The organism is Pseudomonas sp. NPDC087639, assembly GCF_044743385.1.
In the GTDB taxonomy this organism is placed as follows: domain Bacteria; phylum Pseudomonadota; class Gammaproteobacteria; order Pseudomonadales; family Pseudomonadaceae; genus Aquipseudomonas.
On record NZ_JBIUWI010000002.1, the window covers coordinates 1 to 56,189 of the forward strand.

Annotated in this window: 54 protein-coding genes (1 of these 54 running past the window's edge); 18 read left to right on the forward strand and 36 right to left on the reverse strand. The window is 60.0% G+C overall.

Annotated elements, in window-relative coordinates:
- Positions 1–66 precede the first annotated feature (66 nt).
- Positions 67–555: a Bkd operon transcriptional regulator BkdR gene (gene bkdR, locus ACIOVB_RS02005; protein ID WP_096822555.1), complete on the forward strand. Its 489-nt coding sequence runs from the start codon at positions 67–69 to the stop codon at positions 553–555.
- 13 nt (positions 556–568) lie between these two features.
- Here bkdR and ACIOVB_RS02010 read toward each other — a convergent pair whose 3' ends face one another.
- Positions 569–1,432 carry an MBL fold metallo-hydrolase gene (locus tag ACIOVB_RS02010; RefSeq protein ID WP_401264398.1) on the reverse strand — a complete coding sequence of 288 codons (864 nt, stop codon included), beginning with the start codon at positions 1,430–1,432 and terminating at the stop codon, positions 569–571.
- A 96-nt stretch (positions 1,433–1,528) separates the two neighbouring features.
- On the opposite strand from ACIOVB_RS02010, the gene ACIOVB_RS02015 reads away from it, so the two are divergent.
- The 3 genes from ACIOVB_RS02015 (at position 1,529) to ACIOVB_RS02025 (ending at position 4,001) form a co-directional block, all read left to right on the forward strand.
- Positions 1,529–1,870 (forward strand): helix-turn-helix transcriptional regulator, encoded by a 342-nt coding sequence (locus ACIOVB_RS02015; RefSeq protein WP_007915092.1) that lies wholly within the window; start codon positions 1,529–1,531, stop codon positions 1,868–1,870.
- Between the two features lie 76 nt (positions 1,871–1,946).
- Complete coding sequence (locus tag ACIOVB_RS02020; RefSeq protein ID WP_401264400.1) at positions 1,947–3,191, forward strand: FAD-dependent oxidoreductase; 1,245 nt, start codon at positions 1,947–1,949, stop codon at positions 3,189–3,191.
- Between the two features lie 9 nt (positions 3,192–3,200).
- Complete coding sequence (locus ACIOVB_RS02025; RefSeq protein ID WP_401264402.1) at positions 3,201–4,001, forward strand: sulfite exporter TauE/SafE family protein; 801 nt, start codon at positions 3,201–3,203, stop codon at positions 3,999–4,001.
- Positions 4,002–4,049: 48 nt separating this feature from the next.
- Here the strand turns inward: ACIOVB_RS02025 and ACIOVB_RS02030 are convergent, their stop codons facing one another.
- The 6 genes from ACIOVB_RS02030 to ACIOVB_RS02055 all read right to left on the reverse strand — a co-directional run bounded on the left by ACIOVB_RS02030 (position 4,050) and on the right by ACIOVB_RS02055 (position 10,330).
- Positions 4,050–5,330: a TRAP transporter large permease gene (locus tag ACIOVB_RS02030; protein WP_187681094.1), complete on the reverse strand. Its 1,281-nt coding sequence runs from the start codon at positions 5,328–5,330 to the stop codon at positions 4,050–4,052.
- Positions 5,330–5,857 (reverse strand): TRAP transporter small permease, encoded by a 528-nt coding sequence (locus ACIOVB_RS02035; protein ID WP_187681093.1) that lies wholly within the window; start codon positions 5,855–5,857, stop codon positions 5,330–5,332. Before ACIOVB_RS02035 ends, ACIOVB_RS02030 begins: the two co-directional genes overlap by 1 nt.
- 79 nt (positions 5,858–5,936) lie before the next feature.
- A complete protein-coding gene (locus ACIOVB_RS02040) occupies positions 5,937–6,908 on the reverse strand; it encodes a TRAP transporter substrate-binding protein (RefSeq protein WP_401264406.1) in 972 nt (323 codons plus the stop codon).
- Positions 6,909–6,969: 61 nt separating this feature from the next.
- Positions 6,970–7,863 (reverse strand): SMP-30/gluconolactonase/LRE family protein, encoded by an 894-nt coding sequence (locus tag ACIOVB_RS02045; protein ID WP_401264408.1) that lies wholly within the window; start codon positions 7,861–7,863, stop codon positions 6,970–6,972.
- A gap of 51 nt (positions 7,864–7,914) precedes the next feature.
- Positions 7,915–8,739: an NAD(P)-dependent oxidoreductase gene (locus tag ACIOVB_RS02050; RefSeq protein ID WP_187681090.1), complete on the reverse strand. Its 825-nt coding sequence runs from the start codon at positions 8,737–8,739 to the stop codon at positions 7,915–7,917.
- Positions 8,740–9,034: 295 nt separating this feature from the next.
- Complete coding sequence (locus ACIOVB_RS02055; protein ID WP_401264410.1) at positions 9,035–10,330, reverse strand: OprD family porin; 1,296 nt, start codon at positions 10,328–10,330, stop codon at positions 9,035–9,037.
- A 230-nt stretch (positions 10,331–10,560) separates the two neighbouring features.
- Between ACIOVB_RS02055 and ACIOVB_RS02060 the strand changes: the two genes are divergently transcribed.
- Positions 10,561–12,225, forward strand: a complete 1,665-nt coding sequence (locus ACIOVB_RS02060; protein ID WP_187681195.1) for an MFS transporter — start codon at positions 10,561–10,563, stop codon at positions 12,223–12,225.
- Positions 12,222–13,364, forward strand: a complete 1,143-nt coding sequence (locus ACIOVB_RS02065) for an HlyD family secretion protein (RefSeq protein ID WP_401264412.1) — start codon at positions 12,222–12,224, stop codon at positions 13,362–13,364. The genes ACIOVB_RS02060 and ACIOVB_RS02065 overlap by 4 nt, the downstream gene beginning before the upstream one ends.
- A gap of 13 nt (positions 13,365–13,377) precedes the next feature.
- Here the strand turns inward: ACIOVB_RS02065 and copD are convergent, their stop codons facing one another.
- Together copD and copC are read right to left on the reverse strand one after the other, a co-directional pair.
- Positions 13,378–14,235, reverse strand: coding sequence for a copper homeostasis membrane protein CopD (gene copD, locus ACIOVB_RS02070; RefSeq protein ID WP_401264415.1), 858 nt, complete (start codon positions 14,233–14,235; stop codon positions 13,378–13,380).
- 3 nt (positions 14,236–14,238) lie between these two features.
- Complete coding sequence (gene copC / locus ACIOVB_RS02075; RefSeq protein WP_401264417.1) at positions 14,239–14,604, reverse strand: copper homeostasis periplasmic binding protein CopC; 366 nt, start codon at positions 14,602–14,604, stop codon at positions 14,239–14,241.
- Between the two features lie 140 nt (positions 14,605–14,744).
- On the opposite strand from copC, the gene ACIOVB_RS02080 reads away from it, so the two are divergent.
- Positions 14,745–15,365 (forward strand): TetR/AcrR family transcriptional regulator, encoded by a 621-nt coding sequence (locus ACIOVB_RS02080; RefSeq protein WP_095190174.1) that lies wholly within the window; start codon positions 14,745–14,747, stop codon positions 15,363–15,365.
- Positions 15,366–15,410: 45 nt separating this feature from the next.
- Here ACIOVB_RS02080 and preA read toward each other — a convergent pair whose 3' ends face one another.
- The 3 genes from preA to hydA form a co-directional block, all read right to left on the reverse strand.
- Positions 15,411–16,685 carry an NAD-dependent dihydropyrimidine dehydrogenase subunit PreA gene (gene preA / locus ACIOVB_RS02085; protein WP_187681190.1) on the reverse strand — a complete coding sequence of 425 codons (1,275 nt, stop codon included), beginning with the start codon at positions 16,683–16,685 and terminating at the stop codon, positions 15,411–15,413.
- Positions 16,686–18,053, reverse strand: coding sequence for an NAD(P)-dependent oxidoreductase (locus tag ACIOVB_RS02090; RefSeq protein ID WP_401264419.1), 1,368 nt, complete (start codon positions 18,051–18,053; stop codon positions 16,686–16,688).
- 157 nt (positions 18,054–18,210) lie between these two features.
- Positions 18,211–19,650 carry a dihydropyrimidinase gene (hydA, locus tag ACIOVB_RS02095; protein ID WP_401264421.1) on the reverse strand — a complete coding sequence of 480 codons (1,440 nt, stop codon included), beginning with the start codon at positions 19,648–19,650 and terminating at the stop codon, positions 18,211–18,213.
- Positions 19,651–20,274: 624 nt separating this feature from the next.
- Between hydA and ACIOVB_RS02100 the strand changes: the two genes are divergently transcribed.
- On the forward strand, positions 20,275–21,762 hold the full coding sequence (locus tag ACIOVB_RS02100) for an NCS1 family nucleobase:cation symporter-1 (protein WP_401264423.1): 1,488 nt from the start codon (positions 20,275–20,277) through the stop codon (positions 21,760–21,762).
- A gap of 129 nt (positions 21,763–21,891) precedes the next feature.
- Positions 21,892–23,175 (forward strand): Zn-dependent hydrolase, encoded by a 1,284-nt coding sequence (locus ACIOVB_RS02105; RefSeq protein WP_401264424.1) that lies wholly within the window; start codon positions 21,892–21,894, stop codon positions 23,173–23,175.
- 86 nt (positions 23,176–23,261) lie between these two features.
- On the opposite strand, the gene ACIOVB_RS02110 is transcribed toward ACIOVB_RS02105, so the two are convergent.
- Entirely contained in the window at positions 23,262–24,128 is an 867-nt protein-coding gene (locus tag ACIOVB_RS02110) for a CAP domain-containing protein (RefSeq protein ID WP_401264427.1), read from the reverse strand.
- A gap of 186 nt (positions 24,129–24,314) precedes the next feature.
- The gene (locus tag ACIOVB_RS02115) at positions 24,315–25,085 is read right to left on the reverse strand and encodes an alpha/beta hydrolase (protein WP_401264428.1); all 771 of its coding nucleotides are present in this window, start codon (positions 25,083–25,085) and stop codon (positions 24,315–24,317) included.
- Positions 25,086–25,197: 112 nt separating this feature from the next.
- Here ACIOVB_RS02115 and ACIOVB_RS02120 point away from each other — a divergent pair, with 112 nt between their 5' ends.
- Positions 25,198–26,142, forward strand: coding sequence for an aldo/keto reductase (locus ACIOVB_RS02120; protein WP_401264430.1), 945 nt, complete (start codon positions 25,198–25,200; stop codon positions 26,140–26,142).
- 7 nt (positions 26,143–26,149) lie between these two features.
- Here the strand turns inward: ACIOVB_RS02120 and ACIOVB_RS02125 are convergent, their stop codons facing one another.
- Positions 26,150–27,043 (reverse strand): LysR family transcriptional regulator, encoded by an 894-nt coding sequence (locus ACIOVB_RS02125; protein ID WP_401264431.1) that lies wholly within the window; start codon positions 27,041–27,043, stop codon positions 26,150–26,152.
- Between the two features lie 95 nt (positions 27,044–27,138).
- Between ACIOVB_RS02125 and ACIOVB_RS02130 the strand changes: the two genes are divergently transcribed.
- Complete coding sequence (locus ACIOVB_RS02130; RefSeq protein ID WP_401264434.1) at positions 27,139–27,615, forward strand: cupin domain-containing protein; 477 nt, start codon at positions 27,139–27,141, stop codon at positions 27,613–27,615.
- Positions 27,616–27,705: 90 nt separating this feature from the next.
- On the opposite strand, the gene paoC is transcribed toward ACIOVB_RS02130, so the two are convergent.
- The 4 genes from paoC to ACIOVB_RS02150 all read right to left on the reverse strand — a co-directional run bounded on the left by paoC (position 27,706) and on the right by ACIOVB_RS02150 (position 33,502).
- Positions 27,706–29,904: an aldehyde oxidoreductase molybdenum-binding subunit PaoC gene (gene paoC, locus ACIOVB_RS02135; RefSeq protein ID WP_401264437.1), complete on the reverse strand. Its 2,199-nt coding sequence runs from the start codon at positions 29,902–29,904 to the stop codon at positions 27,706–27,708.
- Complete coding sequence (locus ACIOVB_RS02140; protein ID WP_401264438.1) at positions 29,901–30,857, reverse strand: FAD binding domain-containing protein; 957 nt, start codon at positions 30,855–30,857, stop codon at positions 29,901–29,903. Before ACIOVB_RS02140 ends, paoC begins: the two co-directional genes overlap by 4 nt.
- Complete coding sequence (gene paoA / locus ACIOVB_RS02145; RefSeq protein ID WP_401264441.1) at positions 30,854–31,477, reverse strand: aldehyde dehydrogenase iron-sulfur subunit PaoA; 624 nt, start codon at positions 31,475–31,477, stop codon at positions 30,854–30,856. Before paoA ends, ACIOVB_RS02140 begins: the two co-directional genes overlap by 4 nt.
- A gap of 270 nt (positions 31,478–31,747) precedes the next feature.
- Entirely contained in the window at positions 31,748–33,502 is a 1,755-nt protein-coding gene (locus ACIOVB_RS02150) for an L-lactate permease (protein ID WP_401264443.1), read from the reverse strand.
- A gap of 244 nt (positions 33,503–33,746) precedes the next feature.
- Between ACIOVB_RS02150 and ACIOVB_RS02155 the strand changes: the two genes are divergently transcribed.
- Entirely contained in the window at positions 33,747–33,959 is a 213-nt protein-coding gene (locus ACIOVB_RS02155; RefSeq protein ID WP_187680490.1) for a hypothetical protein, read from the forward strand.
- 43 nt (positions 33,960–34,002) lie between these two features.
- Here ACIOVB_RS02155 and ACIOVB_RS02160 read toward each other — a convergent pair whose 3' ends face one another.
- Complete coding sequence (locus ACIOVB_RS02160) at positions 34,003–34,278, reverse strand: hypothetical protein (RefSeq protein ID WP_305438430.1); 276 nt, start codon at positions 34,276–34,278, stop codon at positions 34,003–34,005.
- Positions 34,279–34,561: 283 nt separating this feature from the next.
- Here ACIOVB_RS02160 and ACIOVB_RS02165 point away from each other — a divergent pair, with 283 nt between their 5' ends.
- Together ACIOVB_RS02165 and ACIOVB_RS02170 are read left to right on the forward strand one after the other, a co-directional pair.
- Complete coding sequence (locus ACIOVB_RS02165; protein ID WP_401264445.1) at positions 34,562–35,641, forward strand: hypothetical protein; 1,080 nt, start codon at positions 34,562–34,564, stop codon at positions 35,639–35,641.
- A 2-nt stretch (positions 35,642–35,643) separates the two neighbouring features.
- A complete protein-coding gene (locus ACIOVB_RS02170) occupies positions 35,644–35,997 on the forward strand; it encodes a DUF1428 domain-containing protein (RefSeq protein ID WP_187680494.1) in 354 nt (117 codons plus the stop codon).
- 110 nt (positions 35,998–36,107) lie between these two features.
- On the opposite strand, the gene ACIOVB_RS02175 is transcribed toward ACIOVB_RS02170, so the two are convergent.
- Positions 36,108–36,302, reverse strand: coding sequence for a hypothetical protein (locus ACIOVB_RS02175; protein ID WP_401264448.1), 195 nt, complete (start codon positions 36,300–36,302; stop codon positions 36,108–36,110).
- Between the two features lie 105 nt (positions 36,303–36,407).
- Between ACIOVB_RS02175 and thpR the strand changes: the two genes are divergently transcribed.
- Complete coding sequence (thpR, locus tag ACIOVB_RS02180) at positions 36,408–36,926, forward strand: RNA 2',3'-cyclic phosphodiesterase (protein WP_401264450.1); 519 nt, start codon at positions 36,408–36,410, stop codon at positions 36,924–36,926.
- Between the two features lie 236 nt (positions 36,927–37,162).
- Here thpR and ACIOVB_RS02185 read toward each other — a convergent pair whose 3' ends face one another.
- The 5 genes from ACIOVB_RS02185 to ACIOVB_RS02205 form a co-directional block, all read right to left on the reverse strand.
- Complete coding sequence (locus tag ACIOVB_RS02185; protein ID WP_401264451.1) at positions 37,163–38,260, reverse strand: polyamine ABC transporter substrate-binding protein; 1,098 nt, start codon at positions 38,258–38,260, stop codon at positions 37,163–37,165.
- A 107-nt stretch (positions 38,261–38,367) separates the two neighbouring features.
- A complete protein-coding gene (locus ACIOVB_RS02190; protein ID WP_401264454.1) occupies positions 38,368–39,243 on the reverse strand; it encodes an ABC transporter permease subunit in 876 nt (291 codons plus the stop codon).
- Positions 39,240–40,121, reverse strand: a complete 882-nt coding sequence (locus ACIOVB_RS02195; RefSeq protein WP_187680546.1) for an ABC transporter permease subunit — start codon at positions 40,119–40,121, stop codon at positions 39,240–39,242. The genes ACIOVB_RS02190 and ACIOVB_RS02195 overlap by 4 nt, the downstream gene beginning before the upstream one ends.
- 29 nt (positions 40,122–40,150) lie before the next feature.
- Complete coding sequence (gene potA, locus ACIOVB_RS02200) at positions 40,151–41,293, reverse strand: polyamine ABC transporter ATP-binding protein (protein ID WP_401264455.1); 1,143 nt, start codon at positions 41,291–41,293, stop codon at positions 40,151–40,153.
- A gap of 249 nt (positions 41,294–41,542) precedes the next feature.
- Complete coding sequence (locus ACIOVB_RS02205) at positions 41,543–42,304, reverse strand: gamma-glutamyl-gamma-aminobutyrate hydrolase family protein (protein ID WP_187680500.1); 762 nt, start codon at positions 42,302–42,304, stop codon at positions 41,543–41,545.
- 282 nt (positions 42,305–42,586) lie between these two features.
- Here ACIOVB_RS02205 and ACIOVB_RS02210 point away from each other — a divergent pair, with 282 nt between their 5' ends.
- Complete coding sequence (locus tag ACIOVB_RS02210) at positions 42,587–43,963, forward strand: glutamine synthetase family protein (protein ID WP_401264458.1); 1,377 nt, start codon at positions 42,587–42,589, stop codon at positions 43,961–43,963.
- A 258-nt stretch (positions 43,964–44,221) separates the two neighbouring features.
- Positions 44,222–44,854: a TetR/AcrR family transcriptional regulator gene (locus ACIOVB_RS02215; RefSeq protein WP_187681052.1), complete on the forward strand. Its 633-nt coding sequence runs from the start codon at positions 44,222–44,224 to the stop codon at positions 44,852–44,854.
- Positions 44,855–44,934: 80 nt separating this feature from the next.
- Here the strand turns inward: ACIOVB_RS02215 and ACIOVB_RS02220 are convergent, their stop codons facing one another.
- From ACIOVB_RS02220 to ACIOVB_RS02255, 8 genes are all read right to left on the reverse strand, one after another.
- A complete protein-coding gene (locus ACIOVB_RS02220) occupies positions 44,935–45,150 on the reverse strand; it encodes a molybdopterin-binding protein (RefSeq protein WP_003229256.1) in 216 nt (71 codons plus the stop codon).
- A 27-nt stretch (positions 45,151–45,177) separates the two neighbouring features.
- A complete protein-coding gene (gene ssuB, locus ACIOVB_RS02225) occupies positions 45,178–45,984 on the reverse strand; it encodes an aliphatic sulfonates ABC transporter ATP-binding protein (RefSeq protein ID WP_401264460.1) in 807 nt (268 codons plus the stop codon).
- Positions 45,981–46,763 (reverse strand): aliphatic sulfonate ABC transporter permease SsuC, encoded by a 783-nt coding sequence (gene ssuC, locus ACIOVB_RS02230; RefSeq protein ID WP_401264462.1) that lies wholly within the window; start codon positions 46,761–46,763, stop codon positions 45,981–45,983. The genes ssuB and ssuC overlap by 4 nt, the downstream gene beginning before the upstream one ends.
- A gap of 8 nt (positions 46,764–46,771) precedes the next feature.
- Complete coding sequence (gene ssuD / locus ACIOVB_RS02235; protein ID WP_187681055.1) at positions 46,772–47,920, reverse strand: FMNH2-dependent alkanesulfonate monooxygenase; 1,149 nt, start codon at positions 47,918–47,920, stop codon at positions 46,772–46,774.
- Between the two features lie 25 nt (positions 47,921–47,945).
- On the reverse strand, positions 47,946–48,926 hold the full coding sequence (locus tag ACIOVB_RS02240; protein ID WP_401264465.1) for a sulfonate ABC transporter substrate-binding protein: 981 nt from the start codon (positions 48,924–48,926) through the stop codon (positions 47,946–47,948).
- A 102-nt stretch (positions 48,927–49,028) separates the two neighbouring features.
- Complete coding sequence (gene ssuE / locus ACIOVB_RS02245) at positions 49,029–49,622, reverse strand: NADPH-dependent FMN reductase (RefSeq protein ID WP_187681057.1); 594 nt, start codon at positions 49,620–49,622, stop codon at positions 49,029–49,031.
- Between the two features lie 333 nt (positions 49,623–49,955).
- On the reverse strand, positions 49,956–50,594 hold the full coding sequence (locus ACIOVB_RS02250; RefSeq protein ID WP_187681058.1) for a peroxiredoxin: 639 nt from the start codon (positions 50,592–50,594) through the stop codon (positions 49,956–49,958).
- Positions 50,595–50,888: 294 nt separating this feature from the next.
- Positions 50,889–52,232, reverse strand: coding sequence for an OprD family porin (locus ACIOVB_RS02255; protein WP_401264467.1), 1,344 nt, complete (start codon positions 52,230–52,232; stop codon positions 50,889–50,891).
- 368 nt (positions 52,233–52,600) lie between these two features.
- Between ACIOVB_RS02255 and tauA the strand changes: the two genes are divergently transcribed.
- On the forward strand, positions 52,601–53,587 hold the full coding sequence (tauA, locus tag ACIOVB_RS02260; RefSeq protein ID WP_401264621.1) for a taurine ABC transporter substrate-binding protein: 987 nt from the start codon (positions 52,601–52,603) through the stop codon (positions 53,585–53,587).
- 159 nt (positions 53,588–53,746) lie between these two features.
- On the opposite strand, the gene argA is transcribed toward tauA, so the two are convergent.
- Both argA and argE read right to left on the reverse strand, forming a co-directional pair.
- Positions 53,747–55,048, reverse strand: coding sequence for an amino-acid N-acetyltransferase (gene argA, locus ACIOVB_RS02265; protein WP_095186912.1), 1,302 nt, complete (start codon positions 55,046–55,048; stop codon positions 53,747–53,749).
- A 239-nt stretch (positions 55,049–55,287) separates the two neighbouring features.
- Positions 55,288–56,189: the 3' portion of an acetylornithine deacetylase gene (gene argE / locus ACIOVB_RS02270; RefSeq protein WP_401264470.1), read on the reverse strand. Its footprint extends 244 nt past the window's final position; only the last 902 of its 1,146 coding nucleotides appear in the window; the start codon falls outside the window, past its right edge; its stop codon occupies positions 55,288–55,290.

The following is a 56,189-nucleotide window of genomic DNA, read 5'->3' on the forward strand; positions in this document are numbered from 1 at the left end:
GTTGCGCTGGCGATCATTTGCAGATAGAAATTCTGCATAAACATAAAAAACAGGTGGTTTTGTCTCATGCGCAAACTGGACCGTACCGACATCGGCATTCTCAACAGCCTTCAGGAGAACGCACGCATCACCAACGCTGACCTTGCGCGCTCGGTGAACCTGTCGCCAACGCCGTGCTTCAACCGGGTCAAGGCGATGGAAGAATTAGGCCTGATTCGCGAACAGGTGACCCTGCTGGACGCCGATCTGCTGGGGCTGCATGTGAACGTGTTCATTCACGTCAGCCTGGAGAAACAGGTCGAGGAGGCGTTGCAGCATTTCGAGGAAGCGATTTCCGATCGCCCCGAGGTGATGGAGTGCTATCTGATGGCCGGTGACCCGGACTATCTGATCCGGGTACTGGTGCCGACCATTCAGTCCCTGGAGCGGTTCATGATGGACTTTTTGACCAAGGTTCCAGGGGTGGCGAACATCCGCTCGAGCTTCGCCTTGAAACAGGTGCGTTACAAGACGGCGCTGCCGTTGCCGGCGAATGGGTTGACGTTGGGAGTCTGAAGATTTTTTGCTTTTAAAGCTTGTTCACCGGCACTTTCAGATAGACGACACCGTTGTCCTCCGGCGCGGGAAAGTTCCCCGCCCGCACATTCACCTGAACCGCCGGCAGCAGTAGTGTCGGCATGCCTAGCCCAGCATCTCGACGTGTGCGCATCTCGACGAACGTGGCCTCATCGATCCCGTCATGCACATGGATATTGCTTTTGCGCTGCTCGCCGACGGTAGTCTGGCATTGCGCCTGGCGGCTTTCGGGTGGGTAGTCGTGGCAGACGTAGAGTTTGACGCTGGCAGGGAAGGCCAACAGTTTCTGAATCGAGTTGAACAGTTGATGAGCGTTGCCACCGGGGAAGTCGCAGCGCGCGGTGCCGACGTCGGGCATGAACAGCGTGTCGCCGACCAGAATCTGTTCGCCGTCGATCAGGTACGCCATGTCCGCCGGAGTGTGGCCGGGGACGTGCAGGGCGGTGGCCTTGAGATTACCGATCCTGAAAGATTCGTTGGGTGCGAACAGATGATCGAACTGCGAACCATCGACGCAAAACTCCGGCTCCAGATTAAACAGTGCCTTGAAGACGTTCTGCACTTTGCTGATCGACTCGCCAATCGCGATCTTGCCGCCCAGTTCCCGGCGCAGATACGGCGCAGCGGACAGGTGATCGGCATGAGCGTGGGTTTCCAGCAGCCACTGCACTTGCAAGTGATGCTCGCGCACGAACGCGATGATCCTGTCAGCTTGCTCCGTGCCGGTGCGGCCGGCGGCGCCATCGTAATCGAGCACCGGATCGACGATTGCGCATTGTCCGCCGTCGTCTTCATAGACCACGTAGCTGTAGGTCGAGGAGGCGGGGTCGAGGAAAGCTTCAATCAGCGCGGGCATGGACATGAACCTGTGCAGGGGTAGAAAAGTCGGTTGCAACACTTTATGTAAAAACATAATGTTCGCAGCTTAAGTGACGTTGAAGGCATCCTGCAAATGCAATCCAGTCTGACCGAATGTGAAGTCGCCCAATTGCGCGCCTCGGCCTCCAAGGCCTGCGCGTTGCTCAAGGCCATGGCCAACGAGGATCGCCTGTTGATTCTGTGCCAGCTGACACAGGGCGAGCGCAACGTCGGCGAGCTGGAAAAAATGACCGGTGTACGCCAGCCGACGCTGTCTCAGCAATTGGGTATTTTGCGCGATGAAGGGCTTGTCGCGACCCGTCGTGAAGGCAAGTACATTTTTTACGGCCTCGCCAGTCCTGAAGTCATCCAGGTGATGAAAACCCTCTCCGGGCTGTATTGCGGTGCCGTGCTGAAAAGCCTGGGTCACCAATAAATGTCAGCCAGCACACCATTCAATTGCAGGAGTGCTGGCAAGAACAATCCGTGCGCGCAGCCATAAGGAACAAGCAATGAACGATCAACACTGGGGCCCATCCATCAGTGCAGATATCGTGGTCATCGGCGGCGGCACTGCCGGCATCGGCTTCGTCGCCAGTCTGCTCAAGCGCGATCCGCACTTGAAGATCACTGTGATCGAACCAAGTGCCCAGCATTACTACCAACCGGCATGGACGCTGGTCGGTGGTGGCGCCTACGACGTAAAAGACACCGTAAGACCGATGACCAAAGTGATGCCGCGTCAGGCCACCTGGATTCAGGCAGCGGTGACCGCAATCGATCCCGACAACCGCCAACTCACCCTCAATGATCAGCGCACGGTCAGCTATCAAAATCTGATCGTCTGCCCAGGCCTGTGCCTGGCTTGGGAAAAAATCGAAGGCTTGCAGGAAAGCCTCGGCCAGCACGGCGTTACGTCCAACTACAGCTATCAGCACGCGCAATACACCTGGGATCAGGTGCAGAAACTGCGCGGCGGCAAGGCTCTGTTCACCCAACCGGCGATGCCGATCAAATGCGCGGGGGCGCCGCAAAAGGCGTTGTACCTGTCGTGCGATTTTTGGCGAAAAAACGGCGTGCTGAACAAGCTCGAGGTGGAGTTCAACCTGGCCGGTGCTGCGCTGTTCGGCGTGGCGACGTTCGTACCGCCGCTGATGAAATACATCGAAAAATACAACGCGCAATTGGCCTTCAACTCGAATCTGGTCAAGGTCGACGGCCCGGCGAAAACTGCGTGGTTCGAGGTCAAGGACGCTGATGGCAACGTCACTCGCCAGGCGAAAACCTTCGATCTGCTGCACGTCGTGCCGCCCCAGGTTTCGCCGGATTTCATCGCGCCAAGCCCTTTGGCCGACGCTGCCGGCTGGTGCGAAGTCAATCCGCATAGCCTGCAGCATCCGCGTTATCCAGAGGTGTTTGCGCTCGGCGATATCTGCGGCACCAGCAATGCGAAAACCGCTGCTGCAGTGCGCAAGCAAGTTGTCGTGGTGGCCGCGAACCTGCTGGCCCAGCGCATTCACCAGCCGCTGCCGCTGAAGTACGACGGCTACGGTTCCTGCCCGCTGACGGTGGAGAAGGGCAAGGTGATCCTTGCCGAGTTCGGTTATGCCGGGAAGTTGTTGCCGACCTTTCCTCTGGACCCGACCGTGCCGCGCCGTTCGGCCTGGTGGCTGAAGGCGACGTTGCTACCGTGGTTCTACTGGAACGGCATGCTCAAGGGCCGCGAATGGCTGACCGGTTTGTCCAAAGTCGACTGAGAACTCCCTATGTTGCTGGCAAGTCTGTTTGGCATGGTGATGGGGCTGGTTCTTGGGCTGACCGGGGCCGGTGGCGGAATTCTCGCGGTGCCGGCGCTGGTGCTCGGGCTCGGCTGGACGATGACGCAGGCCGCTCCCGTGGCGCTGTTCGCCGTGGGCAGTGCGGCGGCCGTCGGCGCCATCGATGGGTTGCGCCATAGTCTGGTGCGCTATCGCGCGGCGTTGTTGATTGCGGCACTCGGTGCAGTGTTTTCACCGCTGGGGATCTACTTCGCGCATCAGTTGCCCGAGAAGATCCTGATGATACTGTTCAGCCTGCTGATGGTCATGGTCGCCTGGCGCATGTTGCGGCGTGAGCGTCAGGCGCAAGGTCCGAGTGACCACGGTCACGCCAGTTGGGGGCAGAAGAACTGCATGCTCGATGAAGAGACCGGGCGTTTCGACTGGACCGCCAAATGCACCGCGACCCTTGCCGCGTTAGGTGCGGTCACCGGGGTGGTGTCCGGATTGCTTGGTGTTGGTGGCGGTTTCCTGATCGTGCCGGCATTCAAGCAACTGACCGACGTGCAAATGCGCGGCATCGTTGCAACGTCGCTGATGGTAATCAGTTTGATCTCGGCAATCGGGGTGATCGGCGCGTTTCATGCCGGGGTGCGGATCGACAGCCAGGGCGCGGCGTTCATTGTTGCCAGCGTCGTCGGCATGATCATCGGTCGCAAGCTTTGTGCGCGGGTGCCGGCTCGGGCATTACAGGTTGGGTTTGCCAGCGTGTGTCTGGTGGTGGCGGGGTATATGTTGTTGCGGGCTTGAGGTAAACCTTGTGGTGAGGGAGCTTGCTCCCTCACCACAGTTACAGTGTTACAACACCAAATGCGGCAACCACAGCGAAATCGCCGGAACGTAAGTCACCAGCATCAACACCAGAAACAGCACGGCATAGAACGGCAGCAGCGCCTTCACGGTGCTTTCGATGCTGACTTTGCCCACCGCCGAACCGACAAACAACACCGCACCTACCGGCGGCGTTATCAGCCCGATCCCCAGGTTGACCAGCATGATCATGCCGAACTGCACCGGGTCGACGCCGATGCCGAGAATCACCGGCATCAGGATCGGTGTCAGGATCAGGATCAGCGGCGCCATGTCCATCACCGTACCGAGCAACAACAGCATGACGTTGATGCACATCAGGATCACGTAGCGGTTGTCCGAAAGGGTCAGGAACAGTGTGGTGATCTTCGCCGGGATCTGCATCAGGGTCATGATGTAGCCGAAGCTGGCGGCGAAGCCGATCAGGATCATCACGATCGAAATCGTGCGCACTGTGCGGTGCATCAGTTTTGGCAGTTCACTCCACTTGTAGTCGCGGTAGATGAACATGGTGACGAAGAATGACCACAGTACGGCAATGGCTGCCGACTCGGTCGCGGTGAAAATCCCTGAAAGGATGCCGCCGAGGATGATCACCATCGCCATCAAGCCCCACATCGCTTCGCCGCAGATTTTCAGGGCTTCACGCAGCGGGATAACTTCACCTTTGGGGTAGTCGCGTTTGCGCGCAAAGATCAGGCACAACACCATCAGGCACGCGCTCATCAGCAGGCCCGGCACGACGCCAGCCATGAAGAGCGAAGCAATCGATACCGTGCCGCCGGCCGCCAGCGAGTAGAGCACCGAGTTGTGGCTCGGCGGCGTCAGCAGCGCTTGTACCGAACCGCTGACGGTTACCGCCGTGGAGAAGTCCCGTGGATAGCCTTTGCGTTCCATTTCCGGGATCAGTACCGAACCGACCGAGGCGGTGTCCGCCACCGAGGAGCCGGAAATCGCGCCGAAAAACGTCGAGGCCATGATGTTGACCAGCGACAGGCCACCGCGCACAAACCCCACCAGCACCCCGGCGAACGCCACCAGCCTGCGCGACATGCCGCCTTCGGCCATGATCGCCCCGGCCAATACGAAGAACGGAATCGCCAGCAGCGAAAACTTGTTCACCCCACCGGCCACCTGAATCATCAAGGCCTGGAACGGGATGTCGATCCACCACGCGCCAATCAGCGCCGAGAGGCCGAGGGCATAGGCGACCGGCATGCCGATCAGGATCAATGCGATAAAACTGCCCAGCAGAATAAAAGCGTCCATCAGGCAGCCCCTTCGTTTTCTTCAACCAGATCGAACCGCACCACGCGGCGATTGCTCTGATCACCGAGCAAGAGTTTTTCCAGCACGAAAATCAGCGTCAACGCGCCGCCAATCGGGATCGGCATGTAGGTGATGCCGACGCGCAAAGTGGGCAGGGCGCTCATGAACTGGTTCCAGGTCGACAGGCACAGCTTGGTGCCCCAGATGGTCATGAACAGGCAGATGGTTGCCATCAGCAGTTGCGAAACGATGCTCATGGTTTTGCGCAGGTTGGGTGGCAAACGGTCGGTGACCATCGCCACGGCCATGTGCGCACCGGCGCGGTAACTGGCGGCGGCGCCGATGAAGGTGAAGACCATCATCAGCAGGATGGCGGTGGGCTCCGGCCAGCTCGAACCGGTGCCGAGGACGTAACGGGCGAAAACGCCCCAGGGAATGATCAGGGAAATGGTCAGCACCGACAGACCGGCGACCCAGATGCAGGCCATGTAGATCCGGTCATTGATGCTCAGCAGCAAATTCTTCATCGGGTTCCACCGTAACCGGGCAGGCACAGACATCCAGCGAGGTCTGTGCTGCCGGGCCTTTCGTTGAGGGCAGGGAGGGTTACTGAACGGCTTCGATGCGCTTGATCAGATCGGCGTAGGGTGCGCCGTACTTCTCGCGGACTGAGGCGGTGGCCTCGTAGAAAGGTTTCTTGTCGACGGTAATGAACTCGACGCCGGCGGCCTTGAGTTTTTCTTCACTGCTGGCGGATTTCGCATCCCACAGTGCGCGCTCTTCAAGCTGGGCAGCCTTGGCGGCTTTCTTCACCAGCGTCTGTTGGTCGGGGGTGAGTTTTTCCCAGGTGATCTTCGACATTACGATAGGCTCGGGCAGGATCAGGTGTCCGGTCAGGCTGTAGAACTTGGCGTTCTGGAAGTGGTTGTGTTCCAGCAGGGTCGGCGGGTTGTTCTCCGCGCCGTCGATGACGCCGGTTTGCAGGGCGCTGAAGATTTCGCCGGTGTCCATGGCGATGCCGTTGCCGCCCATGGCGTTGATGGTCTCGATGAACATCGGGTTGCCTTGCACGCGGATCTTCATGCCCTTGAGGTCTTCGAGTTTGCGCACTGGTTTTTTGGTGTAGATGTTGCGCGTACCCCCGTCCATCCACGCCAAGGCCACCAGGCCGAATTCAGAGTTGGTGATCCGGTCGAGAATCGCATCGCCGACTTCGCCATCGATCACCGCGCGCATGTGCGCCTGGTCGCGGAAGATGAATGGCATGTTGAATACGTTCACGTCAGGCACCACCGGGCCGACGATACCCAGGCTGACACGGGTCATCTGGATTGCGCCGACCTGTGCCTGTTCAATCACCTCTTTTTCCGAGCCGAGCACGCCTCCGGGGAAATACTTGAAGGTGAGATCGCCATTGGTTTCCTTGGTCAGGGCTTTGCCCATGCTTTCCTCGGCAACCACGGTCGGATAACCGGCAGGGTGGATATCGGCGAACTTGATTTCCAGCGCCTGGGCAGCGCTGGTGAAGGTAAACATCAGCGGGAGTGCAGCGGCGAGCAACGTGCGTTTGAAGTCCATGGGGGGTGTCTCCAGTCTTGTTATTTTTGTGTTCAAGGCACAGCGGTGCAGCAGAGGCGGGTTAAAGCAAATCGTCAAACAAGGGTTCCGGCAGGCCTTTGACGCCGGGTGTCAGCGCGAATACGCCGCCGGCCAGAGACTGCGGATCATGATCGTCACCGGGGCGAATCGAGGCGACGAACAGGGTGTCCATTCCACTGCCGCCGAAGGCGCACATGGTCGGTTTTTTCACTGGCACCGCCAGCGAGTAGTCGAGTCGTCCGTCGGGGGTGAACCGGTGGATGAGACCGGCGTCGTTGGCGCAGATCCAGTAGCAACCGTCGGCGTCCACGGCCGCACCGTCGGGGCGACCGCAGTAGTGATTCATGTCGACGAAGACGCGGCGGTTGGACGGTGTGCCGCTGGCGGTGTCGTAGTCGAAAGCCCAGATCAATTGCACGTCGGGGTGCGAGTCGGACAGGTACATCGTCTTGCCGTCGGGACTGAAGCCGAGGCCGTTGGGCACGACGAAACCGTCGAGTTGCGCTTCAACCGGCCCCGACTGACCTGCGCTATACCGATAGAGCCGGCCTTCGGGCGCATTCAGGCCCATGTTCAGCACCATGCTGCCGGCCCAGAACCGTCCCTGACGATCGCAGCGGCCATCGTTGAGGCGCATGTCGTCTCGGCGGTGTTCAACCCGTGCAAGCCGTTCGGTATCGAGGCTGCCATCGTTGTGCGGGTGCAGATGGAAGAAACCGCTTTCCATGCCGGCGATCCAGCCGCCACGGCTGTGGCGAGCAATGCAGGCGAGCATTTCAGGGGCTTTCCAGGCGTGGACATGGCCGGTGTCGGCGCTCCAGCGTTGCAGGCCGCCATTGGGAATATCCACCCAATACAGGGCGTTTTCCTGCGCGACCCAGACCGGGCTCTCACCGACCGCGTTGCGGGCGTCGACGATCAATTCGGCTTGCATACTCATTCCCTTGGATTTTATTGGAGGGGGATCAAGTGGACAGCAGAGCGGTCAGTCGCCGAACGGACCAGCCGCAACGAAAGCACCACCCTGATAGATCCGCGCCGGGTCATCGGCCGCCGGCATCGGCTGCGCTTCGACTTTTTCGCGGAACACTTCTGAGCTGTCCTTTGCTTCGAACCCGAGGTGGCTGGCGAAGCGGTTGTCCCACCACACGTCCTTGTTGTCGGACATGCCGTACACCACGGTGTGGCCAACGTTCGGGGTATAGAGGGAGCGTTCGAGCAGTTGGGTGAGGTCGTCGAAGCTCAGCCAGGTGTGCATCATTCGGCGGTTCTGCGGTTCGGGGAACGAAGAGCCGATGCGGATGCTGACGGTCTCGATGCCGTAGCGATCGAAGTAGAAACTGGCCATGTCTTCGCCGTAGGACTTGGACAAACCGTAGTAACCGTCGGGGCGGCGGGCGGAGCTGGCGTCGAGCTGTTCGTCCTGTTTGTAGAAGCCGATGACATGGTTGGAACTGGCGAAGATCACCCGTTTCACACCATGGCGGCGTGCGGCTTCATAGATGTGGAAGACGCCGCAGATGTTGGCGCCGAGGATCTCTTCAAACGGCCGCTCCACGGATACGCCGCCGAAATGCAGGATCGCATCGACACCTTCGACCAGTTGATGCACGGCCTGTTTGTCGGCGAGGTCGCAGACGACGATTTCTTCGCGATCATCGATGGCCGGGGTGAGGGCGGCGATGTCTGAAAGTCGCAGCACGTTGGCGTAGGGGCGCAGGCGTTCGCGCAGAACTTTGCCCAAACCACCGGCGGCGCCGGTAAGCAGCAGCCGATTAAACGGGGCGCGGGGAGTAGAGGTAGACGTCATGGCAATCCCTTACACGTTTTGTTTTTAGGTTTGTTGTAGGTTGTCGTATGACTGAGCTGAAGTATCGGTAGGGTTTCTGGATCTTGTCAACGCGACTTTTGGTGTAAATGACGGAAGGGCTGATCCATTCTCCTGCTGCGCGCTTCTGTGGCGAGGGGATTTATCCCCGATCGGCTGCGCAGCAGTCGTCAGCGTTTTTTCTGAAAAACCAAGGGGGCTGCTGCGCAACCCGTCGGGGATAAATCCCCTCGCCACAGGTCATCGGTTTGCCAGAGGTTTGCGCTTGTACTCACTGTTACAACAACGAAATCGGATAGCTGATAAAGATCCGGTTCTCATCAAACTCGTTGGTGCTGAAGTCCCGGCGAATCGTCGCGTTACGCCATTTCACATTGAGGTTTTTCAACGCGCCGCTTTGCACGGTGTAGGCCAGTTCAGATTCGCGGCCCCATTCCTTGCCGTCTGTGATTGTTCCCGTGTGCACGTTATCGCCGCTGATGTAGCGGTTCATCAGGGTCAGCCCGGGAATGCCAAGCGCGACGAAGTTGTAATCGTGGCGCAACTGCCAGGAGCGCTCCTTGGCGTTGTCGTAACTGGCGTTGTAGCTGTCGTTGGCGAGGGTGCCACCGCTGGTGCCGTTGACCCGCATCCACGCGCTGTCGCCGGTGAGTTTTTGCAGGCCGACGTAGAAGGTGTTGCCGCCGTACTTGGCCGAGAGCATGGCAAACGCGGTCTTGTTGTCGAGGTCGCCGGCCTGGGCACTGCCGTCTTCCTTGCCGGTGAAGAAGCCGAGGTTGGCGCCCAGGGTCCAGTCGCCCAGCGGTTGGCTGTGGCTCAGGTTGAAGTACTGCTGCTGGTAGATGTCGGTGAGTTCGGCGTACCACACGCCGACCATCGTGCGCTTGTCGTTGAAGCTGTATTCGCCGCCACCGAAATTAAAACGATCCGAGGTGAACGCACCGCGGCCGTTCATCGACATGTCCTCCATGCTCGCGTCGTTGCGCGGGCTGTTACCGCGGAACTGACCACCGTAGAGGCTCAGGCCGTTGATCTCGGTGGAAGTGATCTGCCCACCACGAAAGGTCTGGGGCAGGGAGCGGCCATCGTCCGAGCGCAAAATCGGCAGCACTGGCATCCATTCGCCGACCTTCAGTTCTGTCTTGGAAACCTTGGCCTTCAGCGCCACACCCATGCGTCCGAAATTGTCGGCCGGCCGCCCGTCATCGTGGATCGGCAGCAACTGCGTGCCACCGGTGCCTTTGCCGCCATCGAGCTTTTGCGAATACAGCCCGAGGATGTCCAGACCGAAACCGACGGTGCCTTGGGTGAAGCCGGATTTGGCATCGAGGATGAAGCTCTGCGTCCACTCTTCGGCTTTGCCCTGCGGGTAGGCTGGGTTGACGAAGTTGCGATTGAAGTAGGCGTTGCGCAGATTCAGCGTGGCTTTGCTGTCCTCGAGAAAGCCTTCGGCATCGGCGCTCATCGGCAAGGCGAGGGCAAGGCTGCTGCAACCGATCAGGCTTAGCGTGGAGCATGGGCGGGTGATTGAGAAGCGGGAATGGCGGACGGAATTGCAGACGAATGTGCTCACTGTAACGCTCCCTTATTGTTCTTGTTTTTATTAGTGTTGTGCGTTGTCGTACAACATCGGAGGCGATATTTACGGAGCTTTCGGGGAATGTCAACTGGAAGTTATACGATGACTTCGCGGGCCTGGCAGCCCTCAATGCCCTCATCGCTGGCAAGCCAGCTCCCACAGGGATATGGGTTTACCGGCAGTTTTGCGGCAAACTTCAGCAACTTCCAGCTCAAGGCCTTTTAATGGATCGATACGCCCCGCGCGACTGGCAGCCTCACGAGAAGCCCAGTCTGCCCGGTTCCCCCTCGACGCCGCTGCATTCCAACCCCAAGCGCCTGGCCTATGCGCTGGTCGGGTTGCTGGTGGCGTTGACCGGTGGGTTGGGTAATTCGCTGGTGGTCGCCAACCTGATTTATCTGCAAGGCGCGATCGGCGCGACCACCGCGGAAATGGCCTGGCTGCCGGCGGCGTATGTGATGACCAATGTGTCGATGAACCTGCTGCTGGTGAAGTTCCGCCAACAGTTCGGTTTACGTGCATTCACCGAGGTGTTTCTGGTGCTGTATGCGCTGGTGACCTTCGGCCATTTGTTCGTCAACGACCTGAACTCGGCGATTGCCGTGCGGGCGGCTCACGGTATGGTCGGCGCGGCGCTCAGTTCACTGGGCTTGTATTACATGGTGCAGGCGTTCCCGGCCAAGTGGCGGATGAAGGCGCTGGTGCTGGGTCTGGGTGCTTCGCAACTGGCTTTGCCACTGGCGCGTTTGTTCTCCGAGGACTTGCTGCAGATCGCCGAATGGCGCGGTTTGTATCTGTTCGAATTGGGCATGGCGCTGCTGTCGCTGGGTTGCGTGTTGCTGCTCAAGTTGCCGCCCGGCGACCGTTTCAAAACCTTCGAAAAACTCGATTTCCTAACCTTTGCCATTCTCGCCAGCGGCGTGGCTTTGCTCTGTGCGGTGCTGTCGTTGGGGCGCATCGATTGGTGGTTTGAGCAAGACTGGATCGGTGTCGCGCTGGCCGCCTCGATTGTGTTGATTCTTGCCGGACTCGCCATCGAACATAATCGCAGCAACCCGCTGCTGATGACCCGCTGGCTCGGCAGTGGCGTGATGATTCGTCTGGCGTTGGCGGTGGTACTGATTCGCATGGTCACGTCCGAACAATCCACCGGCGCCGTGGGTTTCATGCAGTACCTCAACATGAGCAATCAGCAGTTGCACAGCCTATACGTGGTGATGATGATCGGCAGCGTCGCCGGCCTGCTCACCAGTGCGCTGACCATCGACCCGAAACACTTGCTCCTGCCATTGATCATCTCACTGGCGCTGATGGCGACCGGCTCGGTGATGGACAGTTATTCGAACAACCTGACTCGCCCGGAAAACCTGTATTTCAGCCAGTTCCTGTTGGCGTTCGGCAGTACGTTTTTCCTCGGCCCGACCATGGTGCTGGGCACCCGCAACGTGCTGACCAATCCGCGCAATCTGGTGAGTTTTTCCGTGCTGTTCGGGATCTGTAATAACCTCGGCGGACTGCTCGGCTCGGCGTTGCTCGGCACCTTCCAGATCGTGCGTGAGAAGTTTCATTCCAGCCATATCGTCGAGCACCTGACGTTGTCCGATCCGCTGGTGGCGGCGCGCGTGCAGAGTGGTGGATCGGCTTACGGTTCGCTGCTGGCTGACCCGAGCTTGCGCAATCTGGCGGGCATTCGCAGTCTGTCGAACGCGGCGACTCGCGAAGCCAATGTGCTGGCCTATAACGATGTGTTCATGCTCATCGCGGTGATCGCGGTGCTGACCATGATCTGGATTTCCATTCGTGCGCTGTGGCTGATGAGCACCACCAAAGCCGTCGCCGCTACACCCGTTCAGCCTTCCGTAACTAATAGCGGTGCCATTTCTTCATGACCGAGCCGACCACGACCACCACTAACGCCATCGCCGCCACCCCCGAGGGTGTCGCGCCGCCGTCATCACCGAACACCGAGCCGCGCTCGCTGCGGGTGCGGATTATCTCGTCGCTGGGTTTTGCCGCGATTGCCATCGTCGGTGTGCTGATCGTGCTCTACGCCTGGCAACTGCCGCCGTTCAGCAGCGCGGTCGAGACCACCGAAAACGCCTTGGTGCGCGGGCAGGTGACGATCATCGGCCCGCAGCTTGCAGGTTATGTCTATGAAGTGCCGGTGCAGGATTTCCAGTTTGTGAAGGCCGGCGATTTGCTGGTACGTCTGGACGACCGCATCTATCAGCAGCGCCTCGATCAATCACTGGCGCAACTCGCGGTGCAGAAAGCCTCCCTGGCCAACGTGGTGCAACAACGTAACAGCGCTGAGGCGACGATCAACTTGCGTCAGGCAGTGGTGGCCGACAGCGAAGCGCAGTTGCGTAAAAGCGAGGCGGACTTGCGGCGTAACAAGGAGCTGGTGCGTGACGGCTCGGTGTCCAAACGTGAGATGGACGTGGCGCTGGCGGCCAATGCGCAAGGCGTTGCTGCGGTAGCGCAAGCCAAGGCCAATCTGGAAATCGCTCGGCAGGATCTGCAAACAGTGATCGTCAATCGCGGTTCGCTGGAAGCGGCGGTGGCCAGCGCCGAAGCGGCAGTGCAACTGGCGCGGATCGACCTGTCGAACACACGCATCGTCGCCCCGCGCGATGGCCAGCTCGGGCAGATCGGCGTGCGCCTCGGTGCCTACGTCAATTCCGGGGCGCAGCTGATGGCGTTGGTGCCAAACCAGAAATGGGTGATCGCCAACATGAAGGAAACCCAAATGGACAACGTGCGGGTCGGGCAACCGGTGCGCTTCACCGTTGATGCGTTGAACCACCGTAAATTCACCGGGCATGTGCAGCATATTTCGCCGGGCACCGGCTCTGAATTTGCCCTGTTGCAGGCGGACAACGCCACCGGCAACTTCGTCAAAATCGCCCAGCGAGTGCCGGTGCGGATCACCATTGATGAGGGCCAGCAGGAAGAGGAACGACTACGGCCGGGGATGTCGGTGGTGGTGAGTATCGATACGGCGGCAGGCGATACGCAGCCACATTAAGTTTTTTTGCTTTTCAGGCTGTGATCATCGGGGGCAGGGTGCCGAGCAGCGACACAGCCGCGACAGCACCAATCCCCAGCAACCACTCCAGCACCACACTGCGCCTGAGCGCGGCCATCCGCTGTTCGCAATCCTCAATCCGCAAGCGATTGAACAGCGCCAGCCCGAGCATCCCCAGCACGATCATCGCCTTGATCAACAGAATCAGCGCAAACCCCGTGAAGAGCGGTGTCGGCCACCACTGGCCGGTCAGCACGCGAACGTTGAGCAACCCGGTGATCAGCAGGCCTGCAACCAGCGCATATCCGATCCCGCTGAAGCGTCGCAGAATCTCGCGCATCGGTTCACTGGGCCGGCGCAAAATCATCATCAGCAGCAACAATCCGCCAAGCCACGCCGCCACGCAGGTCAGGTGGATGATCTGGTTGAGAATCAACAGTTGGCCGCTGAGACCATCAAGCATCGCGCCATGTCCGACCGGCGCCAGTGTCGCCAACAGCAGCGCGCTCAAGCCCAGGCGCAACGGCAGGTTCGAACGCCATGGCGTAAACAGCAACGCCAGCAACACTGCGTTGATCAACAGGTGCCAGCGCCAGACCTGACCAAAAAAGGTATTGCCCAACACCAGTGCAACCGTGTCCGGATCAAAAGCTGCCGCCGCCGAACCGGCCATGCTCGCGGTGATAAGCAACGCCCAGGCCATGCCACTGGCCAGCGCAACGGCAGCAAGCCAAGGTGCCAGCCGCGAAATACCAACGTCCAGCGCTGGCGCTCCACCCTTGAGCAGCAATGGCCTGAACAACCACACCCCGAACAGCATCAACACCACGGTGAAATGCAGGAACCGGCACAGCACCAGCGCTTCGCTCATGAATTACTGGCCAACCTTGAATTGGTAGGCGCCTTCGCTTTTATGTGTGTCGACCGACACGGCGTGCCATTCGACTTTGTATTCGCCGGCAGTCAGCGGTGCGGCGGGGGTGACGATCAGGGTTTTCTTGTCTTTGCCTTCGGTGGTCAGCGGTTTGACTGTGACTGGCGCGCCATCCTTGGTCAGGGTGACTTTGGTGAAGGTTGCTTCAACGCCTTCGGAGAAGGTCAGGCGCAGATCCGCCGGTGCCGTGACGGTACTGTCGGCCGCCGGGGTCTGGCTTTTCAGGTGGGCGTGGGCAAATGCCGAGGATGCGGCCAACAGCGAGGCGAGCAGGGCAGTGGTGGTCAGGACATTCTTGAACAGCATCGCGGGTACCTCTGAGGCAAAATCGAAGAAGCCGCCAGTTTAGCCATCCGTCCTTGCCGGTACGAAGTTTTGTTTTCAGCGGTCGCCCCGGTGGCAGAGCGGATGCTAGTCTTGCGCAACGTTGTTGTCAGGGAGCCCACATGGGCAATCACAAGATCGAGATTCGTCGCAGTAACGTCGAAAAAATCCTCCTCGCCGCGGAAAAGGTTTTCGCCGAAAAAGGCTTCGGCAGCACCGCCATGGCCGACATCGCCGCCGAAGTGCAACTGCCGCGCTCCAACCTGCATTACTACTTTTCCACCAAGAGCGAGCTGTACAGCGCGGTGCTGTTCGATCTGCTGGAAGTGTGGAAACAGGACGCGCTGTGCTTCGAGATGTTCGACGATCCGCGTGTGGTGCTGAGCAGCTACATCCGCGCCAAGATGAACCACTCGCGCAGCCGACCTTACGGCTCGAAAGTCTGGGCCAATGAAATCATTCATGGCGCGCCTACCCTGGGCGAGGCGCTGGATGTCAGCCTGTATGACTGGGCGAAGATGAAAGAAGCGAAGATCCGCCAGTGGGTCGAGGACAAGCGCATCCTGCCGGTGGAACCGTCGAGCCTGCTATACATGATCTGGGCCTCGACCCAGCACTACGCCGACTTCGATCATCAGGTGAATATCTTGAATGATCACCAGCCGCTGTCGGACATGCAGTTCGAGCGGGCGGTGCAGACGGTGACCAGTGTGATTTTGCGCGGGATCGGGTTGGAGCCCTGAGCCTTTCCCTTGAGGCATTCCCACGCAGAGCGTGGGAACGATCAGTCAGAGAGCTACATGGTAGGGATTCCTCGGATCATGATTCCAGTCCAGAAACGGCTTGCCCGTCTCCATCGGCACCATCTCGATGCAATCAGCCACCGGACAGGTGATCTGACACAAATTGCAGCCCACACACTCGTCATCGATCACTTCGTATTTATGCGTCCCGTCTGCTTGCTTCAGGCTACTGATCGCCTGATGTGAAGTGTCTTCGCAGGCAATGTGGCAACGCCCGCAACCGATGCACGCCTCCTGATCAATCTTCGCGATCACCTGATAGTTGATATCCAGATACTTCCAGTCCGTGGTGTTGCCCACGGCGCGTCCGGAAAACTCGGCAATGTTGGCGTAGCCCTGACTGTCCATCCAGCGTGACAGGCCATCCTTCATCTCCTCGACAATACGGAAGCCATGCAGCATCGCCGCCGTGCACACCTGCACCGCGCCGCTGCCCAGTGCCATGAATTCCGCCGCATCGCGCCAACTGCCGATGCCGCCGATCCCGCAGATCGGTAAACCTTGGGTCTGCGGATCACGAGCGATTTCCGCGACCATATTCAGCGCAATCGGTTTGACCGCTGAACCGCAGTAACCGCCGTGGGTGCTTTTGCTGCCGACGGTGGGCAGGGCGACCATGTGTTCCAGGTCGACGCTGGTGATCGAGTTGATGGTGTTGATCAGCGACACCGCATCGGCGCCACCCCGATGCGCGGCGCGGGCGGCGACGCGGATGTCGGTGATGTTCGGCGTCAGTTTGACGATCACTGGCAGCGAGCAGTAGGTCTTGCACCAGCGCGTCACTTGCTCGACGTACTCCGGCACCTGACCGACCGCCGCGCCCATGCCGCGTTCAGGCATGCCGTGGGGGCAGCCGAAATTCAGTTCGATGCCATCGGCACCGGTGGCTTCCACCAGCGGCAGGATGTGTTTCCACGACTCTTCGACGCACGGCACCATCAGTGAAACGATGAGGGCGCGATCCGGCCAGTCCTTTTTCACCTGGGTGATTTCACGCAGGTTGATCTCCAGCGAGCGGTCGGTGATCAGCTCGATGTTGTTGATGCCCAGCACTTCTCGGTTGTTACCGTAGTGCGCCGAGTAGCGCGAAGAGACGTTGACCGCCGCCGGGTCTTCACCCAGGGTTTTCCAGACCACGCCACCCCAGCCGGCCTCGAAGGCACGAACCACGTTGTAGGCTTTGTCGGTCGGCGGCGCGGAGGCCAGCCAGAACGGATTGGGCGCTTTGATGCCGGCGAAGACTATCGAGAGATCGGCCATTTACGCAGCCTCCACGTTGAGCATCAGTTGAGCGTTGATGGCCTCGGCGGCCAGTTTGCCGTGCTGCACCGCTTGCACGGTGAGGTCCTGATCGAGGCTGGTGCAATCACCGCCGGCGTACACACCGGGGATGCTCGTGCGCAGATTTTCGTCGACCTGAATCCGCTCGCCCTGACGCTTGAGTTCACGCGCCAACGGGTCGGCCAGAGCGCTGCCGTCGAAGGCCTGGCCAATGGCTTTGAAGATCGCATCAGCAGCCAGCTCGAAGGTTTCCCCGGTGGTTTGCAGGCGACCGTCGACCAGATCGGTACGGGCGAAACGCATGCCGCGCACCTTGCCCTGTTCGTCGAGCAAAACCTCCTCCGGTTGTGCCCAGGTCAATAGACGTACCTGATTGGCCTTGGCGATGTCTTGTTCGTGGCCGGTAGCGCCCATGTCCGCGGCGCCGCGGCGATACACCAGATTGACATCGCGGGCCCCCAGGCGCGCCATTTGCACGGCCATGTCGATCGCGGTGTTGCCGGCGCCGAGGACGATGCAGCGCTCGGCCAGTGGCAGTTGCGTCAGGTCATCGGCCTGGCGCAGTTCGCGGATGTAGTCAGTGGCGGCGAGCAGGCCGGGAGCGTCTTCGTGAGCCAGACCAAGTTGCTTGCTGGCGTTGAGACCGAGGCCGAGGAACACGGCGTCGAACTGCTGATGCAATTCGCTGAGGGTCAGGTTGTCGCCGAGTTTGTGTCCGTGACGGATTTCGATACCGCCGATTTGCAGGAGAAAATCCAGTTCCTTTTGCGCATAGTCATCGACCAGTTTGTACTTGGCGATCCCGTATTCATTCAGGCCGCCAGCCTTCTCCCGTGCTTCGAAAATCACCACGTCATGCCCGTGCATGGCGCTGCGGTGCGCGCAGGACAAACCCGCCGGCCCGGCGCCGACCACGGCGATGCGTTTGCCAGTGTTAGCGGCGCGCTGGAATGGGTGTTCAGTGAAATTCGCGTTGTCCACGGCGTAGCGCTGCAACAGGCCGATCAGCACTGGCGCGCATTCCTGGGCGTTGTTGCGCACGCAGGCTTGCTGGCAAAGGATTTCAGTGGGACAGACTCGCGCGCAACTGCCGCCAAGGATGTTCGCCGAAAGGATTTTCTGCGCAGCACCGGGCACGTTGTCCTGATGGATATTGCGGATGAACGAAGGGATGTCGATCTCGCTCGGGCACGCATTGACGCACGGCGCGTCGTAGCAATACAGGCAGCGCGAGGCTTCCAGATGCGCCTGCCGAGCGTTGAGCGGCGGTGCCAGATCGGTGAAATGGCCGGCGAGGGCGGCCGCGCTTTCGTGCGGATGCGGGAGATGGTTCAGGGTCTCGATCACGGTTTTTTGCCTCACGGTTATTGAGGTGCTCTGCCTCTGATGGGCAGTGGTTTTTGTGTCGTTAGGGAGGGCCTCTTCGCGAGCAGGCTCGCTCCCACAGGGGAATGCATTTCAAATGTGGGAGCGAGCCTGCTCGCGAAGGCCGAAGGCCGGGATTTCAGCGTTTCACAGCAGTAGGCTTGTGCAATTCAGCCCGCTTGCTCAGCAAATCAAACACCGCCGGATACGCCGGCCGTTCGATGTAGCGTCCGGCCCCGCGCTCGGCACGCAGGTCGCCATCGGCCCAGACCACTCGGCCCTGGCTGACGGTGTGGCTCGGCACGCCGCGCACGGTCTTGCCTTCGAAGATGTTGAAGTCCACCTGCTGATGGTGGGTCTTGGCGGAAATCGTGCGGGTGCCTTGCGGGTCCCACAGCACCAGATCGGCATCGGCGCCGACCCGGATCGCACCTTTGCGCGGATAGAGGTTGAAGATCTTCGCGGTGTTGGTGGAGGTGAGGGCGACGAAGTCCTGCATCGAAAAGCGACCGCTGTTGACGCCTTCATCCCACAGCACCGCCATGCGGTCTTCGATGCCGGCGGTGCCGTTGGGAATCTTGCTGAAGTCGTCGCGCCCGGCGGCTTTTTGTTCGGCGCAGAAGCAGCAGTGATCGGTCGCGGTGGTGTGCAGATTGCCGTTTTGCAAACCGTGCCAGAGCGCTTCCTGATGCCCGCGCGGGCGGAACGGCGGGCTCATCACGTAACCGGCGGCGGTCTGCCAGTCCGGGTGTTGGTAGACGCTGTCATCGAGCAGCAGATGCCCGGCCAGAACTTCGCCGTAAACCGGTTGACCCTTGCTGCGCGCGTAGGTGATTTCGTCGAGGGCTTCCTTGGTCGAGACGTGTACCAGGTACAGCGGCGTGCCAATGGTTTCGGCGATACGAATGGCCCGGCTCGCCGCTTCACCTTCAACCTGCGAAGGACGCGACAGCGGATGCGCTTCCGGCCCGGTGATGCCCTGGGCCATCAATTTGCGTTGCAGGTGATAAACCAGCTCGCCGTTTTCCGCATGCACCGTTGGTACGGCACCGAGTTCCAGACAACGCTCGAAGCTCGCTACCAGCGTGTCATCGGCGGCCATGATCGCATTTTTGTAGGCCATGAAATGCTTGAAGCTGTTGATGCCGTGATGGCTGACCAGTTCGGCCATTTCCTCGCGCACCTGTTCGCTCCACCAGGTGATCGCGACGTGAAAGCCATAGTCCGAGGCGGATTTCTCCGCCCAGCCACGCCACTGATGAAACGCTTCCATCAACGACTGCTGCGGATTGGGAATCACGAAGTCGATGATCGACGTGGTGCCACCGGCCAGACCCGCAGCGGTGCCGCTGAAGAAGTCTTCGCTGGCCACGGTGCCCATGAACGGGAGTTGCATGTGAGTGTGTGGATCGATGCCGCCAGGCATCAGGTATTGACCGCTGCCGTCGAGCACTTCGGCACCGGCGGGAATATCGAGGTTTTCACCAATGGCTTTGATCACGCCGTCAGCGCAATAGACGTCGGCGCGATAACTTTCATCATGGGTAATAACGGTGGCGCCACGGATCAACAGAGACATTCCGAGTTCCTCGCAGGCATGACCGACTGGTGTCGGTTCTAAATGTTTTATTGATGTACGGCGGTGAAGGGCGTATTCCTGTCATCGCTGTCAGGAATAGAAGCTAGTCGCAGTTTTGCAATAGATCAAGATTATTTTTTATAAGCTTATTACTATTTTAAGTTCTTGAAAAACAACGATAAAAATAGAAAATCACCAAAATGGTGAGGCTGCTCACCATTTTGACGCACTTGACAGGATGGAAATATGAGCAAGATTTCCTATGTGAAATCAGCCGCTTGAAGTTGAGCTGCGGTCGATCGCCAAGGAAGAAAAAAAGTGCAGTGCACCAGTTTGAGTCCTGACAGTTCGGACAACTTGCCCGGCGTTAAGCCTGAGCGTTCAGACAAGTTTTCGAAGACTCACCCGGTCAATAATTAAAATTGATAAATATCAGAAAGTTGCAAAGCGTTTAATGCACGGCCCAAGCGTTCAGAGCGGCACCCGGCACGTTTATTGATGCCGCCGCTGACACCATGGCCGGGGCATGAAAGTTGTCAGTTCCTCCGGCCATCGTCCGGCTCGCACCGTCATGTGCAGCCGCCTGATGAGCAAAAAAATAATCAGAAGAACAGTGGAGCGGCCATGCAACAGATCAGATCGCAAGTGACCGAGCGCGACGGCTTGTTTGAGCTTGAAGCCGGCAGCGACGTCCTCGACAGTCCCCGTTACAACCACGACATGGCACCGACCAAGGTGCGCGAACGAACCTGGAACAAATGGCACATCACCGCGCTGTGGGTCGGCATGTCGATCTGCGTGCCGACCTACACCCTCGGCGGCGTGCTGACAGCCTACTTCGGCCTGACCGTCGGCGAGGCGCTGCTGGCGATTCTGTTTGCCAACCTCATTGTGCTCATCCCCCTGACGCTCAACGCCTTTCCCGGCACCAAATACGGCATTCCGTTCCCGGTTCTGCTGCGCTCATCGTTCGGCATTCTCGGTTCCAACGTGCCGTGCCTGATTCGCGCGCTGGTGGCGTGTGGCTGGTTCGGCATTCAGACCATGTTTGGCGGGCTGGCGATTCACCTGTTTCTCGGCTCGGTGTTCGAGGGCTGGAAATCCCTTGGCGGGACCGGGGAGGTGATCGGCTTCATGATTTTCTGGGCGCTGAACCTGTGGGTGGTGATTCGCGGCGCCGAGTCGATCAAGTGGCTCGAAACCCTGTCGGCGCCATTGCTGGTGGCGGTCGGCATCGGGTTGCTGGTGTGGGCGATGCCCAATGTGTCGATGACCGAATTGCTGGCGATCCCGCCGAAACGTCCTGAAGGTGCCAGCGTGGTCAGTTACTTCGCTGCCGGGCTGACGGCGATGGTCGGCTTCTGGGCCACGCTGTCGCTGAACATTCCCGACTTCAGTCGCTACGCCAAAAGCCAGAAGGATCAAATCCTCGGGCAGATCTTCGGCCTGCCGCTGACCATGTTCCTGTTCGCCTCCCTCGGCGTGATCATGACCGCAGCGTCAGTGAAACTGGTGGGCGTAACCGTCTCTGATCCGGTCAGCCTGATCGGCCACATTCAGAGCCCGGTGTGGGTCGCGGTGGCCATGGCGCTGATCATCATCGCCACGCTGTCGACCAACACCGCCGCCAACATTGTCTCGCCGACCAACGACTTCCAGAACATCGCGCCCAAGGTCATCAACCGCACCAAAGCCGTGCTGCTGACCGGAGTTGTCGGGTTGGTGTTGATGGGGCATGAGCTACTGAAAAAGCTCGGGCTGATCGTCTCCGATGTGAGTCTGGAAACCGTGTATTCGAATTGGCTGCTGGGCTATTCGAGTCTGCTCGGGCCGATTGCCGGGATCATGGTGGTCGACTATTTCCTGATCAAGAAACAGCAACTGGATCTGGCCGGGTTGTACCGCGACGACGTGTATCCGGCGTGGAACTGGGCCGGTTTTCTCGCGTTCGGCGTGCCGGTGGTGTTGACCTTGCTGTCGCTTGGAAGCGATGCGTTCAGTTGGTTCTACAGCTACGGCTGGTTTACCGGCTCGGCGCTGGGCGGAATTATTTATTACGGGTTATGCGTGATGCGCGGTAATCCGGCGATGGCTAAAGCGCCTTCGCAATGATCGCTCCCATGCTCTGCGTGGGAATGCAGCCCGGGACGCACTGCGTCCCAACAGCGGACGCAGTGCGTCCATGGATGAGTTCCCACGCAGAGCGTGGGAACGATCGGCATCAACACTGAGGAGACCCCCATGAACGCAGCCGTAGACGTTCTGCAATCGACCCATCAGCACATCAACCGCGACCGCCTCTGGGCGTCGCTGATGGAACTGGCCAAACTCGGCGCTACGGTCAAGGGCGGGGTCTGTCGCCTGGCCCTGACCGACCTCGACCGCCAGGCCCGCGACCTGTTCGTGCAATGGTGCAAGGACGCCGGATGCAGCGTCACGATCGACGAAGTCGGCAACATCTTCGCCCGCCGGCCTGGGCGTAATCCGAACCTGCCGCCGGTGATGACCGGCAGCCACATCGACACCCAACCCACCGGCGGCAAATTCGACGGTTGCTTCGGCGTACTGGCCGGCGTCGAAGTGCTGCGTACCCTCAACGACCTCGGCGTGGAAACCGAAGCGCCGCTGGAAGTGGTGGTGTGGACCAACGAAGAAGGCTCGCGCTTCGCCCCGTGCATGATGGGCTCTGGTGTGTTCGCGGAAAAATTCACCCTCGAAGAAACCCTCGCCAAAGTCGATGCCGATGGCGTCACCGTTGGCGAAGCGCTCAATGCCATCGGCTATGCCGGCCCGCGCAAGGTTAGCGGGCACAAGGTCGGCGCTTATTTCGAGGCGCACATCGAGCAAGGCCCGATCCTCGAAGACGAACAGAAAACCATCGGCGTGGTGCTCGGCGCACTGGGGCAGAAGTGGTTCGACCTCAAGCTGCGCGGCGTCGAAGCCCATGCTGGCCCAACCCCGATGCACTTGCGCAAAGATGCCCTGGTCGGCGCCTCAGTCATCGTCGGTGCGGTCAACCGCGCCGCCCTCGGCCATCAGCCCCATGCCTGTGGCACGGTCGGTTGCCTGCAAGCCTATCCCGGCTCGCGCAACGTCATCCCCGGCGAGGTGCGCATGACCCTCGACTTCCGGCATCTGGAACCGGCACGCCTGGACTCGATGATCGCCGAAGTGAAACAGGTCATCGACGCGACTTGCGAAGAGCATGGCCTGACCTATGAACTGACGCCGACGGCCGACTTCCCACCGCTGTACTTCGAAAAGGGCTGCGTAGATGCTGTGCGTGGCGCCGCCAAAGGCCTGGGCCTGTCGCACATGGACATCGTCAGCGGCGCCGGCCACGACGCAATCTTCCTCGCCGAACTCGGCCCGGCCGGGATGATCTTCGTGCCGTGCGAGGGCGGCATCAGCCACAACGAAATCGAAAACGCCGCGCCGGATGATTTGGCAGCGGGGTGTGCGGTGTTGTTGCGCGCGATGCTGGCGGCTTCGGCGTCTGTGGCGGGAGGGCAACGCGCGGCCTGATTTCTTTCATGAAGAGGTGCGACGTTGCCGTCCCTGCAAGGCAATTCAGGCGTGTGCAACGTCGTTCATCAACGTGATGACTTCGATCAAGGCGCACCAAACAGCATCGTCCAGTAAACCCCTTCATCACTACGCGCTTCACTGGCGAAGCCGGCGCCGACTTGGGTAAAAATCGGGCTCATCAGGTTGGCGCAATGGCCAGGGCTGGCCAGCCATCCGGCCATGGCTTTGCCCGGTGAACTCTGTCCGGCTGCGATGTTTTCGCCAATTTGTCGACCTCGATAGCCGGCGGCGCGGGCGCGATCGGCAGGCAGGTCACCGTCCGGATCGCGATGGGCGAAATAGTTGCCGTAGGCCATGGCCTTGCTGTGCCCCTGGGCAGCGGCGCCGAGGGCGGCATTCCAGCTCAAGGGCCGGGCAGCGGCGAAGCGCTGGCGTCCACACATTCTTGGGCGGGCGCGGGCGGCATTGACTTCGGCCAGCAGGGCTTTGCCGACGCTGCGGTTATCACCGACACGGCTGTCGAGCACCGGTCGCGCCAACACTACTTGCCATTCGCTGCGCGCACGGCTGATGCCGATGTCGGCGTATTGAGTGTCCAGCAACGCGCCGCAGTAGTCGCTTTGCAGCATGTCGAATGCTTCTTCGGCGTCCTGCGCCCCGACAATGCGAATGCTGCGCACCGCTACGGCCGAGTATCCGGAAGACTTCAACGCTTCACGCAAACCGCCGCCATATCGGTAGCCGACCGGCAAGGCCAGGTTCGACTTCAACGCCAACGGTGCCAGTCGTTGCGCGGGACGCCGATCGCAGCGTTGCGGGTGGGCACGGTAGTCGTTGATGGCCGCCACCAGTTGGCGCTCGGCGCCGGCATGGGCAGTTTCGGCGAGCAGGGGCGAAAGGATCAGCAGGCACAGCGAAACGAAGCGAGACGAACGAACGGCGTGGCGCATGGGACGGGCAGCTCTGGAGAGGGACGGTGCTTGAGTGGGTTGGTCGCAGAACGCGGCGCGAATAGGACTGGGGTTTTTTGACTTGGTTCAAGAGGCGGACGATTGCTTTGGATTGGATTTGATGTTGCCTGTACTGGCCTCATCGCTGGCTTGCCAGCGATGAGGGCCGTTCTGCCCACTCAAGGCTCACCGATTCAACACATCCCCCATCCACTGCAAATACTCCGCCCGCTCGGAAATCGAGTTATGACCCGAATCCGGCACCACCTTGAGCACGGCCACCCCCTTGGGAAAATTGCCCAGCAACTGCTCGGTACTGGCCCGGGGAATCACCTCGTCATCACTGGCCGCCAGCAGCAACGTCGGCACGCGGATATGCGCGGCGTACTTGCCCGACTCGAAGCGATCCTTGAGCAACCACTTCACCGGCACCCATGGATATTGCCGCGCGGCGATTTCTTCGAGGTTGTTGTAGGGCGTTACCAGAATCAACTGCTGCACCGGTCGTTGACTGGCCAGACGCACCGCGACGCCCGATCCCAGACTGCGCCCGACCACGGCAATCTGCGGATGACTGGCAGATACCTGATCGAACAGCGCCAGCGCATCCTCGGCAATGGCTTCCTCGGAGGGCGAACCGCCGCTGCCGGCAAACCCCCGGTAGTTCAGCAGGTACAGCGCGTAATCAGGAAACGCTTGGGCAAACTCCGGCAGGTTGCGCGACACGTCCTCGGCGTTGCCGCCGAAATAGATCAGCGCCCGCGGCCCGTCGCGCTCGCGGGTGTTGACCCAGATATCGGCATCCGGCATCGACAGTTTCAGCCGTGAGTCGGTGGCACTGACCGCACTGGGCTGCGGAAACCAGATCAACGAGCGCTGAAAAAAGAACAGTGCCGCGCACAGCGCCAGGTAAACGGCGACGATCAATGCGACGAGTGACATCAGGGTTCGGGACATTCGGCTACTTTTAACAGGGTGTGCGGGTTCGTTGTCGCAGTGTAGTCCAGCGCTTCACGCGGCCAGCGTTCGAACACAACGTGCAACAGATCCACGGAGCAGGGGAACCAGCATGAGCCACACTGAGGGTTACTCCCGTCGCCGATTGCTCACGCTGGCTGCCGGGGTGTCGGCGGTCTTCACCTTTGATCGGGCGCTGGCCACTGCCACATCGTCCGCCGCTACCGGAGGCCAAGCCATGCAGACTCGTGTCATCCCATCAAGCGCCGAGCCACTGCCCATGGTGGGGCTGGGCACGTATCGCGGCTTTGACGTCGCCCCTGGCGATCCGGCTTACAAGCAACTGCCAGCGGTGCTCGACGAACTGTTCGCCAAGGGTGGCACTGTGGTCGACAGCTCGCCGATGTATGGCCGCGCCGAAGAAACCACCGGTGAACTGCTGTCGATCCACGAACCGCGCTCACCGGCGTTTCTGGCTACCAAGGTATGGACGCGCGGACGTAAGGAGGGCATCGCGCAGATGGAGCAGTCATTCAGCCTGCTGCGCGCCGAGCGCATCGACCTGATGCAGATCCACAACCTGCTCGACTGGCAAACCCACTTGCCGACGCTGCGGGAATGGAAGGAGCAAGGGCGCATTCGCTACATCGGCATCACCCATTACACGCCCTCGGCGTACGAAGAGGTTGAAGCGGTGCTGAAGACTGAACAACTGGATTTCCTGCAGATCAACTACGCCCTTGATGACCGTGGCGTGGAAAAACGCATTCTGCCGCTATGCCGTGAGCGCGGTGTGGCGGTGATCTGTAACCGGCCATTCGGCGGCGGTGGCTTGCTCGCCCGGCTCAAAGGCAAACCGCTGCCGGCGTGGGTGTCGGACGTGCAGGTCAACAGTTGGCCGCAACTGGCGCTGAAGTTTCTGCTGGCGAACCCGGCCGTTACTTGTGTGATTCCAGGTACCGGTAATCCACGGTATATGGCCGATAACGTCAAGGCAGGGTTCGGGCCGATGTTGACGGATGCGCAGCGTCATCAGTTGATTGCGTTAGTGGGCTAGGCCGATTTCAACCGCGATAACGCAACGCCTCCAGCAACAGCGCAAATGCCGGCGCCGCCTGGCATCGGCTCGGGTAGTAGAGGTGATAACCGGCAAATGTCGGGCACCAGTCTTCCATCACCTGCACCAGCCGACCCTCCGCCAGATACGGCGCGACGATGTTTTCCGGGATATAGCTCAGGCCGAAGCCGTCCAGTGCGGCGTCGAGCAATGGGTAGACTCCGTTCAGGGTGATCTGGCCGGAAACCCGCACCTTGAGGCTTTCACCATCCTTTTCAAATTCCCAGGTGTACAGCCCGCCGTTGGTGGGCAGGCGCAGATTGTTGCAGGCGTGTTCGGTCAGATCGCGGGGAGTTTGTGGGGCCGGATGCCTGGCGAAGTAGGCGGGCGAACCGACCACGGCCATGCGCATGTCCGGGCCGATGCGGGTGGCGATCATGCCTTGGGCAACGTCTTCGCCCAGACGTATACCGGCATCGAAGCCTTGGCCTGCGATGTCGACGAAACCGTAATCGCAACAGACTTCGACGGCGATGTCCGGGTACTTCGGTAAAAACTCCTTGAGCACCGGGCGCAGCAGCCAGTCCAGCGAATGGTCAGTCGCGCTGATGCGGATCTTGCCCGCCGGGGTTTCGCGCAAATTGCTCAGGGCCGCCAGCTCCTGCTCGATCTCTTCGAAGCGTGGGCCGACGGTTTGCAGCAGGTGCTCACCGGCCTCGGTGGGGGAAACGCTACGGGTGGTGCGGGTCAGCAGGCGCAGGCCGAGGCGTGCTTCGAGGGCGCGGATGGTATGGCTGAGCGCCGATTGCGAGACGCCGAGTTTGGCGGCGGCTTTGGTAAAGCTGCGCTCACGCGCCACGGCGAGGAAGGCGAGCAGGTCACTGGCGTTTTCCCGAAGCATTAATGAGTTTCCTGCATAAGTTTTTTCGAATTCTAGTCGATTATCTGAAGAGTCATGGTCGGTAAAGTTCAGGCATCACTTTTGGAGATATCGCCATGAACCCGATTGCTGCTTCTGCGCTGACCCTTTCCTTGCTGGCTGGCGATGTTCAGGCCAATGAAGCGCCGCGAGTGACCGTCACGCCCAATGGATCACAACCTTCGGCCCGCGGCCCGGCGGATTGGTTCACCGGAATTGTGCGGGTCGACGCGCCGTTCAAAGGTTCGGATCAGGCGCGGGTCAGTGGCGCCACGGTGACGTTCGAACCGGGTGCGCGCACAGCGTGGCACACCCATCCGTTGGGGCAGACGTTGATCGTCACCGCAGGTGCCGGTTATGTGCAGGAGTGGGGGCAGCCGGTTCGCGAAATTCGTCCAGGGGATACGGTGTGGATTGCGCCTGATGTGAAGCATTGGCATGGCGCGGCGCCGAGCACGGCAATGACGCATATCGCGATTGCTGAAGTGCTGGATGGCAAGGTGGTGGAGTGGATGGAGCAAGTCAGCGAGGCGCAGTATCCCCGCGCTGAATAACCCCTTTTTAGGAGCTGCCGAAGGCCGCGATCTTTTGCTTTTTAAAGATCAAAAGATCGCAGCCTTCGGCAGCTCCTACAGGGTGAGATGTCAGATCATCTCCGGCAACGACGAAAGAATCTTGTCCAGCGTAATCGGATATTCCCGCACCCTGGCCCCGGTGGCGTTGTAGATCGCATTCGCCACCGCCGCACTCACACCGCAAATCCCCAACTCACCGACACCCTTGGCCTTCATCGGCGAAGAAATCGGATCCGTCTCATCGAGGAAAATTACCTCCTGATGCGGAATATCGGCGTGCACCGGCACCTCATATCCGGCCAGATCGTGATTGACAAAAAAGCCCAGCTTTTTATCTACCGCCAATTCCTCCATCAGCGCCGCACCGACGCCCATGGTCATCGCACCGATGACTTGGCTGCGCGCCGCTTTCGGATTGAGAATCCGCCCGGCCGCGCACACCGCAAGCATCCGCCGAACGCGCACTTCACCGGTCGCAGCGTCCACTGCGACTTCAACGAAATGCGCGCCAAACGTCGACTGCTGATACTGCTTGGCAAGGTCAGCGAATTCGATGCTGTCCTCCGCTTGCACCACGCCATTTTCTGCGGCGTGACGCAACGGCACACTTTTGCTGCCGAGCCGTACCTGACCCTCGACAAACTCGGCCTCACCGGCCGCCATGCCTAATTTGCCGGCCACCGCCTCACGCAGTTTCACACACGCGGCATACACCCCGGCCGTCGAGCAGTTGGCGCCGAATTGCCCACCAGAGCCGGCCGATACCGGGAAGTTCGAATCGCCCAGCCGCACCACGACGTCGTCGATACCAACGCCCATCATCTCGGCCGCCGTTTGCGCGATGATCGTGTAGCTGCCGGTGCCGATGTCGGTCATGTCGGTTTCAACGGTGATCTTGCCGTCGCGTTCCAGTCGTACCCGCGCGCCGGATTTCAACAGCAGGTTGTTGCGGATCGCCGCGCCGACGCCCATGCCGATCAGCCAGCGACCTTCGCGACGTGAACCGGGTTTTGCGTTGCGTTTATCCCAGCCGAACTTCTCGGCACCGGTTTGCAGGCATTCGATCAGTTGTCGCTGGGAGAACGGCCGCTCGGTTTTCACCGGGTCGACCTGAGTGTCGTTGAGGATGCGGAACTGCACCGGGTCGAGTTTGAGTTGTTCGGCCATTTCGTCCATGGCGATTTCCAGCGCCATCAGGCCCGGGGTTTCGCCCGGTGCGCGCATGGCGTTGCCTTCGGGCAGATCCAGCGGCGCCAGGCGCATGGTCACCAGGCGGTTTTCGCCGGCGTAGAGCAACTGGCTTGGTTGCGCCGCGACTTCAACCTTGCCGTCTTGCAGATTGCCCGACCATCCTTCGTGGGCGATGGCCGTGAGTTTGCCGTCCGCCGTGGCGCCCATGCGGATGCGCTGGATGGTCGCCGGGCGATGGGTGGTGTTGTTGGCGATTTGCGGCCGCGCGAGGGCGACTTTCACTGGTCGGTTGGCCATGCGCGCACCGAGGGCAGCGAGGATCGCGTCGGCGCGGATGAACAGTTTGCCGCCGAAACCGCCGCCAATGTACGGCGAAATCAAGCGGACTTTTTCCTTGGGCAGGCCGAGGGTTTCGGCGATGTCGCCGACGCTCCAGGCGATCATCTGGTTGGACGTCCACAGGGTCAGTTGATCGCCTTTCCACGCGGCCAGTGTCGCGTGCGGTTCCATCATCGCGTGGGACTGATCGGGGGTGGTGTAGGTCTGGTCGAACTGCACCGGGGCGGCAGCGAACGCCGTGGCAAAATCCCCGTGTTTGACGTCTGGCAGTTCTTCTTTCTGTTCGACACCCTGATCGCGAACGCTGGCCAGATCGAACTCGCCCTTGGCCGTGACGTAATCGACTTTGACCAGTTGCGCTGCGGCGCGGGCCTGTTCAAAAGTCTCGGCAACGACCAGCGCAACGGCTTGGTGATAGTGCTGAATTTCCGGCCCGGCCAGCAGATGCGCCGAGTTGTATTGGCCCTTGCCGAGCTTGCCGGCATTGGCGGCGGTGACGATGGCCAGAACCCCTGGTGCGGCTTTCGCCTCGTCGAGATCAATGTTGTTGATGCGGCCCTTGGCGATGGCCGAACCGACCATGAAACCGTAAGCCTGATTGGCCACCGCCTCATGCTGCTCGTAAGCGTACGGCGCCTGGCCGCAGGTTTTCAGTTTGCCTTCGATGCGGTCGGTGGGTTTGCCGATGACCTTCAATTGGTCGATCGGGTTGGTGGTGGCGGGCGTGTCGAATTTCATGCTTCGTCCCTCGCTTGGGCCAGCACCGAGCCGAGTGTGCGCTCGACCAGGGTCAGTTTGAATTGGTTGTCGTGGGTCGGCGTGGCGCCGTCGAGCAGGCGTTCGCTCACGACTTTGGCGCCCTTGGGCAGCAACGCCTCGGCGGCTTCCACCCGCCATGGTTTCGGCGCGACGCCACCGACGGAGATGCGGCCGCTGCCGTCCTTTTGCAGGATCAAACCGACGGAAACCAGGGCAAACGCGTAAGACGAACGATCGCGCACCTTGTGATAAACGTGGGTGCCGCCCACGGGCGCCGGCAGCGTCACGGCAGTGATGAACTCGCCGGGCGTAAGGCTGGTTTCAATATTGGGCGTGTTGCCCGGCAACTGATGGAAATCGACCATGGCGATGCTGCGAGTGCTGCCATCGGGTCTGACCGTTTCAATCTGCGCATCGAGAGCGCGCATCGCAATCGCCATGTCGCTCGGGTGGGTGGCGATGCAGGCATCGCTGACGCCGATGATCCCCAGTTGTCGACTGACCCCGCCAATCGCCGAGCAGCCACTGCCGGGATTGCGTTTGTTGCAGGCTTGATTCGTGTCGTAGAAGTACGGACAGCGCGTGCGTTGCAGCAGGTTGCCGGCCGTGGTCGCCATGTTGCGCAACTGCCCGGAAGCACCGGCAAGCAAGGCGCGGGAGAGCAGGGCGTAGTCTTTTCGCACGCGCGCGTCGGCGGCCAGATCGGTATTGCGCACCATGGCGCCGATACGCAAACCGCCCTCGGGCGTGGCTTCGATCTGGTCCAGTCCCAGGTGATTGATATCGATCAGGTGCAGCGGGGTTTCGATGTCGAGTTTCATCAAGTCCAGCAAGTTGGTGCCGCCGGCGATGAACTTTGCGCCTTCCACTTGCGCAGCTTGTGCTGCGGCTGCGGCGGGGGAGTCGGCGCGGCTGTAATTGAACGCTCTCATGCCGGCACCTCCGCGACTTCGGTGATGGCTTCGATGATGTTCGAGTAGGCGCCGCAACGGCAGATATTGCCGCTCATGCGTTCCTGGAATTCGCTGGCGATCAGTTGCGGCGGCTCGGTCAGGCTGGCGCTGGCGTGGCTGGGAATGCCATCGCGGATTTCCTGAATGACCGCCACCGCCGAACAGATCTGTCCCGGCGTGCAGTAACCGCACTGATAACCGTCGTGCTTGATGAACGCGGCTTGCATCGGGTGCAGGTTGTCCGGCATGCCGAGGCCTTCGATGGTGGTGATCTCGCTGCCTTCGTGCATCACCGCCAGGGTCAGGCAGGAATTGATCCGCCGGCCATCGGCGATCACGGTACAGGCGCCGCACTGGCCGTGGTCGCAGCCTTTTTTGCTGCCGGTCAGGTGCAGGTGTTCGCGCAGGGCGTCGAGCAGTGTGGTGCGGTTGTCGACTTCAAGGGCCTGAGGCTTGCCATTGACTTGAATGGTCACTTTGCTCATGGCCGGTTGCTCCAGATTGGCCGCGTAGGCCTTGAGGCTGATAAAGGGGGGCATCGCGAACGCCGTCGCGGTCACGGCGCCGAGGATCAGAAATTTACGTCGGGAAATCGGCATGGTTCGATTCCTTTTTCTCTCAATCAGGCGGCAGGGTTGCGAATGGCCCATAAGGGCGCGCCGGCATGCTTGCCAGTCTCGTTCTAGGAGTGACCGCTGGAGGGAGGAAAAGGTTTTTGCGGATTTGCGCTATAGAGTTATGCACATGGCTCATGAATCAACAGAGCCTGAGTATCCCTTGTGGGAGCGAGCCTGCTCGCGAAGAGGTCGGAACATCGAACATCTTCGCGAGCAGGCTCGCTCCCACATTGGAAATTTTGTTATGTGCAACTAATGCCCGCCGACGACCATGTAGGTGAACGGCGCCACATACGCCTGCAGCGTCACCAACCCGCCGACCAGAATCGCCAGCACAATCGAATGGAAGAACACATAGCGCAGAATCTCACCCTCATGCCCGTACCATCGGGTGGCGGTGGAGGCGACCACAATCGACTGCGCATCGACCATTTTGCCCATAACCCCACCGGAGCTATTGGCGGCGGCCATCAGCACCGGGCTGATCCCGAGCTGTTCCGCCGTCACCCGTTGCAAGCCGCCAAACAGCACGTTCGACGCGGTATCCGAGCCCGTCAGCGCCACGCCAAGCCAGCCGAGCAAGGTGCCGAACATCGGGTAGAAAATTCCCGTCGCCGCAAACGCCAGGCCCATGGTTGCGTCCAGCCCCGAGTAGCGCGTGAGGAACCCCAGCGCCAGCATCGCCGCGATGGTGATCAGCGAAAACCGCACCACCCACAGCGTGCGCAGGTACTGCTTGATCAGTTGCGGGATTGAATAGCCCATCAGCAAGCCGCCGACAATCGCCGCCAGCAGGATGCCGCTGCCGGTGGAGGTGAGCCAGGTGAACTTGTAGACCGCTTCTTCAGCTTTCGGCGCCGCCACTACCGGCGGGACTTTTTCGATTTGCAGGTGCAGATTGGTGAAGGTGATGGCCGGAGCGAAAATCGGGTTGGCCTCGCGCAGCGGTTTGCCCTGCGGATCAAGCTTGGCCGATTGCGTGACCGGATCGATGGCAGGGCGGGTGTCGAACATATTCTTGAAGCCCTGAGTGCCCCAGGCGAACACGAATACGGTGAGGATGATCCACGGCATCCACGCGCGCATCACCGCCGGGCGCGCCTGATCGCTGAACGCTGCGCTGGCGTTGACTTTCTCTTCGTCGACTTTGGAATTGTCGACCCGCCCGGACAGCGCCGCCGAGGTATGGATCGTCGCCGGTTTCCAGACCTTCAAAAACAGCGTCAGACTGGCCATGGAAATCAGCGCAGCAATCACATCCACCAGCATCGGCCCGTGATAGTTCGATACCAGGAATTGCGGCACGGCGAAACTGACACCGGCCACCAGAATCGCCGGCCAGATCTCGAGCATCTTGCGCCAGCCGGCAAAGGCCCAGATCAGCCAGAACGGCACCAGCACCGAGAAGAACGGCAACTGCCGACCGACCATCATCGACAGCTCCATCTCATCCAGCCCGGTGACTTTGGCCAGGGTGATGATCGGCGTGCCGAGGGCGCCGAAAGCCACCGGCGCGGTGTTGGCAATCAGTGCCAGACCGGAGGCCGCCAGCGGTGAGAAGCCCAAACCAATCAGAATTGCCCCGGTCACTGCCACCGGTGTACCGAAACCGGCCGCCCCTTCGAAAAACGCACCGAAACAGAAGGCGATCAGCAGCAACTGCAAGCGTCGGTCATCGGTGATCCGCGCCAGTGAATCCTGCAGCACTTTGAAGGAGCCGTTCTCGGTGGTCAGGCGATGCAAAAAGATGATGTTGAGGACGATCCAGCCAATCGGCAGCAGACCGTTGGCCGCGCCGAACAACGCCGCCGAACCGGCCATGCTCGCCGGCATGCCGAAGGCGAAGATCGAGATCAACAAGGCCGAAGCCAGCGCCAACAGGGCGGCCAGATGCGCCTTGACGTGGAAGAACGCCAGCGCCGCCAGCATCACGACCACCGGCACAGCGGCCATGAGCGTGGAGATCATCGGGTTGCCGAACGGGTCGTAAATCTGCTGCCAAACCATGGTGCACCTCTGCTTTTTGTTATTGAGGGCGCAGTTCCATTGCGTGGTGATGGGTTGGGAGCAGTATAGGTGGCATTACGCCGCCGTCTGGCCGATCAGGACGAGGCGATAAACGGTCGTGGGCGGGCACTGAATCAAAGCCGATTTGCCCGGTCGTATTTGCGGCAGCGCGCACCGAGTTCCGGAGGCGAGGGCAGCGCTGGCCGATTCCGTCGTCAAAACCTTGGTTTTAGGGAAGTATTGAATGAAGCGCGCTACAACGATGCTGTTGACCGTGACTGCCGCCGTACTGCTGAGTGGCTGTATTGCGGACTTTGATGATGATCACCGCCATGGCCGGCATTACGACCGCGACCATGGGCGCAATTACGACCATGATCGTCGGGATAACCGTTGGGATGACCGAGATGACCGCCGCGATGGCCGTCGCTATCACCGCGATCGGGATGACGACTGATCGAACAAGAGAGGGCGTTCCCGCAAAGGAACGCCCTCGGTTCTCAAGAAAAATGAGCGCTCGCCTGGACGCGGGATCGCGCAGGCACTGAGGCCTCGATGTCCAGCAAATGGGTGGCGAGAATGTCGCTCAGAAAACGGAACTGATCGTTGATGCCGACCACTTCATTGCTGAAATGGTTAGTGGCGGCGGGCATCAGCAGATCTTCGAAATCTTCGTTGAACACCAACGTCTGCGCCTTGCGGTTTACGACGTGTTGTTCGTAGTAGTTGCTGCCGAACACCGGAAAACTCACGGAGAGTGCGATGGTGTGAATCATGATGTGTACTCCTCGTTGTGGTTCGGATGACGCAATCGTGCCTTCGCCGGCCGGTGGGCGGAAGGCAATCGTCGCGATGGTGAATATCGACGGTATTGATGGTCGGGATTTTCACTGGGTTTGCCGGCCCCATCGCGAGCAGGCTCGCTCCCACATTTGAAATGCATTCCCCTGTGGGAGCGAGCCTGCTCGCGAAGGGGCCAGCCCAGCCACAACCAGACAAACGGCCCCCCACCGGCACCTATACTCAAATCTGTCTCTCCCGTTTCAAGGACATCCCACCGTGAACCTGCGCGCGCTGGTCGTCGCCGCACTGTGTCTGTTGGCCGGCTGTGCCTCTACGGTGCGGGCCCCGGTAACGGCGCCTGCCGTGGTGGTGTCGCCCGCGACCTGGCAGCGGATCGACCGCGAGATCGTCAGCGCTTCGCAACAATCCACCGAGCAGGTCAAGCTGTTCGCCCGTGGTTCGATGGAACATTGGCGCACTCGCGTCTATCAGCAAACTGAAGAAAATTTCATCCCGTGGTTCAGCAGCTACTGGACCCAGGAATGGCTGTCGATGAAGGTCAGTTGGTACACGATCAGTGCCGGCGGTGAGCAGGACGCTTCGGCCAAAAAGCTGGCGGCGTATCTGCTTGATCAATATCAGGAAAAGGTGCTCGCGCCGGTCGCCGTGGAAATCGATCCGGACGCGATCCTCAGTCAGGCCACGGCGTTCTATGCGCAACTGATGGCCCAGCAAATGCCGCTCATCGCCCAGCGTCACGGCGTGCCGGTTGCCCAGCTCAACGGTCGCTTGCAGAGAGTCCCGGCTATCGCCCTCGGCCCGCCAGCGGCGCGGGATGCCTCGTTGTACAAGGTGATCAGCACAGAGCCGTTGAACACGCTGCCGGCCTACGCCGCGTTGATCGACAAGATTCACACCGACGGCGGCGCCAAAGGCATCGCCTCGACCGATGCCGGCATGGCGCCCGTGGCCAAACGCGCGAGCCAACGCATCGAAGCGGAAATGGCCCCGCGCGGCGCGGCCAGTGCGGTGGCCGCAGCGGCGGGCAAACTGGCCGGGGCGATGATTTCCGTGGGGGTGATGGGCATCCGCGCCATTATCCAGGCCAACGACCGCCCCGACAGTGAAGCGCTGATCCGCAGCAGCCTGGGCAACACCTTCGACAAGGCCTGGCTGAAACTGGTGCAAAACCCGACCACCGGCGTGATGGCCGGCACGCTGCACATGGCCGGGCAGGTCGAGCGCAATCTGGGCGGGGGAGAAGAGCCGTCGGTCGGGCAGGGGGTGAATCGTGTCGAATGGCAGCCGCCGCAATCGACTACCCAGCAGATCGAACCCACCGTACAAGGAGAATGAACATGGCTTACATCGATATTTTTGTAGCGCCGGTCCCGACTGCTAATCGTGAACAGTACAAAAAACACGCCGAAATCGCGGCAAAAATCTTTAAGGAGTACGGCGTCCTGAGTGTGGCGGAATGCTGGGGTGATGATGTCCCAGACGGCAAAGTCACCTCATTCCCGATGGCGGTCAAACTCAAGGACGGTGAAACCGTGGCGTCGGGCTGGCTGATCTGGCCGGACAAGGCCACCCGCGATGCGGGCATGGCGAAAATGATGGAGGACCCCCGCATGCAACCGGACGTCAACCCGATGCCGTTCGATGGGCAGCGGATGATCTTCGCCGGGTTCAAATACCTCATTGAACCTTGATTCCCTTGTAGGAGCTGTCGAGTGAAACGAGGCTGCGATCTTTTGATTTTGTTATGAAAGATCAAGATCAAAAGATCGCAGCGTGCCGCAGTTCCTACGGGTAACCGGGGTCACTCGGAGGAGGGGGTGATCCGGCAGCCCTTGCGGTTGCGTATCTGCTCGTCCGTTGGCCGTTCGCGGACGAACGCAAAACGCGGTTCGCCTTCGCTGTAATGCACCAGCCAGCCCCATTCCAGTTCGGCTTCATCCTGCCCGGGGCTCGGTGGTCTGGCCCACCACGGTTCTTTGCTGAGGATCTCGCGCATGGCGTCCTCCGGTTGATGGCAATCCTTGAACTATAGACTTGTGTGGCGAGTCGTCAGAAAGGGACGGGTAGAATCGGCGATCACGAACCTTAAAGGAGTCAGGCCATGACGGATGAAAAGCGGCTGTTCTTTGCCCTCGACTGCCCACCGGCGCAGCGCAAGGCGATTGCTCAGTGGCGCAGCGAGTTGAGCCTGCGAGCCGGCAAGTCAGTGCCTGCGGATAACTTTCATCTGACGTTACTGTTTCTCGGCGCAGTGCCGTTGGCGCAGATTGGCGAGGTCTGCGAGGCCGCCAGCAAGGTACGCATGCCGGGGGAGGCGTTGAAAATTTCGCTGGATCGCGTGCAGGTCTGGCACCGTGCCGGGGTGTTGTCATTGGCGCCCGAGCAGGCACCGCAGGCGTTGCTGCGCCTGGTCTATGCGCTGGAACAGGCCATGCTGCCATTTGGTTTTGAAGAGCCGTCGCACGAGTTTCGCCCGCACCTGACGCTTGCCCGGGACTATCGCGCACCAGAGCCGGAGTCCGCCACGCCGCCTGAGTTCTTGCTGCGTGCCGAGCGTTTTGCCTTGTTCGAATCGCACAAGGGCCGTTACCGGATTGTGCAGGAATGGCCGCTGACCTGAGTGACAAAAAAAGGCGCCCGAGGGCGCCTGAAATTCACCTGAGCCGAGGGAGCCAGGTGAGGCCGTTCATTTGCAGGGTGCAGCGGTGGTAAGGCGCTGCGTGAACGGGAAAGCACTGCACACAACCAGTGTGGGAGCGAGCCTGCTCGCGAAAGCTGTGGGTCAGGCAATGAATGGGTTAAGTGTGCCGACGCCTTCGCGAGCAGGCTCGCTCCCACAGTTGATTTGCGCTTGAATCACTTGCCGAGCTTCACCCGGGTCCAGCCGCGGGTCATGATGCGCTGGGTCGCTATCGGCTGATCGGGCACCGCATACAGCGTCGCCATCACCGCTTGCGACGGGTAAGAACCGGGGTCGTTGCGGATCGCTTCGTCCACCAGCGGCGTGGCCGCCGAGTTGGCGTTGCTGTAGCCGTTGCTGTTGGTGATCTCGGCGATGATGTCCGGACGCATCAGGAAGTCCATGAACAGGTACGCGTTGTCGACGTTCGCCGCATCGCGCGGGATCGCGACCATGTCGTAGAAACTGCCGGCGCCTTCCTTCGGAATGCTGTAGTTGATCTTCACCTTGTTGCCCGATTCCACCGCGCGGGCCTTGGCCTGCAGCACGTCACCGGAATACCCCACCGCCACGCAAATGTTGCCGTTGGCCAGGTCCGAGATGTACTTCGAGGAATGGAAGTACGCCACGGATGGGCGGATTTTCATGAACAGCGCTTCGGCTTCGAGGATGTGCGCCTTGTCCTTGTCGTTCACCGGATAACCCAGGTAGTGCAGGGCGGCCGGGAGCATTTCGGTCGGCGAATCGAGGAAGCTGATACCGCAGGCTTTCAGCTTTTCAGCGTTCTCGGGCTTGAACAACAAGTCCCAGGAGTTGGTCGGGGCGTTGGCGCCGAGCACTTCCTTGACCTTGTCCGGGTTGAAACCGATGCCGATCGAGCCCCACATGTACGGGAACGCGTGAGCGTTGTCCGGATCACTGGCGGCGGCGTTCTTCAGCAGCACCGGGTTGAGATTCTTCCAGTTCGGCAGCTTCGATTTGTCCAGCGGCTGATAGACGCCAGCCTTGATCTGCTTGGCCAGGAAACTGTTGGATGGCACGACGATGTCGTAGCCGGATTTGCCCGCCAGCAAGCGCGCCTCAAGGGTTTCGTTGCTGTCAAAGACGTCATAGGTCACACGGATGCCGGTCTCGTCTTCGAACTTCTTGACGGTGTCCGGCGCGATGTAATCGGACCAGTTGTAAACACGCAGCACCTTGTCGTTGGCTTGGGCGCCCATGACCATTGCGCCCATTAAGGACAGTGTCAGCAGAGTCCTGCCAAGCATTTTCATCGGTACAACTCCATTCTTTTTATTCACATTACGCAAAGCCCCTCACCCTAACCCTCTCCCAGAGGGAGAGGGGACTGACCGAGGGGCTGATTCCAGTTCCTGCAGGGTTATGCGGTGGCGGCGCGTGGCGGTTGCTGCCACGACTCGTTCGCCGTCTGATCCATCGCGTCCTGAATCGCACGTTTGCGGTTGGCTTCTGCCTTGCGGCCGAAGTACCAGACGAGGAAGGTCACCAGCGACACCGCCAGCAAAATCAGGCTGGCCACGGCGTTGATCTCAGGCTTCACGCCCAGACGCACCGCCGAGAACACTTCCATCGGCAGCGTCGTCGAACCCGGGCCGGACACGAAGCTCGCCAACACCAGGTCATCCAGCGACAAGGCGAACGACATCATCCCGCCCGCCGCCAGCGACGGCGCGATCATCGGAATGGTGATCAGGAAAAACACCTTGAACGGCTTCGCCCCGAGATCCATCGCCGCTTCTTCGATCGACAGGTCCAGTTCACGCAGGCGGGCGGAGACTACCACCGCCACATAGGCTGCACAAAACGTGGTGTGGGCGATCCAGATCGTGACGATGCCACGCTCCTGCGGCCATCCGATCAACTGCGCCATCGCCACGAACAGCAGCAACAGCGACAGACCGGTGATCACCTCAGGCATTACCAACGGCGCGGTGACCAGACCACCGAACAGCGTGCGGCCCTTGAAGCGAGTCACGCGAGTCAGCACAAACGCCGCCAGCGTGCCCAAGGCAACAGCGGCAATCGCGGTGTAGCAGGCGATCTCCAGCGAGCGCAGCACCGAGCCCATCAGTTGCGTGTTGTCGAGCAGGCCGACGTACCACTTCACCGACCAGCCGCCCCATACCGTCACCAGTTTCGAGGCGTTGAACGAGTAGATCACCAGGATCAGCATCGGCAGGTAGATAAACGCCAGGCCGAAGATCAGCATGAATTTTGCAAAACCGAAGCGTTTCATCCCCGTGCCTCCATCTCTTTGGCCTGGCTGCGGTTGAACAGCAGAATCGGCACAATCAGGATCAACAGCATCACCACCGCCAGGGCAGACGCCACCGGCCAGTCGCGGTTATTGAAGAACTCTTGCCACAGCACACGACCGATCATCAGCGTCTCCGGGCCACCCAGCAGTTCCGGAATCACAAACTCACCGACCACCGGAATGAACACCAGCATGCAACCGGCAATAATGCCGTTCTTGGCCAGCGGCACGGTGATTTTCCAGAAGTTGTTGAAGTTGCTCGAACCCAGATCCGACGCGGCTTCCAGCAGGCTGCCGTCGTGCTTCACCAGGTTGGCGTACAGCGGCAACACCATGAACGGCAGGTAGGCGTAGACCACGCCGATATACACCGCCGTGTTGGTGTTGAGGATCTCGATCGGGTGATCGGTGAGCCCCGTCCACATCAGAAACCCGTTGAGCAAACCGTTGTTGCTGAGGATGCCCATCCACGCGTAAACGCGGATCAGGATCGCCGTCCAGGTCGGCATCATGATCAACAGCAGCAGGACGTTTTGCGTTTCCTTGCCGGTTTTGGTGATCGCGTAGGCCATCGGGAAACCGATCACCAGGCACATCAACGTGCTGAGTGCTGCGACCTTCAGTGAGCCGAGGTAGGCGGACAGATACAGCTCGTCTTCGCCGAGCATGGTGTAGTTGCCGATGTTCAGCAGCAGCTGGAATTTCTGTTCGGCATAGGTGTAGATCTCCGAGTACGGCGGGATCGACAGCGCGGCTTCCGAGAAACTGATCTTCATCACCAGAAAGAACGGCAGCATGAAGAACAGGAACAGCCAGATGAACGGAATGCCGATCACCAGTTTTCGTCCGCTGGGCACCAGGCGCAGGAATTGCTGATTGAAGGTTCTCATGAGCGCAGTACCACGCCGCTGTCGTCTTCCCACCAGACGTAGACCGTGTCGTCCCAGGTCGGCCGCGCGCCACGGCGTTCGGCGTTGGCCATGAACGACTGGACGATCTTGCCACCAGGCAATTGGACGTAAAACACCGAGTGGCCGCCGAGGTAGGCGATGTCATGCACTTTGCCTTCGGACCAGTTGTAGCGGACCTCCGGTTTGATCGTGCTGACGAGCATTTTTTCCGGACGAATCGCGTAGGTGATCGACTTGTCCTGCACCGAGGTGCTGACGCCGTGGCCGACGTAAATCTTCTGCTGCAAGTCCGGGCTGTGGATGATCGCGTGACCTTCAAGGTCTTCCACCACGGTGCCGTCGAAAGCGTTCACGTTACCGATGAACTCGCAGACCATGCGGCTGACCGGCGCTTCATAGATGTCGACCGGGCTGCCGATCTGCGCGATCCAGCCCAGGTGCATGATCGCGATGCGCTCGGCCATGGTCATGGCTTCTTCCTGGTCGTGGGTCACCATCACGCAGGTTACGCCGACGCGTTCGATGATCTCGACCAGTTCCAGCTGCATTTGCGAACGCAGCTTTTTATCCAGCGCCCCCATCGGCTCATCGAGCAACAGCAACTTCGGACGCTTGGCCAAAGAGCGGGCGAGGGCGACGCGCTGGCGCTGACCGCCGGACAACTGATGCGGTTTGCGTTTGGCGTATTGGGTCATGTGCACCAGACGCAGCATTTCTTCGACGCGGGCGTCGATTTCGCTGGCCGGCAAACGGTCCTGCTTGAGGCCAAAGGCGATGTTCTGCGCGACGGTCATGTGTGGGAACAGCGCGTAGGACTGGAACATCATGTTGATCGGCCGCTCATAGGGCGGCATGTCGGTGATGTCCACGCCGTCGAGCAGAATTCGCCCTTCAGTCGGGCGCTCGAAACCGGCGAGCATGCGCAGCAGGGTCGATTTGCCCGAACCGGAGCCGCCGAGCAGGGCAAAGATTTCACCCTGATGGATCTCCAGGGACACATCGTCCACGGCCGTGGTTTCGTCGAACTTCTTGGTCACGCGATCGACTTTCACCAGAACCTTTTTCGGTTGCTGATGACCTTCAAGAGCCTTCCTGTAAGTGCTGGAGGCGTTTGCCATGTGAAACTCCCAACAGATTTCAGTCGCCGGGCCAATGTGGCCTGGCTTAAGTGGATTGCAAGCCCAGGGCAACAATCCCCGTCACCACACGGCAGCGGATTGCCCATTACTTGTTCGGCGCCGCCATCCTGGCTGCCTGGGTCGTACTTGTTGTTATTACGGTTTGTTGTTTTCACGGATGACGGATGCGCACACGCACAGCCGCCGACCCCGTGGGGGCAGTCAACAGTTATTGAATCCTGGGTTGTGTCAGCGCTTGTTGCGTCGCGCGGCCCGTTGCCGACAAGCCTCACCGAATGCCTGGAAAATCTTCAGGTAGTTCGGGTTGTCCAGCACCTGCCATTCCGGGTGCCATTGCACACCGAGGGCGAAGGTCGGGCTGTGCTCCACCGAGATCGCCTCGATCAGACCATCCGGCGCCACCGCTTCGGCGCGCAGGCCGGGAGCGAGGCGGTCGATGCCCTGACTGTGAATCGAGTTCACCTGGAACTCGCCCGGCAACTCCAGCGCTTCGAACACGCCGCCGCCAAGCACCGTGACGGCGTGAGCCGGTGCGTATTGCACAGCCACGTCCGGGCTGTCGGCTTCGCGGTGATCGAGCATGCCCGGCAGCTCATGCACCTTCTGATGCAGGCTGCCGCCGAAGGCCACGTTCATTTCCTGGAAGCCACGGCAAATGCCCAGCACCGGAACGCCCGCCGCAATGGCTGCACGCAATAAAGGAAGGGTGGTGGCATCCCGCGCCGGATCGTGATCCGTACCGGGAGCGCTGGCCGGGCCTTGATAGTGGAAAGGTTCCACATTCGAAGGAGAGCCGGTCAACATCAGACCGTCGAGTTGACCGAGCAGGTCTTCGATTTCAGTCAGGTTGCCAAGGGAAGGAATGACCACCGGCAACCCCAGCGCCGCAACGCTGACAGCGCGAACGTACTTGTCGCCGCTGATGTGATAGGGGTGCAGGCCAATCTGTTTGACGCACGCTGTAACGCCGATCAATGGCTTGAATGCCATTTTTATTCACCTCGAAGTTTGACACTTGAACGAGCTTTTCCGGAGCTTAGCCTCGTTGATTTTAATTAACAACCGCCATGTAAAAAATTCTAAACGCCGCTCATCAAATCGTCAGGGTTTCTGGGCGTCTGGCGCCTGTATTGGCACGCAAGTGTTAAAAAAAGCCCTAAAAATAAAGGCTGAGCGGCAAGCTGTTCGCTATTGACTTCACTTTGCCGTTCGGGTTGACTGGCTCGGCGAAACAGCAGTGAACATAATAATTAACAGCTAAATAGGTGCATCATGTCGGTCCCTCTGCGTACCGTTCAACTCAACGAAGCAAACGCATTCCTTAAGAAATATCCTGAGGTTTTGTACGTCGACCTTCTGATTGCGGATATGAACGGTGTGGTGCGCGGCAAGCGCATCGAACGCACCAGTCTTCATAAGGTTTACGAGAAAGGCATCAACCTGCCGGCCTCGCTCTTCGCCCTCGACATCAATGGCTCCACAGTGGAAAGCACCGGCCTGGGTCTGGACATCGGCGACGCCGACCGCATCTGCTACCCGATCCCCGGCACCCTGAGCATCGAGCCGTGGCAGAAGCGCCCAACCGCGCAATTGCTGATGACCATGCACGAACTTGAAGGCCAGCCGTTCTTTGCTGACCCGCGTGAAGTGTTGGCCAACGTCGTGCGCAAGTTCGATGAGATGGGCCTGACCATCTGCGCCGCGTTCGAACTGGAGTTCTACCTGATCGACCAGGACAACGTGAACGGCCGTCCGCAGTCGCCGCGTTCGCCGGTTTCGGGCAAGCGCCCGGTGTCGACTCAGGTCTACCTGATCGACGACCTCGACGAGTACGTCGACTGCCTGCAAGACATCCTCGAAGGCGCGAAAGAGCAGGGCATCCCCGCTGACGCCATCGTCAAGGAAAGCGCCCCGGCGCAGTTCGAAGTCAACCTGCATCACGTCTCCGATCCGATCAAGGCGTGCGACTACGCCGTCCTGCTCAAGCGTCTGGTGAAAAACATCGCCTACGACCACGAAATGGACACCACCTTCATGGCCAAGCCTTACCCGGGCCAGGCAGGTAATGGTTTGCACGTGCATATTTCGATTCTGGACAAAGAAGGCAAGAACATCTTTGCCAGCGAGGATCCCGAGCAGAACGCCGCATTGCGTCACGCAATCGGCGGTGTGCTGGAGACCCTGCCCGCTCAAATGGCGTTCCTGTGCCCGAACGTCAACTCGTACCGCCGTTTCGGTGCACAGTTCTACGTGCCGAACTCGCCGTGCTGGGGCCTGGACAACCGCACCGTGGCGATTCGCGTACCGACCGGCTCGTCCGATGCCGTGCGTATCGAGCATCGTGTAGCCGGCGCCGACGCCAACCCGTACCTGCTGATGGCTTCGGTACTGGCCGGCGTGCACCACGGCCTGACCAACAAGATCGAGCCGGGCGCGCCTGTCGAAGGCAACAGCTACGAGCAGAACGAGCAAAGCCTGCCGAACAACTTGCGCGATGCCCTGCGTGAGCTGGACGACAGCGAGGTGATGGCCAAGTACATCGATCCGAAATACATCGATATCTTCGTCGCCTGTAAAGAGAGCGAGCTGGAGGAGTTCGAACACTCCATCTCCGACCTCGAGTACAACTGGTACCTGCATACCGTTTAAGCGGATTGCAGCTTCAGAAAAAACGCCGTTGGCTGATTCAGCCCACGGCGTTTTTTTATGGCCTCTGTGGCGAGGGGATTTATCCCCGATCGGCTGCACAGCAGCCGTAAACCCTGAGAACCAGTTATTCCTGATACACCAAGCTGAATGGCTTTGGGGCCGCTTCGCAGCCCATCGGGGATAAATCCCCTCGCCACAGGTCGGCAGACAACACCGAACCCGCCTCGTACAATGCCCGCTGCCCCGCAGGAGACTTCCATGACGCGACCCGCCCCCCTTCGCAAACCCCGCGCCCGCAGTCAGGCACGGATCGATTCGATACTCGACGCCGCGCGTATCTTGCTGGCAACCGAGGGCGTGGCCAGTCTGTCGATCTACAGCGTGGCCGAGCGCGCACAGATTCCGCCCTCCTCGGTTTACCACTTCTTCGCCAGCGTCCCGGCGCTGCTCGAAGCACTGACGGCGGATGTGCACGCGGCATTCCGTGCCTGCCTGCAAGCGCCGATCGACCATGAGGCCCTGCGCGACTGGCGCGACCTGTCACGACTGGTTGAACAGCGGATGTTGGAGATCTACGACGAAGACGCTGCCGCCCGCCAATTGATCCTCGCCCAGCATGGACTGACGGAAGTCACTCAGGCTGACCGTCAGCACGACATCGAGTTGGGCGACCTGATGCACAAGCTGTTCGACCATCACTTCGAACTGCCGAGGCTGCCGGATGATGTCGATGTGTTTGCTCTCGCCATGGAGCTGGGCGACCGCGTCTATGCGCGCTCAGTGCAGCAGCACGGGCAGATTACGCCGCGCATGGCTGAAGAAGGGATGCGGGTGTTTGATGCTTATATCGGGCTGTATCTGCCGACGTATCTGCCCAAAAGATCTCTGTAGGTTACTGAGGCAATCGTTCCCACGCGGAGCGTGGGAACGATCAGGGCTCATACCCTCCGGGGTTGTTTTTATCCACAGCCTTACAACTTGGCGATGGAAACCTCAGTGGATTTCACAAAGGCAATCACTTCGCTGCCGACCACCAGTTCCAGCTCCTTGACCGAGCGAGTGGTGATCACCGAAGTGACGATGCCGGAAGCGGTCTGCACGTCGATTTCCGACAGCACGTCACCGAGAACGATTTCCTTGATCGAGCCTTTGAACTGGTTGCGGACGTTGATGGCTTTGATAGTCATGGCAATGATTCCTGTCGTTTGCTTGAGTTATTGAGCCCAACGCAGTTGCGTAGGCAGTGGTGAAACAGGTTCCGGCGCCGGCGGTTCGCCGGGCAGGGAGAGAACGCGGTTGAGCACTTCGGTTTCCAGCGCGGCCAACCGGTGCGAACCTCGCACCCTCGGCCGTGGCAGTTCCACAGGCAGATCGAGACCGACTTCGCCGTCCTCGATCAGAATCACTCGATCGGCAATCGCCACCGCTTCGCTGACATCGTGGGTCACCAGCAACACGGTGAAACCATGCTGCTGCCAGAGGCGTTCGATCAGTTGCTGCATCTCGATCCGGGTCAGCGCATCCAGCGCGCCGAGCGGTTCGTCGAGCAACAGCAGACGCGGTTGATGGATCAGCGCTCGCGCCAGAGCGACACGTTGTTTCTGGCCACCCGACAAAGCTGCCGGCCATTCGTTGGCGCGATCCGCCAGCCCCACTGCTTCCAGCGCGTCCAGTGCTTGCGGGCGCCAGTTGCCCCTGAGGCCGAGACCAACGTTGTCGATGATCTTTTTCCACGGCAGCAGCCGTGCTTCCTGAAACATCAGCCGGGTGTCTTCCCGCGCATCGCTGAGCGGCGCTGCACCTGCGAGCAAGTCGCCGCCAGTGGGCTGATCCAAGCCGGCAAGCAAGCGCAGCAAGGTGCTTTTGCCGCAACCACTGCGCCCGACCACAGCGACGAACTGCCCCGCCGGAATGTGCAGATCGATGTCACGCAAAACCTGGCGCGTACCGAAGGTCTTTTGCAGATTGCGCACCGCCAGCGGAATCCCGCGCAGCAGGCGTGGAGGTTGTTGAGCAGTCATGCTGCACCTCCCTTGGCAACCTGATAGGCCGGATGCCAGCGCAGCCACACACGCTCAAGTCCGCGGGCTGCGAGGTCGGCGAGTTTGCCGAGCACCGCGTAAAGCAGGATCGCCAGCACCACCACGTCGGTCTGCAAAAACTCCCGGGCGTTCATCGCCAGATAGCCGATGCCGGAGCTGGCCGAGATGGTTTCAGCGACGATCAGCGTCAGCCACATGAAGCCCAGCGCGAAGCGCACGCCGACCAGAATCGAAGGCAGCGCGCCCGGCAGAATCACCTGCCAGAACAGGCTGAAACCGGAGAGGCCATAACTGCGCGCCATCTCCACCAGCGCCGGATCGACGTTGCGGATGCCGTGATACGTATTGAGGTAAATCGGGAACAACGTACCCAACGCCACCAGAAAAATCTTCGCCGACTCGTCGATGCCGAACCACAGGATTACCAGCGGAATCAGCGCCAGATGCGGCACATTGCGGATCATCTGCACCGAGCTGTCGAGCAAGCGTTCGCCCCACTTCGACAGGCCGGTGATAAAACCCAGTGCCAGACCGATGCCTCCACCAATGATAAAACCCAGTGCTGCGCGCCAGCCGCTGATCGCCAGGTGCGTCCAGATCTCGCCGCTGCGCACCAGACTCACGCCGGCCTCGATCACTGCCACCGGCGCCGGCAGGATCCGCGTCGACAACCATCCCGCCGACACCGACAACTGCCACACCGCCAGCAGCAACACCGGCAACGCCCACGGCGCGAGGCTGTGGATAATTTTCTTCATGGCGCGCCTCAGCTCTGCGACGCGGCTTTGGGAAGAATGTCGTTGGCCACCATCTCGCCAAACGGGCTGACATAACCGGTGCTTTTCGGCAGTTCCGGGCGCTCGATGTCGAGGTGTGGGAACAACAGTTCGGCGACGCGATACGACTCTTCGAGGTGTGGATAACCGGAGAAGATGAAGGTGTCGATGCCCAGATCGGCGTATTCCTTCACGCGAGCGGCCACAGTCGGGCCATCGCCGACCAGCGCCGTACCGGCACCGCCGCGCACCAGACCGACACCGGCCCACAGGTTCGGGCTTACTTCCAGATTGTCGCGACTGCCGCCATGCAAGGCCGCCATGCGTTGCTGGCCGACCGAATCGAAACGCGCCAGCGAGGCTTGAGCACGAGCGATGGTTTCGTCGTCCAGGTGCGAGATCAGCCGATCCGCCGCTTGCCACGCCTCGGCATTGGTTTCGCGGACGATCACATGCAGTCGGATGCCGAAGCGCACGGTGCGGCCGAGCTTGGCGGCTTTGGCGCGCACCTGCTCGATCTTCTCGGCCACTGCGGCTGGCGGTTCGCCCCAGGTCAGGACCATTTCAACTTGCTCGGCAGCCAAGTCCTGCGCCGCCTCCGACGAACCGCCGAAGTACAGCGGCGGACGCGGTTGCTGGATCGGCGGATAGAGCAATTTGGCGCCTTTCACGCTGATGTGCTGACCGTCGTAATCCACGGTTTCGCCTTCCAGCACACGACGCCAGATGCGGGTGAATTCCACCGAGGCCTGATAGCGTTCTTCGTGGCTGAGGAATAAACCATCACCGGCCAGTTCTTCCGGATCGCCACCGGTCACCAGGTTGAACAACGCACGACCACCGGACAGGCGATCCAGGGTTGCAGCCTGACGCGCCGCGACTGTCGGGGAAATGATCCCGGGGCGCAGCGCGACAAGGAATTTCAAACGCTGGGTCACCGGGATCAGCGACGCGGCCACCAGCCACGAGTCTTCGCAGGAGCGGCCAGTGGGAATCAGCACACCGCCAAAGCCCAGACGATCCGCCGCTTGCGCGACCTGTTGCAGATAGCCATGGTCGACGGCGCGCGCACCTTCGGCGGTGCCAAGGTAATGGCCGTCGCCGTGGGTAGGCAGGAACCAAAAGATATTGAGGCTCATGGAGTGGTCTCCTTGGGGATTCGAATTACGGGGCTTGGGTGACTGAGCTTTGGGCCACAGCGGCCGGTGGTGTCCAGATCACATCCTTGATGCTCAACGGCTTGGGAATCAGCTTGAGCTGGAAGAAGGTGTCAGCGATTTTCTGTTGCGCGGTGACCACTTCCGGGGTCAGGAACAGCGCGCCGTAGCCTTGGCGTTTCACCGAGGTCAGGGTGATGTCCGCCGGCAGACCGAGCAGAGGCGCAACCTGCTGGGTCACGTCTTCAGGATTGGCTTTGGACCACTCGCCGACAGCGCGCACTTCTTCAACGAGGGCTTTGATCACCTCGGGATTTTTCTGCGCGTAAGGTTTGGTCGCCAGATAGAACTGGTGGTTGTCGACGATGCCTTTGCCGTCACGCAGGGTGTGCGCTTGCAGTTGTTTCTCGGCGGCCGCCTGGTACGGATCCCAGATGACCCAGGCGTCGACGCTGCCCCGTTCGAACGCGGCGCGGGCATCGGCCGGCGGCAGGAATACGGTTTGAATGTCGGTGTATTTGAGGCCGGCGTCTTCCAGCGCACGCACCAGCAGGTAGTGGACGTTGGAGCCTTTGTTCAGCACGACTTTCTTGCCCTTCAGATCCGCGACGGATTTGATCGGCGAGTCTTTCGGCACAAGGATCGCTTCGCTGTTAGGCGCTGGCGGCTCGTAGGCGACGTAGAGCAAATCGGCGCCGGCAGCCTGGGCGAATACGGGTGGGGTTTCGCCCGTCACGCCGAAGTCGATCGAGCCGACGTTCAGGCCTTCGAGCAGTTGTGGGCCACCGGGAAATTCAGTCCATTGCACGTCCACGCCTTGGGCGGCCAGACGTTTTTCCAACGTCCCTTTGGCCTTGAGCAGCACCAGCGTGCCGTACTTTTGATAACCGATCCGCAAAGTCTCGGCTTGAGCTTGAGTGATGGCGCCGAAAGACACAGCCGCAGCAAACAGAGCGACCAGACCACGACGCAAAAATACAGTGCGCATAGCGCTCTCCTTTTTTGCTGTTGGGTTTTGGCTGCACCTGCTGGGCCGTTGGCGGCTGAGTAAGGTGAGTACTTCAAATTCCGGTGTAACTGAAAAGCAGGCTCAAATGCTCCAGCGAGCACTCAACAAACGTTCGTTCAACAGGCCCGGCTCCAGCGGTTTAGGCCGGCGGGCCATGGCGCTGACAAACTGCTCCAGCGCTTCATGCAGACGCTGCTCCAGCGCCGGTGCCAGTTGTGCCGCAGCACTGCCTTCGCCATACGCGATCTGGCTGTCCTCGGCAAAAATCCCTTGCAGCATTTCCTGCGCTTTCAATGCCGACAGCACAGGCTTGAGGGCGTAATCGACCACCAGCATGTGGGCGATGCTGCCACCGGTGGCCATCGGCAAAACAATCTTGTGGCTCAAGGCACGCTCGGGCAGCAGGTCCAGCAGAGTCTTCAGGGCGCCGGAGAACGAAGCCTTGTAAACCGGCGTGGCGATCAGCAGGCCATCGGCGCTTTCAATCTGAGCGAGCAGGTCGAGCACCTTGGGGCTGTCGAAACGGGCGTGGAGCAAATCCTCGGCCGGGAAGTCCCGCACCTGATAACTCACCACTTCCACCCCTTGCTCCTGCAACCAGCGTTGCGAGCGCTCCAGCAACACCCCGGATCGGGAGCGTTGGCTAGGACTGCCACCGAGTGAGACAACCAGCATTCAGACGATTCCTTGAGCGTTACAGGCGATTCGCGGGTTGCGATCTCGCTTCGATGGGAGTGACCTTACCAGCTGATTTATATATCCATAAATCATATTTATTCATTTAGTTATGCGTTTTAGAGATATACGTTCTACCTTTTTTCGGGCGAAAAAAAGGCCGTCGAAACGGCCCGAAATCCCCTGCTTTGTGGCTACACGCTGATCATTCCCACGTCGAGGCGTCGAACCGTCTGCGTGGGGATGAATCCATGGACGCTCCGCGTTCACTGTGACGCGGAGCGTCAAGGGCGGCATTCCCACGCTGAGCATGGGAACGATCGCCTCAAAAGGTTATTTGTTCGGCTGCGGCGTCAGGCGCAGATACGGCTTCACCGCGCGATACCCCTTTGGAAAGCGTTTCTTGATCTCTTCCTCATCCTTGAGCGACGGCACGATCACCACCTCCTCACCGTCCTGCCAGTTGGCCGGCGTGGCCACTTTGTAGTTGTCGGTGAGTTGCAGCGAATCGATCACCCGCAGGATCTCGTGGAAGTTGCGCCCGGTGCTCGCCGGGTAGGTGATGGTCAGGCGAATCTTCTTGTTGGGATCGATCACGAACAGCGAACGCACGGTGAGGGTGTCGTTGGCATTCGGGTGGATCAGGTCGTAAAGATCGGAAACCTTGCGATCGGCATCGGCCAGGATAGGGAAGTTGACGATCGTGTTCTGGGTTTCATTGATGTCTTCGATCCACTTGTGGTGCGAGTCCACCGGGTCGACCGACAGCGCGATGGCTTTGACGCCGCGCTTGCTGAACTCATCCTTGAGCTTGGCGGTAAAACCCAGCTCGGTGGTGCAGACCGGGGTGAAGTCCGCCGGGTGGGAGAACAGCACGCCCCAGCTATCGCCCAGCCATTCGTGGAAGCGAATCTTGCCGGCGCTGGAGTCTTGTTCGAAATCGGGGGCGATGTCGCCGAGTCTGAGGCTCATGGTGCTGCTCCTGATGAGTTGTTGGAGACCTCAACTGTAGCTTGGCTTTTGATCTTCTGAAAAAGAATAAATAAATAGATATCTAGATCTTTAAAGAATATTAAAGATCTGTTCACTGGACGCCCGGCCGCATCCCGACGAACATCGATCGCAAGGTTCGAGAAGGCCTTGAGTTGCTGTAAAGAGGGAAATTCGGGGAGGGCTTACGGGGGTGGGCCTGACTCGAAAACGCAAAAGCCCCGTCCGGCGCGATGCCGGACGGGGCTTTTTTACTCCAGGTACTTGAGCGCGCTATTACAGCAGCGGGATCGAGTAGCTGACGATCAGGCGGTTTTCGTCCTGGTCGCGCTGACCCGGGATGTCGTTGCGCCACATGGCGTTTTTCCACATCACGCCAACGTTTTTCAGCGGGCCTTCTGGTACGACGTAACCGATGGTCAGGTCGCGTTCCCACTCGGAACGGCCATTGCCGTTTTCAAGGCCGTTTCTACCCACAGTGTCGATGTTGTCGCCACGCAGGTAAACCATACCGGCAGTCAAGCCCGGCACGCCGACTTTAGCGAAGTCATACGAGTAGCGTGCTTGCCAGGTGCGCTCGCCGGCACGGCCGAACTTCTGGATTTGCATGTCGGTGATGGTGTAGTTCGACGAACCGTCGCCTTGGTTCAGCCAAGGGAAGTCGCTGCTACCGTTGGAAACCTGATAGCCGCCACCGAAGGTGTGACCGGCAACGGTATACAGGAACAGGCCGCTGTACAGATTGTTGTCGACCTTACCTTTACCGCTTGGCTGACCGGTGTAGTTGCCATTGCTGTAGTAAGCCGGAGTGTTGGAGTTGGCACCATCATCCGAGCTGTTGAAGTAACGGAAGTCAGATTTCAACACGCCCGGGCCAATTGCCCAGTTGTGGACAAGCCCAAGGAAGTGCTGCTTGTAGAAATCTTCCAGGTTGCCGTAGTAGTACTGAGCAGTCAGGTCCTTGGTGATTTTGTAGTCACCACCGCCGTAGATGAACTTGTTGCTGTTGGTAATACGTGCGGTTGCACCACCAATGGACATGTTCTCGTTGTTGCTGGAGTTACGTCCTTTCACGGCTTCGATCTGACCGCCAACCAGAGTCAGGTCCTTGATTTCGCCAGAGGTAATCTGTCCACCCTGCCAGGTTTGCGGCAACAGACGACCGTCGTTGGTCACGATCACTGGCAGTTTTGGCTGCAGGGTGCCCAACTTCAGTTCGGTCTGAGAGACCTTGGCTTTGGCAGTCAGACCCAGACTGGAGAAGCTGTCGACAGCGTCACCATTGCGTTCGCTTGGGAAAACGGTACCGCCGTAGTTACCAATACCGTTGGTGCCACCACCCGAATCCAGACGCACACCCAGCAGGCCGATGGCGTCGATACCGAAACCTACAGTGCCTTGGGTGTAACCAGAGATGAAGCGCAAATCGAAGCCTTGGCCCCATTCTTCGTTCTTCTTCTGAGCGCCAGCGGCTTTTGTGCCGGAGTCACGGTTATCGTTGTTGATGTAGAAGTTACGCAGCCCCAAAGTTGCCTTGCTGTCTTCGATGAAACCGGCGGCGCCTGCCTGCTGCGCCAAAACCCCTACGGCCACAGCCAGGGCCAAGGTGGACTTGTTCATGTAAAGCTCCTCTCGTTTCTAATTCTTGTGTTCCTGGCCCGGGATCTGATGCCCCTGGGTCCTAAGATGCGCGATTAGCGCCAGACCGTGACTGACAAGTCAATCGTAACTTTGTGTGTCTACGACCAAGGTCTAATCGCAGTGATTTGGTCCGTGCAGGGTAAAGACTTCCTGATAAACCCAAAAAGAATTTATTCATTCTTTTTCATATCATTTCGGAATATAGCCAGTAAGTGGCCATCAATGCCGGGATACAGCGTATCGGCGACTAAGCTCATTCCTAAATGGTATTTGTTAGCCTTTTTTTAGATCGATTAGCTTTGGCGCAACCCAAAAACGTCAAACCCTATCGAAAAGGCGACGCCATGATGGCCAAACGCGCACTATCTAGTCAATTTGTTACAGTTTGTGTGTCAGCACTGATTTCTTTTTCCGCTCACGCCGCCAACCTTACTGTGGGTTACCAGACCGGGATCGACCCGAGCAAAGTCCCTCAGGCCGACGGCGTCTACGAGAAAACCATTGGCGAGAAGATCGACTGGCGTCGCTTCAACAGTGGCCCGGAAGTTGTGACAGCCATTGCTTCCGGTGATGTGCAGATCGGCAACCTCGGTTCCAGCCCCCTCGCTGCAGCCGCTTCGCGCAACTTGCCGATTGTTGCCTTCATCGTGTCGGCACAGATCAACGCCGCCGAAGCCTTGGTGGTGCGCAACGGCAGCGGCATCAACAACCCGCAGGATCTGGTGGGCAAAACCATCGCCACGCCCTTCGTGTCCACCTCTCACTACAGCCTGCTCGGCGCACTCAAGCACTGGGGCCTGGACACCTCGAAAGTCAAAGTGGTGAACCTGCAACCGGCGGAAATCGCGGCGGCCTGGAAACGCGGGGATATCGATGGCGCATTCGTCTGGTCGCCGGCACTGGGTGAAATCCGCAAGACCGGCAAGACCCTGACCGATGCCGCACAGGTCGGCCAGTGGGGTGCTCCAACCTTCGAAGTCTGGGTCGCGCGAAAGGACTTCGCCGAGAAGCATCCTGAGGTCGTGGCCAAATTTGCCAAGGTCACACTGGACTCGTTCGCTGACTATGCGGCGCATAAAGACAGCTGGACGGCTGACTCCGAGCCTGTACAAAAAATCGCCAAACTGACCGGTGCCAACGCGGTTGATGTTCCTGAGTTACTGGCCGGTTCTGCATTTCCTGATGCCAAGGCACAGAAAACTACTGCGCTGCTGGACGGCGGCACGGCCAAGGCGATCGGGGAGACGGCGAAGTTTTTGAAGGAACAGGGCAAGGTTGAGACGGTGCTGACGGATTACTCGCCGTATGTCAGCGCGAAGTTCGTCACCGAATAAACACTTTGTTTTTGATTGATCGTTCCCACGTCGAGGCGTCGAACCGTCCGCGTGGGAATGCAGCCGGGGACGCTCCGCGTCCCATTAAAAGCCGAACGCAGAGCGTCCGTTGAGGCGTTCCCACGCAGAGCGTGGGAACGATCATATTGTGGTGTTGGGTCAGAGGGTTTTTTCGAAGATCTTCGAATTACGCTGATAGTTGTACAGCGACGCCCGCGCCGCAGGCAGACGTTCAACGCTGCTCGGTTCGAACCCGCGCTCACGGAACCAGTGCGCGGTGCGGGTGGTAAGGACGAACAGCGTCTTCAAGCCCTGAGCCCGGGCACGGGTTTCGATGCGTTCCAGCAGTTCATCACCACGACCGCCATGACGGTATTCGGGGTTCACCGCCAGACAGGCCAGCTCACCGGCATCCGAATCGGCAATCTGATAGAGCGCCGCACAGGCGATGATCATGCCTTCACGCTCGACCACGCTGAACTGCTCGATCTCGCGCTCCAGCACTTCGCGCGAACGACGCACCAGAATCCCCTGCTCTTCCAGCGGACTGATCAGGTCGAGCAAGCCACCGACGTCTTCAATCGCCGCCTCACGCACCAGTTCGAATTGCTCCTGGGCAACCAGCGTACCGCCACCATCACGGGTGAACAGTTCGGTCAGCAGCGCGCCGTCCTCGGCATAGCTGACGATGTGGCTGCGCGCCACGCCGCCACGGCAAGCTTCGGCGGCGGCATCCAGCAGTTCCGCCTGATAGTTGCTGCTGCCCAGACGCTGCAAATGCGCCGGCACTTGTTGCGGACGCAGTTCGCGCACCAGCCTGCCGTTCTCGTCGATCAGACCGAGGTCAGCACCAAACAGCAGCAGCTTGTCGGCACCCAGATCGATGGCGGCGCGGGTGGCGACGTCTTCGCAGGCGAGGTTGAAAATCTCACCGGTCGGCGAGTAGCCCAGTGGCGACAGCAGCACGATGGAGCGCTCGTCGAGCAGACGATTGATGCCCTTGCGATCGACCCGACGTACTTCGCCGGTGTGGTGATAGTCGACGCCTTCAAGTACGCCGATCGGGCGCGCGGTGACAAGGTTGCCGCTGGCCACGCGCAGGCGCGAGCCCTGCATTGGCGATGAGGCCATGTCCATCGACAGCCGTGCTTCGATGGCGATGCGCAACTGGCCAACCGCGTCGATCACACACTCAAGGGTCGCGGCATCGGTGATGCGCATGCCGTGGTGGTAATGCGGGGTCAGGCCACGCGCGGCGAGGCGGGTTTCGATCTGTGGGCGCGATCCGTGGACCAGCACCAGACGCACGCCGAGACTGTGCAGCAGCACGATGTCGTGAACGATGTTACCGAAGTTCGGATGCTCCACCCCATCGCCGGGCAGCATGACGACAAAGGTGCAGTCGCGATGGGCATTAATATAAGGAGACGCGTGACGAAGCCAATTGACGTATTCGGGCATGAACCTGGGCCTGTAATAAAGAGCAGCCGGGAAAAAGGGCGAAACGGAAAACGCACAGCGGGCTGATGGTTATCGTCGGAACAGGCTTGGCGACACGCGCGCTCTCCTCATGAATACGGGTTGGGTAACCGCTAATTTAACGGCTTGCCCCTGTAGGAGCTGCCGCAGGCTGCGATCTTTTGATCTTCAAAACAAAACCAAAAGATCGCAGCCTTCGGCAGCTCCTACAAGGAATGCGTTCAATTCTTCAGGCAGTAATGTTCAATCAGCTGTCGCAATAGATGCACGGTAGGCTGTAAACGTGACATTTCAAGGTACTCGCCGGGCTGATGCGCACAGGCGATGTCGCCGGGGCCGAGCACGATGGTTTCGCAGCCAAGGCGCTGAAGATAAGGCGCTTCGGTGCCGAACGCTACCGCTTCAGCCTTGTGGCCTGTGAGTTTTTCCGCTATCCGCACCAGTTCAACGTCTTCAGCCTGCTCGAACGGCGGCACTTCCGGGAACAGTGGCTTGTAGTCGATCTTCACCTGATGCCGCTCGGCAACCGGTTTGAGCTTGCGCAGAATCTCGGCACGCAGGACTTTCGGGTCCATGCCCGGCAGCGGTCGCAAGTCAAACTCCAGCGAACACTGGCCGCAGATGCGGTTGGGGTTATCGCCGCCATGGATGCAGCCGAAGTTCATCGTCGGTTGCGGCACGCTGAATTGCGGATTGTTGAATTCGCGCTGCCACAGCAGGCGCAGACCACGCAGTTCACCGATGGCATCGTGCATGGCTTCGAGGGCGCTATGGCCCAGGCGCGGATCCGACGAGTGGCCGCTCTGCCCGAGAATGTCGATGCGCTCCATCATGATGCCTTTGTGCATGCGGATCGGTTTGAGCCCGGTCGGCTCGCCGATCACTGCAGCACGGCCTAGCGGACGTCCGGCCTCGGCCAGCGCACGGGCGCCGGACATCGAGCTTTCTTCATCGCAGGTCGCGAGGATCAGCAGCGGTTGCTTGAACGGCTGATCGAGCAGCGGTTGCACGGCCTCGATGATCAGGGCGAAAAAGCCTTTCATGTCGCAACTGCCGAGGCCGACCCAACGGCCATCGACTTCGGTGAGTTTCAACGGATCGGTCTGCCACAACACGTCGTCGT

Excerpts from the sequence above, each read along its gene's own strand:
- bkdR (WP_096822555.1), top strand. The coding sequence starts at position 67 with ATGCGCAAACTGGACCGTACCGACATCGGCATTCTCAACAGCCTTCAG.
- ACIOVB_RS02010 (WP_401264398.1), bottom strand. The coding sequence starts at position 1,432 with ATGCCCGCGCTGATTGAAGCTTTCCTCGACCCCGCCTCCTCGACCTAC.
- ACIOVB_RS02015 (WP_007915092.1), top strand. The coding sequence starts at position 1,529 with ATGCAATCCAGTCTGACCGAATGTGAAGTCGCCCAATTGCGCGCCTCG.
- ACIOVB_RS02020 (WP_401264400.1), top strand. The coding sequence starts at position 1,947 with ATGAACGATCAACACTGGGGCCCATCCATCAGTGCAGATATCGTGGTC.
- ACIOVB_RS02025 (WP_401264402.1), top strand. The coding sequence starts at position 3,201 with ATGTTGCTGGCAAGTCTGTTTGGCATGGTGATGGGGCTGGTTCTTGGG.
- ACIOVB_RS02030 (WP_187681094.1), bottom strand. The coding sequence starts at position 5,330 with ATGGACGCTTTTATTCTGCTGGGCAGTTTTATCGCATTGATCCTGATC.
- ACIOVB_RS02035 (WP_187681093.1), bottom strand. The coding sequence starts at position 5,857 with ATGAAGAATTTGCTGCTGAGCATCAATGACCGGATCTACATGGCCTGC.
- ACIOVB_RS02040 (WP_401264406.1), bottom strand. The coding sequence starts at position 6,908 with ATGGACTTCAAACGCACGTTGCTCGCCGCTGCACTCCCGCTGATGTTT.
- ACIOVB_RS02045 (WP_401264408.1), bottom strand. The coding sequence starts at position 7,863 with ATGCAAGCCGAATTGATCGTCGACGCCCGCAACGCGGTCGGTGAGAGC.
- ACIOVB_RS02050 (WP_187681090.1), bottom strand. The coding sequence starts at position 8,739 with ATGACGTCTACCTCTACTCCCCGCGCCCCGTTTAATCGGCTGCTGCTT.
- ACIOVB_RS02060 (WP_187681195.1), top strand. The coding sequence starts at position 10,561 with ATGGATCGATACGCCCCGCGCGACTGGCAGCCTCACGAGAAGCCCAGT.
- ACIOVB_RS02065 (WP_401264412.1), top strand. The coding sequence starts at position 12,222 with ATGACCGAGCCGACCACGACCACCACTAACGCCATCGCCGCCACCCCC.
- copD (WP_401264415.1), bottom strand. The coding sequence starts at position 14,235 with ATGAGCGAAGCGCTGGTGCTGTGCCGGTTCCTGCATTTCACCGTGGTG.
- copC (WP_401264417.1), bottom strand. The coding sequence starts at position 14,604 with ATGCTGTTCAAGAATGTCCTGACCACCACTGCCCTGCTCGCCTCGCTG.
- ACIOVB_RS02080 (WP_095190174.1), top strand. The coding sequence starts at position 14,745 with ATGGGCAATCACAAGATCGAGATTCGTCGCAGTAACGTCGAAAAAATC.
- preA (WP_187681190.1), bottom strand. The coding sequence starts at position 16,685 with ATGGCCGATCTCTCGATAGTCTTCGCCGGCATCAAAGCGCCCAATCCG.
- hydA (WP_401264421.1), bottom strand. The coding sequence starts at position 19,650 with ATGTCTCTGTTGATCCGTGGCGCCACCGTTATTACCCATGATGAAAGT.
- ACIOVB_RS02100 (WP_401264423.1), top strand. The coding sequence starts at position 20,275 with ATGCAACAGATCAGATCGCAAGTGACCGAGCGCGACGGCTTGTTTGAG.
- ACIOVB_RS02105 (WP_401264424.1), top strand. The coding sequence starts at position 21,892 with ATGAACGCAGCCGTAGACGTTCTGCAATCGACCCATCAGCACATCAAC.
- ACIOVB_RS02110 (WP_401264427.1), bottom strand. The coding sequence starts at position 24,128 with ATGCGCCACGCCGTTCGTTCGTCTCGCTTCGTTTCGCTGTGCCTGCTG.
- ACIOVB_RS02115 (WP_401264428.1), bottom strand. The coding sequence starts at position 25,085 with ATGTCCCGAACCCTGATGTCACTCGTCGCATTGATCGTCGCCGTTTAC.
- ACIOVB_RS02120 (WP_401264430.1), top strand. The coding sequence starts at position 25,198 with ATGAGCCACACTGAGGGTTACTCCCGTCGCCGATTGCTCACGCTGGCT.
- ACIOVB_RS02125 (WP_401264431.1), bottom strand. The coding sequence starts at position 27,043 with ATGCTTCGGGAAAACGCCAGTGACCTGCTCGCCTTCCTCGCCGTGGCG.
- ACIOVB_RS02130 (WP_401264434.1), top strand. The coding sequence starts at position 27,139 with ATGAACCCGATTGCTGCTTCTGCGCTGACCCTTTCCTTGCTGGCTGGC.
- paoC (WP_401264437.1), bottom strand. The coding sequence starts at position 29,904 with ATGAAATTCGACACGCCCGCCACCACCAACCCGATCGACCAATTGAAG.
- ACIOVB_RS02140 (WP_401264438.1), bottom strand. The coding sequence starts at position 30,857 with ATGAGAGCGTTCAATTACAGCCGCGCCGACTCCCCCGCCGCAGCCGCA.
- paoA (WP_401264441.1), bottom strand. The coding sequence starts at position 31,477 with ATGCCGATTTCCCGACGTAAATTTCTGATCCTCGGCGCCGTGACCGCG.
- ACIOVB_RS02150 (WP_401264443.1), bottom strand. The coding sequence starts at position 33,502 with ATGGTTTGGCAGCAGATTTACGACCCGTTCGGCAACCCGATGATCTCC.
- ACIOVB_RS02155 (WP_187680490.1), top strand. The coding sequence starts at position 33,747 with ATGAAGCGCGCTACAACGATGCTGTTGACCGTGACTGCCGCCGTACTG.
- ACIOVB_RS02160 (WP_305438430.1), bottom strand. The coding sequence starts at position 34,278 with ATGATTCACACCATCGCACTCTCCGTGAGTTTTCCGGTGTTCGGCAGC.
- ACIOVB_RS02170 (WP_187680494.1), top strand. The coding sequence starts at position 35,644 with ATGGCTTACATCGATATTTTTGTAGCGCCGGTCCCGACTGCTAATCGT.
- ACIOVB_RS02175 (WP_401264448.1), bottom strand. The coding sequence starts at position 36,302 with ATGCGCGAGATCCTCAGCAAAGAACCGTGGTGGGCCAGACCACCGAGC.
- thpR (WP_401264450.1), top strand. The coding sequence starts at position 36,408 with ATGACGGATGAAAAGCGGCTGTTCTTTGCCCTCGACTGCCCACCGGCG.
- ACIOVB_RS02185 (WP_401264451.1), bottom strand. The coding sequence starts at position 38,260 with ATGAAAATGCTTGGCAGGACTCTGCTGACACTGTCCTTAATGGGCGCA.
- ACIOVB_RS02190 (WP_401264454.1), bottom strand. The coding sequence starts at position 39,243 with ATGAAACGCTTCGGTTTTGCAAAATTCATGCTGATCTTCGGCCTGGCG.
- potA (WP_401264455.1), bottom strand. The coding sequence starts at position 41,293 with ATGGCAAACGCCTCCAGCACTTACAGGAAGGCTCTTGAAGGTCATCAG.
- ACIOVB_RS02205 (WP_187680500.1), bottom strand. The coding sequence starts at position 42,304 with ATGGCATTCAAGCCATTGATCGGCGTTACAGCGTGCGTCAAACAGATT.
- ACIOVB_RS02210 (WP_401264458.1), top strand. The coding sequence starts at position 42,587 with ATGTCGGTCCCTCTGCGTACCGTTCAACTCAACGAAGCAAACGCATTC.
- ACIOVB_RS02215 (WP_187681052.1), top strand. The coding sequence starts at position 44,222 with ATGACGCGACCCGCCCCCCTTCGCAAACCCCGCGCCCGCAGTCAGGCA.
- ACIOVB_RS02220 (WP_003229256.1), bottom strand. The coding sequence starts at position 45,150 with ATGACTATCAAAGCCATCAACGTCCGCAACCAGTTCAAAGGCTCGATC.
- ssuB (WP_401264460.1), bottom strand. The coding sequence starts at position 45,984 with ATGACTGCTCAACAACCTCCACGCCTGCTGCGCGGGATTCCGCTGGCG.
- ssuC (WP_401264462.1), bottom strand. The coding sequence starts at position 46,763 with ATGAAGAAAATTATCCACAGCCTCGCGCCGTGGGCGTTGCCGGTGTTG.
- ssuD (WP_187681055.1), bottom strand. The coding sequence starts at position 47,920 with ATGAGCCTCAATATCTTTTGGTTCCTGCCTACCCACGGCGACGGCCAT.
- ACIOVB_RS02240 (WP_401264465.1), bottom strand. The coding sequence starts at position 48,926 with ATGCGCACTGTATTTTTGCGTCGTGGTCTGGTCGCTCTGTTTGCTGCG.
- ssuE (WP_187681057.1), bottom strand. The coding sequence starts at position 49,622 with ATGCTGGTTGTCTCACTCGGTGGCAGTCCTAGCCAACGCTCCCGATCC.
- ACIOVB_RS02250 (WP_187681058.1), bottom strand. The coding sequence starts at position 50,594 with ATGAGCCTCAGACTCGGCGACATCGCCCCCGATTTCGAACAAGACTCC.
- ACIOVB_RS02255 (WP_401264467.1), bottom strand. The coding sequence starts at position 52,232 with ATGAACAAGTCCACCTTGGCCCTGGCTGTGGCCGTAGGGGTTTTGGCG.
- tauA (WP_401264621.1), top strand. The coding sequence starts at position 52,601 with ATGGCCAAACGCGCACTATCTAGTCAATTTGTTACAGTTTGTGTGTCA.
- argA (WP_095186912.1), bottom strand. The coding sequence starts at position 55,048 with ATGCCCGAATACGTCAATTGGCTTCGTCACGCGTCTCCTTATATTAAT.